Raw genomic sequence first — 56,224 nt, 5'->3', positions numbered from 1 at the left:
GCCGAATTTCAATCGTCGCGACGCTATGGGCGTCCTGGGGGCGGCCACGGCCGTTGGTCTGGCGGCACCGGCCTATGCCGCGGGCCGCAAGATTACCGTTGGCGCGCTGCGGTTTACCAGCCATTCAGGCAGCTTCATCGCCTATGAACGCAACTACTTTGCCGATGCGGGTCTGGATGTGGAGCTGAAGTTCTTTCAGGCGGCGCAACCAATGGCCGTCGCCATTGCGAGCGGAGATGTGGACTACGCGGTCACCGCGATTTCCGGTGGTCTTGTGTCCTTGGCTGACAAGGGTGCGATCAAGGTGATTGGCGGCGCGCTGTCGGAAGAGCCGGGGATCGACGGGCAGAAGATCCTGGCCAGCGATGCCGCCTTTCAGGCCGGGCTGACCTCTCCCGCGGCGCTGGACGGCAAGAGCTTTGGCATGTCTACGGCGGGCTCGTCCTTTCACTATATGGGCGCCAAAGTTGCGGCGGCGGAGGGCGTGTCCATGTCCTTCAAACCGCTGCAAAAGGTTGGTGCGATCATCGGCGCGCTGAAATCCGGGCAGATTGATGCCTGGTCCATCGTGCCGCATATTGCCAAGCCGCTCGCCGGGTCGGGCGCGGTCCACATCATCGGCAACATCGCGGATTACCTGCCGAATTATCAAGTTACCACCGTCTTCACCTCGGCCAGCAATGCAGCGGATGAGCGCGAGATGACACAGGACTATCTGGCCGCCTATTCCAAAGGCGTGGCAGAGTACAATGCCACCATGATTGCCAAAGAGAGCGGTCAGGACGGTATTGATGGCATGGTCGACCTGATCCACAAATACGTCTACACCGACCGCCCGCGGGAAAAGGCGGCACCGTCGATCATCAATGGCACCATGCGTCTGAACGAAGGGGCAGCGTTGAACGTGGCCTCCGTACGCGATCAGCTGGAATGGTTCCAGTCCGAAGGGCTGGTGGATGCAGATATCACTCTGGATACCCTGCTGGATACCTCCTTTGTCGAGACAGTAGGCAGCTAGGGCAGATGGAACTGCGCCTGCGCGGGGTTGGTCACAGCTATGGTGCCCGCGCAGTGCTGCGCGGCATTGATCTCGACATCCCGGCAGGTCAAATCGTTTGCATTGTGGGCCCGTCGGGCTGCGGCAAATCCACGTTGCTGAGGATGATGGGCGGGTTGGAAGAACCCGACGAGGGCGAGGTGTTGCAGGTGGGCGAGGCCCCGAAGCAGTGCCTCAACCCGCTGACGTACATCTTTCAGGACTTTGCCTTGCTGCCCTGGCGAACAGTTGCCGGGAACGTCTCTCTCGTGCTGGAAGACCATGGGATCAGCCGGGCAGATGCTCGCGAGAGAATCGAAAATGTGCTGGGGCGCACCCGCCTTACCGAGTTCGCGGGGGCATTGCCGCGGCAGCTTTCAGGTGGGATGAAACAGCGGGTGGCGATTGCGCGCGCGCTGGTCGTCAATCCAGCCGTGATGCTGATGGACGAGCCGCTCTCCGCGCTGGATAGCCAGACACGCGAATTGCTGATGGATGATCTGATCAGTCTGTGGATAAGGACCCCTTTTACAGCAGTTTATGTGACACACAATCTGGCCGAAGCCGTCAGATTGGGGCACCGGATCGTGGTGCTGTCGCGCCGCCCCGGTGAGGTTCGAGAGGTGGTCACGTTGGATAAACCGCTTGAGGCTCGCGCCTATGGCGACGCAGATCTGGAGGTACAGCAGAAACACCTCTGGGAATTGATGCGGGCGGAAGCAGCTGCTGCAGATGCGGAACTGATCGGTGGATAACCCGGTCAAAAAAGTCGTATTTAGGGGGGGAGGTTTTGCGCCGGTGACGCGCCGTTGGGTCGGATTCACAGTGTTTCTGGTCCTGTTGCTGGCTGTTGAATGGGGCACGCGCACCGGGGTGATCTCGCCGCTTACGCTACCCAAGCCAAGCGATGTTTTGCAAACATTTGCAGAGCTTTACAGCTCGGGGCTCTTGTTCCAGCACCTCTTGCCCTCTCTGTCCCGGCTGGCGGTCGGTGCCGCCCTGGGTGCGTCTTTGGGGATTGGTGTGGGTCTTTTGATGGGATTGTTCTCTTTCATCCGCGCCGGATTGGTGCCTTTGGTGGCTGCAATCTTCCCGATTCCCAAGATTGCCCTGCTGCCGCTCTTTGTGATCTGGTTCGGGATCGACGAAGGCAGTAAATATGCGTTGATCGCCTTTGGTACCTTCACCCCGACCGTCGTGGCCACATATGCGGCTGTGGATAACGTGGACCGGATGCTCATCCGTATGGGACAGAGTTTTGGGCTGAGTTGGCTCAGTATCGTGCGCAAGATTGTCCTCCCCGGTGCCATGCCAGGCATTCTTGCGGGGCTCCGGATTTCGCTGGCGATTGCGATCATCCTGCTGGTTGCGGCGGAGATGCTGGGCGCGGAATATGGGATCGGTGCCTATATTCTTGAGGCGGGGTCGCTCTATGATCTGGAACGGCTTTTTGCAGGCGTTGTGATCCTTTCGGTTTTGGGTGTTCTGGTCAGCGCCGTCATCGGCGCCATCGAAAAGCGCGTGTTAAATTGGCGCAGTTAGGGGGATGTCGTCGGTGCCGCCAAGGCGGTTTGACGAAACTGAGGCGGGTGAAAGCCACTTCCCCGCGACGTCGTTTCCATGCTCTTGCGCACAAGGCAACGTGAACACTCGCCTATGGCCTTGCGCGAGTATCCATGAGAGCAGTGGGAATCACGAACTATAGAACGGAGAAGTGCCCCATGCTGATGCCACGCCAGAAAACCCCCGACCTTGAGCTCCCCATTCTTGGTGGGGGCACATTCAACCTGTCAGAAGAGGCCTCTGAACGGGGCACGGTTGTCTGTTTTTACCGGGGGCTGCATTGCCCGCTCTGCGCGACCTATCTGAAAGAGCTGGAAAAACGAACGCCGGAATTTGCGGAACGTGGCGTGAAGACGATCGCGATCAGCAGCGATGGTGAAGAGCGCACACAGGCAATGGCGGAAAAGATCGAGGCGAAAGAGCTGCGGTTCGGCTATGATCTGTCACTGAGCAAGGCCAAGGAATGGGGGCTCTACATCTCTACTTCGCGCGGTAAAACGTCGATCGGGATCGAAGAGCCCGCGCTTTTTTCCGAGCCGGGGCTGTTCATGGTGACACCGCAGCAGACGCTTTACTACGGGTCGGTGCAGACGATGCCATTTGTGCGCCCGCATTTCTCGGAACTGGTGGGTGCGTTGGACTTTGCAATAAGCAATGACTATCCGGCGCGGGGCGAATACGCCGGCGCGGTCTGACAGATGACGGTTCTGATCGGGCGATTGGTCAGAACCGTACTTTTGGGGAAAGGCGCGGCTGGCGCCGCAAGACATATCCCGGGCAAATCCTGAGCGGATTGGCCCGGTGTTGGCACTTCGCGTCGCCTTTCATGCCTCACCAGAGAGCTCAGCCACCATCTGATCCCGCATGATGAACTTTTGCGGCTTGCCGGTGACCGTCATCGGCAGCTCGGATCTGACGCGGATATGCGTGGGTGTTTTGAAGTGGGCGATGTTTTCCTTGCAGAAGTCCCGTATCGTTTTCGGTGACGCCGTGGCACCTCCGTGCAGGACCACCCAGGCGCAGACGATTTCCCCCAAGGTGTCATCGGGGATGCCGAAAACCTGCGCTTGAGCGATATCCGGATGCGTGTAGAGGAATTCCTCTATTTCCCGTGGGTAGATGTTTTCGCCCCCGCGCAGGATCATGTCCTTGACGCGACCGGTGATGCTGCAATAGCCCTCCGCATCCAGAGTGGCGAGGTCTCCGGTATGCATCCAGCCCTCGGCATCGATGCTCTGAGAGGTTTTTTCATCCTCTCCCCAATAGCCTTTCATCACCGAATAGCCGCGGGTCAATAGCTCTCCCTGATGTCCGGTGGGCACTGTGTGGCCTTCTGCATCGACGAGGCGGACCTCGACATGCGGATGGATGCGGCCCACCGAGGAGACCCGCTTGTCCAGCGGATCGTCCACGTTGCTTTGGAAGGAAACAGGGGAGGTTTCGGTCATGCCATAGGCGATGGTCACGCCGGTCATATGCATCTGCGATTGTACCTGTTTCATAATTTCGCGCGGGCAGGGCGCGCCGGCCATGATGCCCGTCCGCAGGGTGCTGAGATCGTAGCGGTCGAAGTCGGGCAGGGCGAGTTCGTTCACAAACATCGTGGGCACGCCGAAGAGGGCCGTGCAGCCTTCCTCCGAGACGGCTTGCAGAGTTTCCCTCGCATCAAAGCCCTCGCCGGGGACCACGATGGTGGCGCCTTTGGTGACGCAGCCCAAGGTGCCCATCACCATGCCAAAGCAGTGATAAAACGGCACGGGGATGCAGAGCTTGTCGCGTTCCGTCAGCGCGAGGGTTTGCGTGACGAAATGCGCGTTGTTGACGATGTTATGATGCGTGAGGCTGGCGCCTTTTGGACTGCCGGTGGTGCCGGAGGTGAACTGAATGTTGATGACATCCTGCGGGTCGAGACGGGCACTTATGGCGTCGAGGTCGGCTGTGCTGGCATTGTCTGCTCTGCACAGCGCGTTAAAACTGTGCATCCCTTCCGGGATGTCCTGCCCCATCACGATGACATGGCGCAGATGCGGCAGCTTGGCGGCGCGCAGGAGACCCGTGGTCTGGCCCAGTTCAGGGGCAAGCTTTTGCAGCATGCCGGTGTAGTCCGAGGATTTGAAGGCGCGGGCCGTGATCAACGCCCGGCAGCCGACCTTGTTCAGGGCGAACTCGAGCTCCGACAGGCGGTAAGCAGGATTGATGCACACCAGCACGGCCCCGATGCGGGCGGTGGCGAATTGGGTGAGCAGCCATTCATAGCGGTTTGGCGACCAGATGCCGACGCGGTCGCCCTGGCTGATCCCCAGATCAAGCAGCCCGGCGGCACAACGGTCTACCTCTCGGTTGAGATCACTATAGCTCCATCGGATCTCCTGAGCGCGGAAGATGGCCGCGGGATGGTCCGGGAGCCGCGCGGTCGTTTGCGCCAGCATATCAGGCAAGGTCATGTTCAGAAGAGGCGCGGATGTGTCGCCGATCACATGGGACATCCCCTTGCGCGGTCGTCGATTGTGCCTGCTCATATCTGTGCCTCCCGACGCATCTCTAGGTGAATTTACGGAAGAGTTTGGTTTGGTCAAACATGTCTTCCAGCGTTTGCATCCGGTCCTTGGTATCGGCCCAGGACAGGTCCTGCACCGCCGCGATGACCGTCTCGACCAACAGCAATGTGGTGGCGGCGGAATCCCAGGCCGAGGGCACAACGATCCGGCTGGAGAAACAGATATCGGCGAGGCTGTGGATGGGGGACCGCCACTGATCGGTAAAGAGAATGATCCGCGCCCCCCGTGCCCGGGCAATTTCCGCCAGCTTGAGGGTATTGCTCTCGTACCGACGCACGTCGAAGATCGCGAAAGTGTCGCCCTCCTTCACGTCCAGCAGGTAATGCGGCCAGGCGTTGGAGGTGGACTGGATATGGATCACCTCCGGGCGGATCATCTGCATGTGCAGAAAGAGATATTCCGCCAGCGTGTGGGTGATCCGTCCGCCGACGATGTGCAGCCGCGAACTGGTGTCGGCCAGTTGTGCGCAGGCTGCATCGAAGTCATTGGTGTCGATCTGGGCCAGCGAATGGCGGATGTTCTGGGTTACCGCCTCGGTAAAACGGTTCAGCATGTGGCCTTCCGGCGCACCCTCGGCCCAGGTGTCATGTTTGGCGATGGGGCCGCTGACCTTCGCCTTCAATTCCTCGCGCAGATCGGCCTGAAACTCCGGATACCCTTTGAACCCCAGCTTCTGCACCATCCGCGCCACGGTCGGGGTCGAGACATCGGCATCCTTGGCCAGGGTCGCAATCGGGCCAAGCCCTGAGGCAGGGTAGTTTTCCAGGATCGCATGGGCCAGCTGTCGCTCGGCACGGGTCAGGGTTTCAAGCCGGGCCTGAATGCGGTCTGCGATGGTGAGATTGGCGTCATCCAAATCGGGTGCCTTCTTTTTGATGGATTTTTTTACAGATCATAGAGAACTGAAAGAATAGTTTCATTATTCTGTTGACAGAATCCCGATCCGGCAAGAAGTTTATGCGAAACGGGGGTCGAATGACGAAACCAGGCGCAGCGCAACAGGAGGATGTACCGGTGCATGTACTACATGCAGATGGTGCGTCCGGTACCGTATTGGTCTGCGAACACGCCAGCGCCTTCTTCCCGCCGGAACTGAACGCGCTGGGGCTGCCGCCTGACATGCAAAAGGGCCACGCAGCTTGGGATCCCGGCGCACTGGCGGTTGCGCGCAGGATGTCGGAACGCCTTGATGCGCCTCTTGTGGCAGGCGCAGTGTCGCGGCTGATCTATGATTGCAACCGTCCGCCTGAAGCCGCCTCCGCCATTCTGGACCAGAGCGAGGGCCGCGACATTCCGGGCAACATCGGGTTGAGCGGGGCGGACCGGGCGGACCGTGTTGTGCGTTATTATCTGCCGTTCGAGGCCGCGGTGCGCGACACCATGGATGCAGCGAACGCGCGGGTTCTGGTAACCGTACACAGTTTCACGCCGATTTTCATGAGGCAAACCCGCGACGTGGAAATCGGTATCCTGCATGACAGCGACACGCGGCTTGCGGACGCCATGCTCAGCACAGCGATCCGGCACACGGCGCTGCACGTCCAGCGGAATGCGCCCTATGGACCCGAGGACGGCGTAACGCATACGCTGAAACTGCACGGGCAGAGCCGCGGCATCCCCAATGTGATGCTTGAGATCCGGAATGATCTGATCGCCACCACGCAACAGCAGCAGGACGTGGCGGAAATGCTTGCCGGTTGGGTCGCCCAGGCGCTTGCGGCACTGGAGGCGGCAGCATGAGGCGCGTGGCCGCTTTCTATGTCCGCTGGGTGGATGCGGTGAACTACCGGATCGGGCGCATCATGATGTACGGTATCTTTGTCATGATGGCGATCCTGCTGTGGTCGTCGATCTCCAAGACCTTCTTTCTGCCGACCCTCTGGACGCTGGAAATGGCGCAATTTGCGATGGTGGCCTATTACATCACCGGTGGGCCTTACGCGATGCAGCTGGGCGCCAATGTGCGCATGGATCTCTTCTATCACAACTGGTCGGTGGCGAAGAAAGCGTGGTTCGACGCCTTCACCGTGCTGCTGCTGATCTTTTATCTGGGCATCCTGCTCTATGGCGCGCTGGGGTCGACCGCCTATTCGCTGGGGTATTGGGGGCAGGAGCCGCTGACCTACTTCGCCGGACTTCTGACCGGGTCGGAGGAGGTCGGACGGTTGGAGCGCTCCAGCACCGCGTGGCGACCCTATATCTGGCCGATCAAGGCGGTCATGATCGCGGGGTTCTTCCTGATGCTGCTGCAGGCGATCTCCGAGCTGATCAAGGATATTGCGACATTGCGCGAGGTTGATCTCGATGTCGTATGAGATGATCGCGATCCTGATGTTCGCCTCGATGATGCTGATGCTGATGACCGGTCAGCGGGTGTTCGGTGCCATCGGCGGCGTGGCGGCGATTGCAGCGGTGCTGCTCTGGACGCCGGGCGGGGTTAACATCCCGTTTTCCTCCGCCATGAAGCTGATGAAATGGTATCCGCTGCTGACGCTGCCGATGTTCATTTTCATGGGCTACGTGCTGTCGGAATCGAAGATCGCGGATGACCTCTACAAGATGTTTCATGTCTGGATGGGGCCGGTCTCGGGTGGGCTGGCCATTGGGACCATCGGGCTGATGGTGCTGGTCTCCGCCATGAACGGATTGAGTGTCGCGGGCATGGCCATCGGGGCGACCATCGCGCTGCCGGAACTGCTGCGGCGCGGTTATGACAAACGCATGGTGACAGGGGTCATTCAGGCGGGGTCGAGTTTGGGTATTTTGGTGCCGCCCTCGGTGGTGCTGGTACTCTACGCGATGATTGCCCGGCAGCCGGTGGGGCAATTGTGGCTGGCTGGTGTTGTGCCCGGGCTGATGATGGCGGCGGCGTTCATTCTCTATATCTACCTGCGCTGCAAGGCGAACCCTGCGCTGGGCCCCGTGTTGCCACCCGAAGAGCGGACGGTGCCGATGGCCGAGAAACTGCGGCTGCTGCGCGCTGGTCTGCTACCTATCGTGATCTTCATGGCGATGATGGTGCCGTTTGTGAACGGCTGGACCAGCCTCGTGGAAAGCTCAGCCATCGGCGCGCTGACCGCGTTCATGGCAGCCGTACTGAAAGGGCGGATGAACAAGGAGGTGTTCGAAACCTCCGTGCGCCAGACGCTGGCGATCTCCTGCATGTTCATGTGGATTATTCTCGCCGCCCTCGGGTTTGGTGCGGTTTTTGACGGTCTGGGTGCGGTCAAAGCCATCGATCAGTTGTTTACGGAACAGTTGGGCCTGAACCCCTGGATGATCCTGATCCTGATGCAGCTGTCATTTCTGCTGATGGGCACCTTCCTTGATGATACCGCGATGCTGGTGATTGTGGCGCCCCTCTACGTGCCACTTGTCGCTGCTCTGGGATTTGATCTGATCTGGTACGGCGTGCTCTACACGATCACCACACAGATCGCCTATATGACGCCGCCCTTTGGCTATAACCTCTTTTTGATGCGGGCGATGGCCCCGCCCGAGATCACGCTCAAGGACATCTACGGCTCGATCCTGCCCTTCGTGATCGTGATGATTGGATGCCTCGCGTTGATCATGACCTTCCCGCAGATCGCCCTGTGGCTGCCGGAGTATGTTTACGGAAAATAATCAAGACCCCGGCTGACCGGGGCATTCACCTCAACAAGGAGTAAGACCATGACAACAAGACGTAAGTTTCTGACCAGCGCCGCAGCCGGGGCCGCAGCAGCGCCGCTGGCCGCACCGGCACTGGCGCAATCGACAATCAAATGGCGGATGCAGACCTATGCAGGTCCGGCGTTGGCCGAGCATGTGATCAAACCAGCCATCGACAGCTTCAACAAGATCGCCGGTGACCGGATGCAGATCGAGCTTTTCTTTGCCGATCAACTGGTGCCCACGGGGGAGCTCTTCCGCGCGATGCAGAACGGCACCATCGACGCGGTGCAATCCGATGACGACTCCATGGCCTCACCCACCGAAGTCACCGTTTTTGGCGGCTATTTCCCCTTCGCCTCGCGCTATTCACTCGATGTGCCGGTGCTCTTCAACCAATACGGGCTGAACGAGATATGGGACGAGCAGTACTCCGCCGTCGGTGTAAAGCACATCTCGGCGGGTGCCTGGGACCCGTGCCACTTCGCCACCAAGGACCCGATCCGCAGCCTCGAAGACCTCAAGGGCAAACGGGTCTTCACCTTCCCCACCGCGGGCCGGTTCCTGACGCAATTCGGTGTGGTCCCGGTGACCCTGCCGTGGGAAGACATCGAAGTCGCCGTGCAAACCGGCGAGCTCGACGGCATCGCCTGGTCGGGTATCACCGAAGATTACACCGTGGGCTGGGCGGATGTGACCAACTACTTCCTGACCAACAACATCTCCGGCGCGTGGGCGGGCTCGTTCTTTGCCAATATGGAAAGCTACAATGCGCTGCCGCCGGATCTGCAGGAACTGCTCAAGGTCTGCATGGACCAGTCGCATTATTATCGCCAGTGGTGGTACTGGGGCGGCGAGGCCAACCTGCGGGTGAACGGCACCAAGATGGAGCTGACCTCGATCCCCGATGCGGAATGGCAGCAGGTTGAGGACGCGGCGCTCAAGTTCTGGGACGAGATCGCAGCCGAGAGCGAGATCAAGGCCAAGGTCGTGGACATCTTCAAGAAGTACAACGCCGATATGGTCAAGGCCGGACGGCCCTATCGCTATACTTAAACGAACCGGGGGCGGTGCAGTCCGCCCCCGACCTCTCTAAAAATGGAACATCCCATGGCTGGCACTCTGAGCTTTGAGCAGTTGAAATCACAGGTGGCGGAGGGCACGGTCGACACCGTTCTTGTTTGCTTCGTGGACATGCAGGGACGGCTGATGGGCAAGCGGTTCCACGCGGCGAACTTTATCGAGCATTCCCACGCTGAAACCCATTGCTGCAACTATCTGCTCGCCACCGATCTGGAGATGGCTACACCCGATGGCTACGCAAGTACCTCGTGGCAAGCGGGTTACGGCGACTATGTGATGCAACCTGATCTCAGCACGATCCGACCGGTGCCGTGGCTGGAGGGCACGGCCATGGTGCTTTGCGATATCCTCGATCATCACACCCATGCACCGGTGCCACATGACCCGCGCGCAATACTGAAACAGCAGGTCGCGCGCCTGGAAGAGATGGGCCTGACGGCCATGATGGCGACAGAATTGGAGTTCTTCCTTTTCGAGAAAAGCTATGACGAGATCCGCAAGTCCGGTTTCCGCGATCTGGCGCCGATCAGCGGTTATAACGAAGATTACCACATCCTGCAGACCACCAAGGAAGAAGGGATCATGCGGCCCCTGCGCAATCACCTCTACGCGGCGGGCATCCCGGTGGAAAACACCAAGGGCGAGGCGGAGACTGGGCAGGAGGAGTTGAACATCCGATACGCCGCAGCGCTGGATTGCGCCGATCACCACACGATTGCGAAACATGCCGTCAAGGAGATCGCATGGGCACGCGGCCATGCCGCCAGCTTCCTGCCGAAGTGGGCGGCGGATAAGGTCGGCAGTTCTTCTCACGTGCATCAGTCGCTATGGCAGGGCGACACCCCAGCGTTTTATGACACCAGCGGTGACCTTGGCATGTCTGAGCTGATGCAGCACTACATGGCCGGGCTCATTGCCTATGCGCCCGACTATACGTTCTTCCTCGCGCCTTACGTGAACAGCTACAAGCGGTTCGCCAAGGGCACCTTTGCGCCGACGAAAACCGTCTGGTCGGTTGACAATCGCACGGCGGGCTTCCGCCTTTGCGGCGATGGCACGAAAGGCGTGCGCGTGGAATGCCGCATCGGCGGGTCGGACCTGAACCCCTATCTGGCGCAGGCAGCCATGCTGGCCGCTGGCATCAAGGGGATCGAGGACAAGATGACGCTGGCCCCGCCGACCAAGGGTGACGTGTACGAAGACGCAAAAGCCGCCGATATCCCACAGACATTGCGCGCGGCGACAGAGACCCTGCGCGGCTCGGCGATGCTGCGCGCGGCCATGGGAAACGATGTAATCGACCACTACACCCGCTGCGCAGAGTGGGAGCAGGAAGAATTTGATCGCGCTGTGACCGATTGGGAAATCGCACGCGGCTTTGAAAGGGCCTGAGCCATGACCATCACCTGTATCTCCCCAATCGATGGATCGATCTACGCGACCCGGCCCGTGCTGAACGAATTTGAGGCTGCCGAAGCCGTGGCCAAAGGCAAGGCGGCGCAGGCGGATTGGGCGGCGCGACCCTTGCAGGACCGGATCGATCTCGTGCTGAGAGGCGTTGCCAATGTCGGCGCGATGAACGACGAGATCGTGCCGGAGCTCGCGTGGCAGATGGGACGCCCGGTGCGCTATGGTGGTGAGTTTGGCGGATTCGACGAGCGCAGCCAATACATGGCCGGGATTGCGCAGGAGGCGCTGGCGCCCATGGCGCTGGAGGAGAGCGATGCTTTTCTACGCATGATCAAGCGGGTGCCCCATGGCCTGGTTCTGGTCGTGGCACCCTGGAACTACCCTTACATGACCGCCATTAACACGGTGGCCCCGGCGCTGATCGCGGGCAATGCGGTGATGCTGAAACACGCCAGCCAGACGCCGCTGGTGGGGGAGCGCATGGCGCGTGCGTTCCATGCGGCGGGCGTTCCGGAAGACGTTTTCCAGAACGTATTTCTGGATCACCGGACCACGTCAGCGCTGATCGCGGATCGTGCCTTTGGGTTTGTAAACTTCACCGGCTCGGTTGGTGGCGGCAAGGCAATGGAGGCTTCGGCGTCGGGTACCTTTACGGGTCTTGGGCTGGAACTGGGCGGCAAGGATCCGGGCTACGTCATGGAGGACGCCGATGTCGACGCGGCGGCCGAGACGCTGATCGACGCGGCGATGTTCAACTCTGGCCAATGCTGCTGCGGGATCGAGCGGATTTATGTGGCTGAAGCGCTTTTCTCTCAGTTTGTGGATAAAGCCGTCTCAATTGTCGAAAACTACAAGCTCGGCAATCCGCTGGACCACGAGACAACGCTCGGACCCATGGCGCAGGTCCGCTTTGCCGATGAGGTGCGGGCGCAGACTGAGGAAGCGTTAGCAGCGGGGGCCAAGGCTCTGATCCGTAAGAGCCTTTTCCCGGAAGACGGTGGCGCCTATCTCATGCCGCAGATCCTGGTGGATGTGGATCATTCCATGCGCGTCATGCGCGATGAAAGCTTTGGTCCGGTTGTGGGTATCATGGCCGTCAAAGATGACGCTGAAGCGGTCCGGCTGATGAACGACAGCGCCTACGGGTTGACCGCGTCGCTGTGGACGCCCGATGTCGCGCGCGCCCAGGCCATTGGTGATGCGATCGAGACGGGCACCGTTTTCATGAACCGCGCCGATTACCTCGATCCGGGCTTGTGCTGGACCGGGTGCAAGGATACCGGACGGGGCGGTGGGCTGTCGGTCATTGGCTATCACAATCTGACACGCCCCAAATCATACCACCTCAAGAAGGCCTGATCCGATGACGTTGACTGCAAACTGGTCCTACCCCACCGCGATCCGTTTTGGTGCGGGACGCATTTCCGAGATTGCCGAGGCCTGTGTGGCAGCAGGGATCACCAAGCCGCTGCTTGTCACCGACAAGGGGTTGGCGGATTTGCCGATCACCCAGAACACGCTGGAACTGTTGACCACTGCGGGCCTAGGTCGCGCGATGTTCTCGGATGTGGATCCAAACCCGACCGAGAAGAACGCCGAAGAGGGCGTGCGCGTGTTCCGCGAGGGTGGGCATGACGGCGTTGTGGCTTTCGGTGGCGGCTCGGGGCTCGACCTCGGTAAGGTGATTGCCTTCATGGCCGGTCAGACCCGACCTTTATGGGATTTCGAGGACATTGGCGATTGGTGGACACGCGCCGATGCAGACGCGATTGCCCCCATCGTAGCGGTGCCGACCACGGCAGGAACGGGCTCGGAAGTGGGGCGTGCCAGCGTCATCACCAATTCAGAGACTCATGAGAAGAAAATCATCTTCCACCCGAAAATTCTGCCCTCAGTTGTGATCTGCGATCCTGAGCTGACGGTGGGCATGCCGCCCGCAATCACGGCGGGGACGGGCATGGACGCCTTTGCCCACTGTCTGGAGGCCTATTGCTCGCCTCACTATCACCCGATGAGTCAAGGCATGGCACTGGAGGGCATGCGGCTGGTTAAGGACAACCTGCTGATGGCCTATGAAGACGGCACGAACCTGACAGCGCGGGCGCATATGATGTCCGCCGCTGCCATGGGGGCGACGGCCTTCCAGAAGGGGCTCGGCGCGATCCACGCCCTGTCGCATCCGATTGGCGCTGTACATCATACCCACCACGGCACGACAAACGCGGTGGTCATGCAACAGGTGCTGATGTTCAACCGCCCGAAGGTGCGCAAGCATCTGGCACGGGCGGCCAACTACCTGAGCATTTCGGGGGGCTTTGACGGCTTCCATCGCTTTGTGGGTGAAATGAACGCAAAGTTGAATATTCCCAAGAACCTGACCGATCTTGGTGTAAAAGACCCGGATCTTGACGCGCTTGTGGCATCTGCGCTGCAGGACCCAAGTGTCGGCGGAAACCCGGTGAAGATGACGGTCAAGAACACCACTGAACTGCTGGAGGCGTGCTTCTGATCCTCAGCCGTACCAGATGGCGCGGCGGATCAGGTTCAGACCCATAAACACAAAAACGATCAGAAGGGCATTGCGAAAGGCGATGCCCGAGAGGCGTTTGCGAAAGACCTCTCCCATGCTGAACCCGATCAGTGTGGGGAGCAACATCGCCGCAGACACCCCGGCAAGCGGACCAGTCATGAAGCCCAGCTGGATATAGGCGAGGCAAAGCGGCAGGCTGCCCACGAAAATCAGAAACCCGGTGGCCCGCACGAATTCGTCTTTATCCACCTGCTTGGTTGCCAGATACATCGCAAGCGGTGCGCCCCAGCCAGCCGTCATGCCACCGACGACACCGGCCAGCAGCCCGAACCCGATCTGTGCCGTCCGGTCAAAGCGTGCGGGCAGGGGGGGCACCAACCCGCGCCAGGACACGGCAACGAAAAACAGGATGACGAACCCCAAAATGGCCAGCAGCGCCCGGTCGCCGGTTTCTTGCGTGGCAAAGGCCGTCGCGGTTACGCCCACCAGCAGCACGACGGCAAAGACCGCATAGCGGCGCATGGTGCGCGCCAGTTCCCCGGCGCGATAGACCTGCCAGGCGTTTGACCCGATCATCGGAAACAGGACAAGCGCAATGGCCGTGCGCGGGTCCAGCAGCAGCGTCATTAGGGCAATGGCTGCAGTAGGCATGCCGATCCCGGCCAACCCCTTGACGGCTCCGGCAAAAAGAAAGGCGGCGCTCGCCACAAAGAGGGTCGTGATGTAGTCCAAGGGGGCTGGTCCTGCTGTGGCATTAGGCGCCCGCACAGGTCACTTGAAACGTCACCGGGTGTCAATTGCGCCTTTGCCGCGTTGTCGCCCGCCCGTCGCTGTGACAGGCTGCCTGCGATATCCCATCGTCGTGAAGGAGCCGACCCATGTCCCCACTGAAGACCAGCTCTGCGCAAATGGTCGCAGACGCCCGTGCCCGCATTGAAGAGATCGAGACCAAGGATCTGATCGCAATGGTGGATGATCCGGATGTCGTTATCGTCGATATGCGCGACGTGCGCGAACGGCAGCGCAGCGGGTTCATCCCGGGCAGCTTTCATGCGCCGCGCGGCATGATCGAATTCTGGGTCGACCCGCAAAGCCCTTATTTCAAAGAGATATTCGGGCAGGATAAGAAATTTGTCTTTCACTGCGCGTCGGGTTGGCGGTCTGCGCTGACCACGGCGACGCTCCAGGATATGGGGTTCGAGGCGGCCCATTTAAAAGAAGGTTTTTCCACCTGGGCGGAGCAGGGCGGCCCGGTCGAGAAAGAGCCACCCAAAGACTGAACAGCCTGCCGACCTCTTTCAGGCACCGCGTACCGGCTGCGCGTTTCGTCGCACAGCCCCTGAATTTCAGGCTTCTGAAACTACCTATGTCGCATCAGAGGCAATTCTGACGTTAGAAAGAGGTCATTCCTGTGGACACGCTGCTTTTGTCCCGCATCCAGTTCGGGGCCAATATCTCGTTTCATATCCTTTTCCCGACGATCACCATCGCCTTGGGTTGGATGCTGCTGTTCTTCAAACTGCGCTTTAGCGTGACGGGAGAGCGGAAGTGGATGGACGCCTACATGTTCTGGGTGAAGATCTTTGCCCTGTCATTTGCGATGGGCGTCGTGTCCGGCATCACCATGTCCTTCCAGTTCGGCACCAATTGGCCCGGGTTCATGGAAACCGTGGGCAATGTCGCGGGGCCGCTGCTGGCCTATGAGGTGATCACGGCCTTTTTCCTAGAGGCTGTGTTTCTCGGCATCATGCTCTTTGGCGCCTCGCGGGTGAAGCCGTGGGTGCATACGCTGGCGACCTTCCTCGTGGCCTTTGGCACCACGATGTCAGCCTTCTGGATCATCGTGCTGAACTCCTGGATGCACACGCCGCAGGGGTATGAACTGCGCGATGGCGTGGTCTTTGCCACCGACTGGTGGGCCATCGTCTTCAACCCGTCGATGCCATACCGCTTGATCCATATGCTGCTCGCCTCCGGCCTCACCGTGGCCTTCCTGATTGCGGGTATCTCCGCGTTGAGGCTGCTCTGGGGCGACCGGGCCGAGAGCGTGAAGACGACCCTGCGCGTGGGCATCATCGCGGCGGCGGGTCTGATCCCGTTGCAAATTCTGGCGGGGGATTTCCACGGTCTCAATACTTTGGAGCATCAACCTGCAAAAGTGGCCGCGATGGAAGGCAACTGGGACACCGGACCGAACATCCCGCTGGTGCTTTTTGCCATTCCGGATGAAGAGGCGCGTGAGAACCGGTTTGAAATCGGCATCCCGAACGGCGCGTCCCTGATCCTGAAACACAAAGTGGATGGTGTGGTGCCGGGTCTCAACGATTTCGTCGCAGAGGATGGCACGCCATTGCACCCGCGTGTGACGCCGGTGTTCTTCAGCTTCCGCATCATGGTGGCCACCGGTATGGCGATGCTCGCGCTCTCCTGGGCGGGCCTCTACCTGCTGCGCCGCTACGGGGCGGGCGCGATGCCTGACGTGCCGCTTTATGCCTTCGCTGCCATGAGTTTCAGCGGCTGGATTGCCACTCTTGCGGGCTGGTACACCACTGAAATTGGCCGTCAGCCTTGGTTGGTGCAGGGTGTGCTCAGCACAAAGGACGCGGTCAGCGATGTGCCCTCCGGCATGGTGCTGAGCACGTTGATTGGCTACCTCGTGATCTACGCAGTTCTGATCGTGGCCTACATTGGTGTGATCACCTACCTGGCACGCAAGGCCTCGCGCGGCGAGCCCCTGTCGTCTCGCGTTTATCCACGCAGCGGCGAGGCTGAAGTTGCCGCCCTGCATGCGGGAGAATAGCGATGACTTACTTCGGAGACCCCGCCATCTGGCTGCCATGGACTTTCGCGGCGCTGATGGGCCTGTCCATCCTGATCTACGTGATCCTGGATGGGTTCGACCTTGGTGTTGGCCTGCTCATGCCGCTGGCGGAAGAGCGGGAGAAAGACCGCCTCGTCGCCTCCATCGGGCCCTTCTGGGATGCAAATGAGACATGGCTGGTACTGGCCATCGGTCTCTTGCTGGTGGCTTTCCCGCCCGCCCATGGGATCATCCTGACATCGCTCTACCTGCCTGTTTTCATAATGCTTGTCGGGCTGATCCTGCGCGGTGTGTCCTTTGAATTCCGCGCCAAGGCTCCCCTGTCGCAGAAAAAGCGCTGGAACGCGGCGTTCTTTATCGGGTCCCTGATGGCGTCGATGAGCCAGGGATTCATGCTGGGCATGTACGTCATGGGGCTGACCTGGACGCTGAGTCATGTTGCGTTTGCCCTGCTCACCGCGGTCTTTCTGACCGTCGGATACAGTTTTATCGGGGCTGCATGGCTGATCGCCAAGACGGAAGGCGCGTTGCAGACCCGTGCGGTTGGCTGGGCCAAGGGCGGTATCTGGGGCCTGATCCTTGGGATCGGTGCGATTTCCGTCGCCACCCCCTTTGTCAGCCCGCGCATCTTCGATAAGTGGTTCAGCCTGCCGGAATTCCTGTATCTCTCGCCGATGCCGATCCTCTCTGGAGCTCTGGTGCTCTACCTCTTCTGGCGCATCCACAAGCTGCCGCAGGTCGGGGACAAGACCGCCTGGAGCCCGTTTGCGGCGGCGATGGCGCTCTTTGCGCTGGCTTTTGCGGGGATGGCCTATTCGTTCTACCCGTATGTGGTGCCCGAACAGATCACGATCTACGACGCCGCCGCTGCGCCGGAAAGCCTGTTCATCATCCTGATCGGGACGCTTTTCGTGCTGCCAGCCATTCTGGGGTATACGGCGCTGTCCTACTATATCTTCCGCGGCAAGGCGACGGAGTTGCGGTACGATTAGACTGAGCGCGGCGTAGCGACTTGGACCGGTGCCACCTCTGATGTTCAGTGCCAAGAGATGCTTTGTCTTTTTCGCGCAGGGTCTTAGGATCGCGCGGCAACGACAGCGGATTGAACGGCATGCATACGGAAATATTTGGGCATCTCGACGGTCACGCAGTTGAGGCCGTTACCCTCTCCAATGGCGGTCTTCAGGCACGGCTGATCACCTTCGGCGCACGGCTCACGGAGCTGTGGGTGGCTGATCATAAGGGCGATCTGGCTGACGTCGTTCTGGGCTTCGACCATCTTGAAAACTATGTCGCGTCGGACGCATTCTTTGGGGCCACCTGCGGGCAATATGCCAACCGGATTGCAGGTGCCCGGTGCGAGATTGAAGGCCAAGACATTCAACTCGACGCGAATGAGGGCGCCAACCACCTGCACGGTGGTGTGGCAGGGTTTGATCGCAAGATCTGGCGGATCGCCGCGCTCGACGACACCAGCGTGACCTTTTCGGCCACCTCCGAAGAGGGCGAGATGGGCTTTCCGGGACGCTCCAACCTGACAAGTCGCTATCATCTGACCCCGGAGGGCGCGCTTGAGATCGAGATGACGGCGGATACCGACAGAACCACGCTGGTCAACATGGTGCATCACTCGTATTTCAACCTGTCCGGTCAGGGCACCGGGTCTGTGCTCGACCACAAATTGCAGATTGATGCCGGGTTCTACACGCCAGTGGACGATGCGCTGCTGGCCACGGGCGAAATTCTATCCGTTGCGGATACGCCGTTTGATTTTCGTGCCGGCAAGCGCATTGGACAGGATATCTCGGCGCTTTGTCCGTCGTCTGAAGGCGGCGGATATGACCACAACTGGTGTCTGGCGACGCCACGCGACCCGGTAGCGGCCAGCGCCACAGTGCACGACCCGGTGTCCGGGCGCAGCCTGCAGATCAGCACGACCGAGCCCGGACTGCAGGTCTACACCGGAGGATACCTGCATGAGCGGATGTCCGGCAAAAACGGAACGTCGCTGTGCAAATTCGCGGGCATCGCCATGGAGACGCAGAAGTTTCCCGGCTCTCCGACCTTTGCGCATTTTCCGGATTGCCTGTTGCGCCCGGGCGAGACCTATCGCCACAAGATGCGGTTCCAGTTCACAGCTGACGCGCCGTCGCGCTGAGCTGCAACGGACAGGCACGCACGCCGTCACAGCGGGAACAGGCTCAAATCCGACCAGTCATTAAATCGCAGCACCGGCCCGTCGGTCGGAATTTCCGCATTCAGATAGCCTTCGGTGAACAGACCGAAATCCACCCCCGCGGCCTGCGCCGTCGCGTAGTCAACGGCACTGTCGCCCACGTAAAGGGTTTGCGCCGGAGACTGACCCAGCGCATCCATGCATTTCCGTAGTGACGCGGGATCGGGCTTTTTGGGTTGGTCGGGCATCGCCCCAACGATTGAACTTAGGAAGGGCGACAGTCCCAGCACCTCGCAGATATGATGCGCGGGGGCGGTTGGCTTGTTGGTGCAGAGACCAAGCGTCACACCCGCCTCCGCAAGATGCTCGAGTTGCTGCAGCACGCCCGGATAGGGCCGCGTCAGGGCGACGCCATTCGCCTCATAGACAGTCAGGAACCGGGACAGCGTCGCCTTATGCATGTCATCGTCGGTGCCGCCAGTTGCCATGAGACTGCGATGGATCAGAACTTCGACCCCGTTGCCGACAAATGAGATGATGGTCGCCAGATCAAGCGGCCCCCGCCCCAGCGGCCCCAAGGCCGCGTTCACGGCCACCTGCATGTCGGGGGCGCTGTGCACCAGCGTGCCGTCTAGATCGAAGATGAGTGCGGTCTTTTGGGTCATACGTCCGCATATCCCGGAACCGCTCAGGATGCCAAGCGCGGAAGGGGGAGGGTGCGCAGGCGAAGTGTTCGCTGCGCACCCGGATCATCAGGTCAGCACGCGGCGCAGCTGTGGCAGTCTCGACAGGATGAACACATCCAGCGCCAGCACTGTCAGCAGGGCAATGCCTGCCATCGGGAAGGCCATCGACACGCCGAGACCCACAAGCACCGCGCCCTGCCAGAGCGGCAGTTCACGCGGAAAGGGCGGGGCGGCGAGACGGTTTGCGCCCGCCGGGCGGCGTTTCCACCACAGGACAACCGAGCTGATACATAGAAACAGGACGCTCAGGCAGACCACGGTGTTGGCGAGCACGCTCCAGAGGCCAAGGGTGCCCATGTGCAGCGCAATCCCCACCGCCATCGCTTTGCCCGCCAGCGAATAATCTTCATACCGCACGTCGGCGAGGATGTTGCCCGTGTACTGGTCGATATGTACCGTGCGGTCCGAAGTTGGATCGGTGCTGTCGGTGCTCATTGAATCGCGGCTGATCGTCCAGACGCCGGTTGCCGATTGCGGCAGGTTCAGCTGATAGCGTGCGTCAAATCCGATCTCGCGCGCCAACGAATCCACGGTGTCGAGCGTCACAAGAGGACCGGTGACACCAGCCACACCCGCCGCGCTGCCGGACACGGGCATTGGCGTCAGTTCCAGCGCCCAAGGCACTTCGCGGCGGGCATGGTTCATGCTGGCGTGGGTGTCATCGGACAGCGGTACGGCATCCCATTTCTCGGCTGGGAACTGGCTCCAGGCTTGAACCATCTTGCCACCCCAGATGCCCGCCCAGGACAGACCGGAGATCAGGAAAAACACCAGGATGAGTGAGATCCAGATGCCGACAACGCCATGCAGGGATTTCCACAAACCGCGCCCACGGGCCAGGGTAGGCAGCAAAGCTGTGCGCCATCCGGTGCCCCGGGGCCACCACATGTAAAGCCCGGTTGCGATCAGCACCATGGCAAGTGAGGCGGCGGTTTCCAGCATGCGGTCGCCGGTCACGCCCAGCATCAGGTTGCCGTGCAGGTTATCGGCAAAATCATACCAGCCACTGCGTCGCGGGAAGGTGTCGATCACGGTCGCGGTATAGGGATCAACGGCGACCATCGTGGCCGCATCGCCGTAATCAACGCGGAAGAGAGCGGCCACATCCGGTGTCCGGGGGGCAACATATTGGATCAGCGTGCCGCCGGGAACAGCCTGAATCGCCGCGTCGGCCTGTACCGAAATCGCGGAGACCGCGTCTTGTGGCACAACGCCCGTGCGTTCGCCGTCCCGCCCGTCAATCCAGGCAATCCACAGCATTGCCATGCCGGTCAGGGCGAGCATGGTCAGAAACGGGATAACGAACAGCCCGGCGTAGAAATGCCAGCGCCATGCGGCGAAGTAGAGTTTGTTTGCGCCGGTATCCAGTGGCGCATTGGTATCGAGTGTGGTCATGGGATGCTCCAAGCCTAATGGCCCGCGCGGGGCGGGGGTGTGATCTCAAGAAAGGGTGAAAGATCAGGCTTGGGGTGGCGCGCGCGTCAGCCGGGCAGGGTCGAGAGGTTTCGCGTGATGATACAGCTGCGCAATGACGCGCATGCGTTGGGTGATGACCGGGATTTCGCGTTGTGCTGTCGACGCATGGGGCGGGCAGGCGACGGTGTCCACCAGACGGCAGGCCTCGCAGTTCTGGCTTGGTCCCGGAGTGCCGCCCGTGAGACCGCAAAGCTCTTCAAGCGTGCCGCCTGCGTCGAGAAAGGCGAGCAGATCGGGATCCATCGGCGGCTGTGATGAACGATGCGCAAAGCCAACCGCTGTCATCGCCACGAGCAGAGTTGCCGTGAGACAAAGCTTGGCAAAGAGGCGGAACACGGCGGGCATGAATTCCCTCTATTGCAGAAGCGGGCATGGCGCCAGAAAAAGTTCAGGATCGCGAAAGGGGACCGCAGGCGCTTTGTTGATGATTGCAGAGGTCAGGCTGGCATCAAGTCGCAAATTGCCGCGCGGGTGATTGTATCGGCGAGGATTTAGTGTTCGCCATCCTCCATCGGCAGAGGGCTACAGGGGGGGTGTCGGTTCGAAGGGACAACACCTGGCGGCCTGAGATATCGTCGGGGCACCCGTATCCATTCAAGGGCAATGCTTGTCCAAGTGGCGTCAGAGGGCCGTGCGCAGCTGATGGCCCGGCGCGAAGATCAGCCTGACTTTGGTGACCGAGGCGGCGTGATCCCATGTGAGCCGGTCGATGACAAAAACCGCGGCTTGCAGCGGGCAGCCCAAAAGCCGGGCCTCCTCTTTTGTCGCGGCAGCAGCGGAAAAAGCGATCTCGCCGTGGGTATAGGGGGCATTTGCCAGCAACCATTCGTTGCCGCTGATCGTCTCGAAACCTTCGTTCACGGCTGTCGGCACTGTCGCGGTATTGATCCAGCGATCTTCGACCGCATAGGGCGCGTCATTGGCAAGGTGCAGGGCGCTGAGGTGCAACATGCGTGTCGTCATCGGGACCTGCAATGCGCCGCTGACCTGCGCGGGCGGCTCTTGCAGGCTGCGTGAGATCAACTGGTAGCCATATTTTTGCCCGCGCGCTTCGATCTCCTGCCGGATCAGGGAGATATCGATGGTCGCTTTGGCCACGGGCTGCAATGCAACGCGTGTGCCCGCCTTGCGACGTCGGTCCAGCAGTCCGCTTTCCGCCACGGTCCGAAGGGCACGGTTCACCGTCGCCCGCGCACAGCCGAACTCTTCGGCAAGGTCCGCTTCGTTGGGGATCAGATCACCGGGCTTCCATTCCCGCGCGTGAATGCGCCGCAGCACCTCTTCCTGTACGGTCTGCCAGTTCCGGAAGGCGGGTCTATTCACAATGCGTCTCTCAACTCAACCTGTGTGCGGCGATAGGCGCCCAGAATGCTCTGGCGGTGCACATGTCGCCCCTCTTTTACCATCTGTCGCCCGGCCGACCAGACATCTGTGACCAGACGGTCATCGCCCGCAAAAAACCATGTGTCCAGAATGGCGTCACCCGCGCGACCGTTCAGGTGAACCGAACGGGCATCGAGTGCCAGCATATCCGCCAGCGCGCCTTCTTCCAGTCGCCCGGTTTCACGCCCCGTTGCCCGAGCGCCCCCCTGCAAGATCTGATCAAAGATGTGCCGCCCGGTAGAACGGATCGGCGTGGCCAGCGCAGCGCGGCTGTGATCGCGCAGGCGCTGGGTGTACTCCAACATCCGGATCTCCTCACTCAAGGAAATTCGGATGTTGCTGTCGGAACCGATGGCCATTTTGCCCTGCGCCTGCAGCCAGCCCGCAGCGTCGAAAATACCATCCCCCAGATTGCTTTCGGTGATCGGGCAGAGGCCCGCCACCGCGCCTGTCCTTGCCAATGCGGCGGTTTCGTTAGGGTTCATCTGCGTGCAATGGATCAGGCACCAACGATCATCAATATCCATGTTTTGCAGCGCCCATTCGACCGGGCGCGCCCCCCAATGGGCTCGGACCTCTTCAACTTCGGCCAGTTGCTCGGCCAAGTGCATGTGAATTGGTCCCTGAGGGAAGAAGGATGCGTAGTTTTGCAGATCCCGCGCGCCGACCGCGCGCAAGGAATGCGGTGCCACGCCGATAGAAGCATCTGCCGGCAGGTGTTCCAGGGCGTCCTTTGCCCCGCCGCACAGCCGCTGGAACCGATCAAGATCGTTGCCGAAACGGATTTGTCCGCTGGTCAGCGCGCGCCCATCGCACCCGCCAAACTGATAGTGGACCGGCAAAAGGCACAATCCGATGCCGGACTGGGCGGCTGCGGCGATGATACGCTCGGACATTTCCGCCAGATTTGCATAGGGCGCGCCACCCGGTTGATGATGCAGATAGTGAAATTCGGCGCTTGTCGCGTAACCGGCCTCCAGCATCTCCATCTGCACGAAAGCGGTGATTGCTTCGACGTGCCACGGGGTCAGCCGATCCAGAAAGCGGAACATCAACTGGCGCCATGTCCAGAAACTGTCCCGGGCATCGGGCCCTTGTGTCTCGGTCAATCCCGCCATGGCACGCTGAAACGCATGGGAATGCACGTTGACCGGGGCTGGTAGCAAAATACCGACTTGCAGGCCTTGGGCGCGCGCATTTGGCACAATCTCTGAAAAGGTCCCCGCATCGGTGACTGAAACGAGGACATCCTGCGCCCAGCCGCTGGGAAGAAGCGCCTGTTGCGCCCAGATTTGCTGCATGTGTGTCTCGCTTGACAGGGTTATTATGTACATACATAAAATCATTAAACACATATCAATACAAGCGAGTCGCGCCTCATGCTCATTCGGAACGCCACGGTTGCCACGCTTGCGCGATCCGACAGTTTCGGTCTTATCGAAGAGGCTGTGGTTGCCCTGGACGGTGCGCAGATCGCTTGGGTGGGGCCGGAGGCTGAACTGCCGGACGCACTGCGAGATCTGGAGCCCTATGATGCTGGCGGGCGATTGGTCACCCCGGCGCTGATCGATTGTCATACGCATGTGGTCTTTGGCGGCAACCGCGCGTCGGAATTCGAGCTGAGATTGAATGGCGCAAGCTATGAAGAGATTGCGCAGGCCGGCGGCGGGATCGTCTCCACCGTCGCGGCGACGCGTGGCGCCAGCGACGCGCAGCTGCTGGCTGATGCCTTGACCCGGGTGGATGCGCTGATGGCTGAGGGCGTCACCCTGATCGAGGTGAAATCCGGCTACGGGCTGGATCTGGAGACAGAACTGAAAATGTTGCGTGTCGCCCGGGCGATTGCAGACAAACGCCCCATCGAGGTGCGCACCAGTTTTCTGGGTGCTCATGCTGTGCCAGCGGAGTACGCCGATGACCCGGACCGCTATCTGGAGGAGCAGAGCCTGCCAGCGCTCAAGGCGGCCCACGCAGAGGGGCTGGTCGATGCGGTGGACGGGTTTTGCGAGGGCATTGCCTTTAACACGGAGCAGATCGCGCAGGTTTTCGATTTGGCGCAAGACCTCGGTCTGCCGGTCAAACTGCATGCGGAACAGCTTTCCCGAAGCGGTGGCGCGCAACTGGCCGCTCGCGCTGGCGCACTCTCTGCCGACCATCTGGAGTATGCAACCGATGCGGATGCTCAGGTATTGGGGCAGGCGGGAACGGTCGCCGTATTGCTGCCGGGCGCATTTTACACGCTCCGCGAAACACAACAGCCGCCCGTGCAGGCGTTTCGGGATCACGGCGTGGCCATGGCGCTGGCCACGGATTGCAATCCGGGATCATCACCGATGACCTCGCTGCTGCTCGCGATGAACATGGGCTGTACGCTGTTTCGGATGACCCCTTTGGAAGCGCTGCTGGGCGTTACGGCCCATGCCGCCCGGGCCCTTGGGATGACGGATCGCGGGCGGGTCGTAGCGGGCATGCGTGCGGATTTGTGCATCTGGGACGTTCAGCACCCGGCGGAACTGGCCTACCGTATCGGTTTCAATCCGCTGCATGCGCGCTTTTTCAACGGTGCGCTATGACGGTGGTTTTGACGCCCGGCGCTGCAACCCTGGACGAGCTTCACCATATCTGGGCAAGCGGCGTTCCCGCTGTGCTCGACCCTTCCGCCCATCCGCAGATCGAGGCGGCGGCGGCACTTGTGGCCAAGGCCGCAGCGGATGATGTCGCGATCTACGGGGTGAACACCGGCTTTGGCAAACTGGCCAGCGTCAAGATCGCCGCAGAGGATACGGCCAAGCTGCAACGCAACCTTATCCTGTCCCATTGCTGCGGCGTTGGTGACCCGCTGGATCTGGCGACAACGCGGCTGATGATGGTGCTCAAGCTGCTGTCTCTGGGGCGCGGGGCGTCGGGTATCGCGCTTGAAACAGCGACCCTCATTGAACGGATGCTGAAGTGTGACGTCATCCCCGTGATCCCGTCGCAGGGCTCCGTTGGTGCGTCCGGGGATCTGGCGCCGCTGGCACATATGGCTGCCAGTATGATTGGAGAGGGGGAAGCGTATTTTGCCGGGGAGCGGATGTCTTCCCGGCAGGCTCTGGCCAAGGCAGGTCTGGCCCCGATCATCCTTGGCGCAAAGGAAGGTCTGGCGCTGATCAATGGCACGCAGTTTTCGACCGCCTGCGCACTGGTGGGCCTCTGGGGCGCGTGGCAGAATGCGGCCACCTGCGTGGTCACAGCGGCGCTCTCCACCGATGCCATCATGGGATCAACGGCGCCGCTACAGGACGCCATCCACACGTTGCGGGGGCATGCCGGTCAGATTGCTGTCGCGCGGGCTCAACGCGCGCTCATGACCGGATCGGAGATCCGTGAAAGCCATCGCGAAGGCGACACTCGGGTGCAGGACCCCTATTGCATCCGCTGTCAGCCGCAGGTCACCGGGGCGGCGATAGACCTTCTGCATACCGCCGGTCGCACGCTGGAGGTGGAGGCCAATGCTGTGACCGACAATCCGCTGGTGTTGGTGGAACAGGGGTTGATTGTCTCCGGTGGGAATTTTCACGCCGAACCGGTGGGTTTTGCCGCAGATCAGATCGCGGTGGCCATATCGGAGATCGGCGCGATTGCGCAGCGGCGCGTGGCCTTGATGGTCGACCCGACGCTCTCCTTTGATCTGCCGCCGTTTCTGACGCCTGATCCGGGGCTGAACTCCGGGTTGATGATCGCAGAGGTCACAACCGCCGCGCTGATGAGCGAGAACAAACATCTCGCCAACCCCTGCACCACCGACAGCACGCCCACCTCTGCCAATCAGGAAGACCACGTCAGCATGGCCGCGCATGCAGCGCGACGCTTGGTGCGGATGAATGCCAACCTGAATGTCATTATCGGGGTGGAGGCAATCTGTGCGGCACAGGGCATCGCCTTTCGTGCGCCGCTCCAGACCAGCGAACCCTTGCGGCGTGGGATCAATGTGCTGCGCCGGGAGGTTCCGGAGATCAGCGACGATTGTTACATGGCTCCCTTGATCGAGGCGGCGGCGGCGATGGTCGCAGGGGGGGCGCTCAGCGATGCGGTGGATTTGCCCAGTTTCGTGAAAGGGCACGCGGAATGACCCCTGTGACGGTCACCCGTGGCGATGCCCCGATCGTACTGGGTCTCCCGCACGCCGGTACTGAGGTGCCGCCGGAGATTGCGCAGGCCTTGAATGAAACCGGAAAGGCGCTGGCCGATACCGACTGGCATGTTGATGCGCTCTATAGCGGGCTGCTGCCGCAGGCGACCGTTGTGCGGGCGGAGTTTCACCGCTACGTAATCGATGCGAACCGCGACCCGGAAGGCCACAGCCTCTATCCCGGACAGAATACGACAACGCTGGTGCCGCTGACAGATTTTGACGGGCAGGGGATCTGGACGACGCTGCCAACGGACGCAGATGTGGCGGACCGGCGGGCCGCGTTTCACACCCCCTACCACGCGGCTCTGACCTCCGAGATTGCACGTCTGCGGCAGAAACACGGCGCGGTGATCCTGTTTGACTGCCATTCGATCCGCTCGCGCATTCCTTTTCTCTTTGACGGCATGCTGCCCGATTTCAACATCGGGACCGACAACGGCAAGACCTGTGCCCCGCAGATCGCCCAGACCGTGCAGGATATCTGCGCCGCGGCCCCTGGCTACAGCACCGTCGTTAATGGTCGGTTCAAGGGCGGCTGGACGACCCGCCACTATGGGCGCCCGGCGGAGGGCGTGCATGCGATCCAGATGGAACTGGCGCAGTCCACCTATCTGACCGACGAAGCCGCACCCTGGACGGTCGATCCTGCCAAGGCTGCCCGATTGCGGCATCACCTGACCCATATCCTGACCACGCTGGCAGCGCTTGTCCCAACCCTTGGAGGTTCCCGATGAATTCCTCGCGTCACAACATCCGCGACGTCTTTCCCCCCACCGGGCCGGAGATCACCGCCAAAAGCTGGCTCACCGAGGCGCCGATGCGGATGCTGATGAACAACCTGCATCCGGATGTGGCCGAGAACCCGCATGAACTGGTGGTTTATGGAGGTATCGGACGCGCCGCGCGCACCTGGGAGGATTTCGACAGCATTGTTTCCAGCCTTAAAGACCTCGACGAGGATCAGACGCTGCTGGTGCAATCGGGCAAGCCGGTGGGCGTTTTCCGCACCCATAAGGACGCGCCGCGGGTGTTGATCGCAAATTCCAACCTGGTGCCGAACTGGGCCACCTGGGACCATTTCAATGATCTCGATAAGCGCGGGCTGGCGATGTATGGGCAGATGACCGCAGGGTCGTGGATCTACATCGGGACGCAGGGCATTGTGCAGGGCACCTATGAGACCTTCATGGAGGCCGGTCGCCAACACTACGACGGGAACCTGACCGGGCGGTGGATTCTGACAGGAGGCCTCGGTGGCATGGGCGGGGCGCAGCCGCTGGCGGCGGTCATGGCGGGCGCTTGCTGTCTGGCCGTGGAATGTGACGAGACCCGCGCAGATTTCCGGCTGCGCACGCGGTACGTGGATGAAAAGACCCACTCGCTGGATGAGGCTCTTGCGATGATCGACCGCTGGACCAAGGCAGGCGTGGCGAAATCCGTGGCGCTGATCGGCAACGCGGCGGATGTCTTTCCGGAACTGGCAAAGCGCGGCGTACACCCCGATATCGTCACCGATCAGACCAGCGCCCATGATCCGGTCCATGGCTATCTGCCGCAGGGGTGGAGCGTGGCCGAATGGCGCGCCAAGCAGGAGAGCGATCCCAAAGCGGTCGAGAAAGCCGCCCGCGCTTCCATGAAAATACATGTGGCGGCCATGGTTGATTTTTGGAACGCGGGCGTGCCGACGCTGGATTACGGCAACAACATCCGGCAGGTGGCGCTGGAGGAGGGGTTGGAGAATGCCTTTGCCTTTCCCGGTTTCGTGCCCGCCTATATCCGTCCGCTCTTTTGCCGGGGCGTGGGGCCGTTTCGCTGGTGTGCGCTCTCGGGAGATCCGGAGGATATCTACAAGACCGACGCCAAGGTGAAGGAGCTGATCGACGATCCGCATCTGCACAACTGGCTCGACATGGCGCGGGATCGGATCGCGTTTCAGGGGCTGCCTGCGCGCATCTGCTGGGTGGGTCTGGGCCAGCGCCACAAGCTGGGGCTTGCGTTCAACGAGATGGTGCGCAGCGGCGAATTGTCGGCCCCGGTAGTGATCGGGCGCGACCATCTCGACAGCGGCTCCGTCGCCTCGCCCAACCGCGAAACCGAAGCGATGAAAGACGGCTCTGACGCGGTTTCGGACTGGCCGCTGCTCAATGCGATGCTGAACGTGGCAAGTGGCGCAACCTGGGTGTCGCTGCACCACGGCGGCGGGGTCGGCATGGGGTTTTCGCAGCATTCCGGCATGGTGATCTGTTGTGACGGCACCGAAGACGCCGACCGGCGGCTGGCCAGTGTCCTCTGGAACGATCCAGCCACCGGAGTGATGCGCCACGCGGATGCAGGATATGAAATTGCACTGGACTGCGCCCGCGAACAGGGGTTGAATTTGCCGGGGATATTCCGGGAGTAAGCAGATGTTTCTGAAGAATGCGTGGTATGTGGCCGCCTGGGATCACGAGGTAACGCGTGCCTTGCAGCAGATCACCGTTCTGGGGGAAAACATCTGCATCTTCCGGTCCGAACGCGGCGAATTGGTAGGCCTCGAAGACGCCTGCCCGCACCGCAAACTGCCGCTCTCCAAGGGACGGATCAAGGGCGACACCGTGGAATGCGGGTATCACGGGCTGACGTTCGATTGCGCGGGCCATTGCGTCTGGGCGCCGGGTACCGGGCGCATTCCGTCGGAGGCCCGGGTGCATGCCTATCCCCTGCAGGAGAAATACGGTCTGGTCTGGATCTGGATGGGCAACCCCGCTCTGGCCGATCCGTCCGAGATTTTCGAGATTGAGCACTATGATGATCCCGCGTGGGGTATCAACCGTGGCGACGCCATGGAGCTTGATTGCAACTATCTGCTGATGTGCGACAACCTGCTGGATCCGACGCATGTAGCCTGGGTACACGCCAGCAGCTTTGGCCAGAGTGCGACCCGGGATGCACCGCTGCGGGTCACCAAAACCGATGACGGCGTGATCGTGCACCGCTGGATGATGGATGTGGAGCCTGCGCCGTTTTACAAGAAAGTCATCGGCTTTGAGGGCAATTGCGACCGATTGCAGCACTATGAGGTCCGCTATCCGTCGCACGCGCTGATCAAGGCGATCTTTACCCCTGCGGGCACCGGCGGGCCGGAGGGCGCGCTGCATGACGATGTCTTCATCATGGACAGCTACAATTTCATGACACCGACGACACAAAGCACGACCCGCTACTACTGGTTCCAGTTGCGCAACATCCGGCCTGACGACGCGGCACTGTCCCAGATGATGAGCGAGGACGTTCAGCACGCCTTTGAAGAGGACCGCGCCATTCTGAACGCGGTGCAAAAGGGCATGGCAAACAAACGCACGCCGCATATCGATCTGCCCATAGATGGCGGGCAGCTGCGATTCCGGCGCCGGCTTCGGTCGATGATCAACGAGGAACGCGCGGTGGACGCCCAGATGGCGGAATGATCCGCCGGTCAGAACCCGACAGCGGCCCCGTCCTTGCGGGGGTCTGACCCTGCGACATAGCCGCGTCCGGGCAGCCGGTGGATCAGTTGCGCACCGCCGAAGCCAAACGCGTTGTCCGGTGCTTCGAGCGTGATCTGATGGCCCATCGCGCGCAACGCCTCCACGGTCGCCTCGGGCACAGTGGTCTCGCAGGCAACCCCGAGCCCGTCGGTGACCCGCCAGCGCGGGGCATCCACCGCCATCTGCGGGTCCTGTCCGAAAAGCTGGGTGCGCAGTACCATTTGCACATGCCCCTGCGCCTGCATCGGCCCACCCATGACGCCGAAACTCATCTTTGGACCCTCCGGACCCATCAGAAACCCCGGAATGATCGTGTGGAAAGGCCGTTTATTCGGGCCGACATGGTTCTGATGCGTAGGATCGAGGCTGAACCCCGCCCCGCGGTTTTGCAGCGCAATGCCGGTGCCGGGCACGACGACCCCTGATCCGAAGCCCGCGTAATTCGACTGGATGAAGGAAACCATCATGCCCGAGGCATCTGCAGCCGTCAGATAGACGGTGCCACCCTGCTTGGGCGCGCCCGCCCCGAAGTCGGTCGCGCGGGTCAGATCGATCTCGCGCGCGCGGGCGGCGAGATAGCCGTTATCCAGCAAATCATCGACGCTGATGGATTGCATGTGATCGAGGTCCGCGACGTAGCTTTCCGCATCGCGCAGGGAGAGCTTCATCGCTTCGATCTGCAGATGCAGGGCCCGCGGGTCATCGGCCTGCATCTCGCGGATGTCCGTGTTGCGCAGAATACCCAACCCCATCAGGGCGGCAATGCCCTGCCCGTTGGGTGGGATTTCATGCAAGGTATTGTCGTCGAATGACGTCGAAATCGTGCCGCACCAGTCCACCGTGTGATTGGCCATGTCCTCGCGGGTCAGAACAGCATCATGCTGGCGGGCGAAATCCGCGATTTCCGCGGCGATCTCGCCTTCGTAGAACGCTCTACCTTTGGTCTCTGCGATCAGCTTGAGGGTGCGCGCATGACCGGGGCTGGCGAAATACTCTCCGGCCCGTGGGGGCCGCCCGCCGGGCATGAAGGTCTCGGCAAAGCCGGGCTGATCCCTCAGTTCATCTGCTGCCCGTCGCCAGAGGGCAGCGATGACCGGGGAGACCGGAAATCCATCTTCAGCGTAGCGGACGGCAGGTTCAAAGAGCTTTTCAAAAGGCAGTTTGCCAAATCGTTCCGACAGCTCGACCCAGGCAGAGACGGCACCGGGCACGGTGACGCTCTCCCAGCCGCGAAATGGCATTTCCGGGCGCCCTGCGAAACGTTCCGCTGTCCAGCCTGCGGGTGAGCGACCCGACGCGTTCAGACCGTGCAACTGCGCCCCGTCCCAGAGAATTGCAAAGGCATCCGACCCGATCCCGTTTCCGGTGGGCTCCACGACGGTCAGCGCAATGGCCGCTGCCAGAGCCGCATCAACCGCATTGCCGCCCCGCGCCAGCATGCCAAGGCCTGCCTGAGCCGCCAGCGGGTGCGACGTGGCCACGATGTTATCCGCGGCGACGGCCGAACGGCGGGAAGGGTAGGGGTGCGTCGCGCGGAGTTTCATGGCAGACCTCTGAGGCAAAAGGGACGATGCCGCAGCCGTTTGGGAAAGACTGCGGCTTTGCCCTGATCTGGTCTGTTCCGCGCGGCAAGGTCAACCCGCGCCGCGTCGCGATTCATTGAAGAAAGCGCGGCGCTGACGCGGTGACCTGCGCGCCCGGACGGGTTCAGCCGACCTTGAAGCCCCAAAAGGCGGTTTCATCGGCTTTGAAATAGCCATCGAACCCGCGCAGTTGACCTTGCACCTCGACCGTGTCGCCTGCGGCGAGCAGCGCCATACTCTGCACCGTCAGGGTTGTCTGTTCCGACACATGCGGTCCTGTGACCTCGCCCAAAGACCCGGTGATGACATCTGTCCCATTCAACAGCAATCGCGCGCGCATCCGCGCCTGGGCCGACGCATTCTGCTTGAACGTCAGGGAAGCACCAAAGAAGTAGCTGCCTGCGACCGGGGCCACGAACTGATTGGTTCCGGCATTCAGCGCGGCCTGGTCGTTGAACTCCGCGTTGTTGATCGCAATCGTCGTCCAGACATCTGCAGCGGTATAATTGTCGAAATTTGTCGTTGCCTTGAAGCGGGGCAGATTGGGCTGTTCCACCACGCCGGTGCCGGCATCCACGATCAGACCATCGCGGAAATCGACCCCATTGGCGGAGGTGGCCAGGCGCAGATTGTCGCTGCCAAAGAGCCCGAAAAGACCACGCGTGCCGAAATCCTGCTGGAAGACGAAACCGGTGTCGCCGCCCGATGCCTCCTTGTTCAGCGTGGAGATCATGTTGCCGTCGCCACCGTCTGCCTGATAAAGCCCGGTCCACAGCGCCGCGTTCAGCTTGGCGGAAAAGGGTGCCGTGGGCAGAGCGGCCATGCCGAGGCCGAACGCCTCGATCTCTTGCAGTTCGTCGCTGTCCAGATCGATCCAATCCGTCCCGTCATAGACAACCATCGTCTCGCGACCGGTCACATAGGCACGCCAGCCGGCCTTGGGTTGGAAATACTGCCACAAACCGTTCTCGAACAAGGCAAGCTCACTGTCATGCCCTGACCATGCTGCCGTGGCTGCATCCCCCACGATATGCCGATCACCTTCGGTGGGCGTCGCGGGGGGCGCAGGCTGATCATCGCTCAGGACGCCGAGCTGCGTCAGCACGTCCAGAATGCGCAGGGCTTCATTGTGAGTGACATGCTTCTGAGCCTGACTGGGCTGGATGAAGGGCAAAGACAGGCAGCTGGAGGTATCGGCCATTGGAATTCCCATGAGAAGATTCTGATCGGGCCGAGGGTGTGTCAAATGTCTTGCGGCGGCCTTAAACCACCGTGCGCACGGGTAAGGTGTTTTGCCGCTCGGCGGAAATCCGGATGCCGTCTTTAGGCGGTCACGTTTTGCTGCTATACAGCGTAGTGATCACCGAACCGTGGTCCTTGCCTCTGTTATACTGGTCGAATCGATCAGGGCAGCTGCACAAGAATTACAATGGAAAAGCTTTAAAGATGAATATTTTACGTTCTCTCATGGCGCTTATCTTGCTGGCCGGTTTTACAGGGGCCGCCGGGGCGCAGACACAGGTTCCACAAAACTGCGACGTGACTACAGCGTCTGACCCCGACCGTCAGGTCCTGACATGTGCCCTCGGTATCGTTATCGAATTGGAAGCGGCGGCTCAGATGGGGTTTTCAGACCTGTCGTCAGGTAGCGCCCCTGGGGTTATCGATCTTGATGTCGGTGCGGCGTTGATTGAGGTCGAACCAGGCACCGCACGTCCGCAGATCCGGACACCGCATGCCATCGCGGCGGTTCGCGGCACGGTCTACATTGTGGATGTCACGCCGGGGAAAACATCCGTTTTTGTTGTGCATGGCGAGGTTTCGGTGACACAGCATGACACAAGTGATGACCCTGTGCTGCTGACAGCGGGCGATGGAGTGGATGTGGGCCCCGGTCTGCCGCTCGAGGTTCGGCGCTGGGGTGATGAGCGGGCAAAGGCACTGTTGGCTCGTTTCGCACGATGACCCCTTCGCGTCGGACGCCGGTCCTTTTCGGCGTTCTCATGATCATCGCAGCGCTTCTGTGGGCTGCGATGGTCTCGGCCCCTCACGTGTCGGCCCGTGCCAGTGGGCTGGACCGGCTGGAGGCCGCACTTCTGGACATTCGGTTTTCTCTCTTTGGTGCCGTGTCGCCGTCACCCGATGTGGTCATCGTGGCAATCGACGACGTAACGCTGGCTGAAACACAGGAAAAAACAGCGACCACCCGGCTACTGCTTGCCGACACGATTGACGCGATTGCTGCTGCGGAACCGAAAGTGATCGGCCTGGATGTGATTTTGGCGGATGCTGGCGCCGCGGACGTGGACGACCGGCTTGCTGCGGCTTTGAGCGCGGCCCCGATGGTCATTGCTGCAGGTGGCAGTTTTGTTGATGGCGCTGCGGCGACACTCGTAGCAAGTCCTGTCAATGTCCTGCGTCCGCAACCGGCTTTTGCAGATGTGGCGGACGTTGGCCTTGTTAACCTGTCAACAGATGCGACCGGCGTGCCGCGCTACGTCTCCGCGATTTTTACAACGGATGTTGGGGTGGAGCCGTCTTTCGCGCTCCGCATCGCGGCTCGGTTTACAGATACCGAACCTGCGATTTCGGCGGATCAAATGACCTTGGGTGACGTGGTTTTGCCGCTGGATGTGGGGTTCAACATGCCGCTGAGGCTGATCGGACCGCGGAGCAGCATCCCCACCTATTCGGCAATAGATGTCCTTTCTGGCGATCTGAAGGATGCGCTGGCGAACAAGGTTGTCATTCTGGGCTACACCGCGACCGCCTTCGGGGACCGCTTTCCCAGCCCCTTTGATGAGAGCGTGCCGGGTGTGGAGATCATGGCAACAGCAGTGTCCCAGATGCTGGGCGGCGAAACACTGCGCCGTGACGAGACAACGCGCCGGATGGACATGATTGCGAGTTTCGCACTGGCGGTGCTGGGGACCTTACTGGTGTTGACGTTGCCATTGTCCGCTGGCGTGCCCCTGGCCCTTGGAATATTGGCTCTGTGGGGGGGTGTGGTTCTCCTTGCCTTCTCCGCCGGGATTTGGCTGAGCGCTGCCGTACCTCTTGTCAGTGCCGCCGGACCGCTCACGGGCGCGGTTACCGCGCGCTATTATACTGAAAAACGCAGGGCCAATCACGGTGCAAAAGCTCTTGCCGCGCTGAAGCAATTCCAATCGCCCGCACTTGCAGAGATGATCGCGGACGATCCGTCGTTTCTCAAGGAACCGACGGCGAAATCACTTTCGATTTTCTTTATCGATCTCAGCAGCTTTACACATCTGTCGGAATGGTTGGGTCCCGCAAGGACACAGGACCTTTTGAAGCATTTTCACCAGATCACCGCACAAGCCGTCGAAACAGAAGGTGGCGTCGTTCTGAACTACATGGGCGATGGCGCCTTGGCGGTCTTCGGCATGACGGATGCGAACGGCAACAGTGCGGATCAGGCTCTGCGAACCTCCTTTGCGTTGATCGATGCGGTGCGCGCACTTGGTCAGGAAGACTACACCGTCGGGTGTCGCATCGGCCTGCACTATGGCGACGTCATTCTCTCGCGGTTGGGCGGGGACCGGCATCAGCAGGTGTCGGTCGCCGGGGACAGCGTGAACCTCGCGAGCCGTTTGCTGGAAATAGCAAAAACCGAAGGGGCCACCATTGCGGCGACGGATACGCTTCTGGATGTTTCCGCCTTGGGGCCGCCTCGACCGGCAGACAGCGTCAAACCGGTTCCTGTTCGCGGACGTGAAGGCTGGGCCACGGTCCATTTCTGGTCGGTCTGAGGCGCACTGCTCAGCTGCTGATGAGTGCCGTCAACTCGCGAGCCGCCCCTTTGAGGTCTTCGATGTGATGGCCGAGCGAGGCGATGTCGTGCCGTTGCAGTGGTGTGTGTACCGACAGGGTCGAAACAAGGCGCTTGCGGTCATCAAGGATCGGTACCGCAATCGCCACCATGTCTTCCATGAACTCCTGATTGTCGGTGGAGTATCCGCGTTTGCGGGTCATCTCGATTTCGGCTTTGAGTGCGTCCTTGTCCGTAATTGTGCCCGGCGCATGACTGTCGAGGATCGCCGCAGACAGGTACCGGTCGAAATAGGCGGGCCGCAGGGAGGAGAGGTACATCTTGCCGCTGGCCGTGCAATAAAACGGGACCTGCGTGCCTACGGGTAGCTGAATGCGCAGCGGCCAATGGGTTTCCACCCGGTCCAGATAGGTCATTCCGTCCCGGTCCGGCGTGGCGATATTGCAGGTCTCACCGATTTTTTCAGCGACGCTGCGCAGGATCGCCAGTCGCACAGTGCGAATCCGTTGTGATGAAACCGTGTAGACAGAGAGTTGTCTTAGTCGAGGGCCGGGCCCGTAGGACCGCCCGTCGATGTCTCGCTGCAGAAAGCCCGCCGCCTCGGCCGTGTTGAAAAGTCGATGCAGTGTGGGCTTTGGCAGATTGAGCGTGTCCTTGAGTGCCGTCGGGGTCACCGGGACACCGGCTTTTACGACTTCCTCAAGCAGGACCAGCAACCGCAAGTTGGTGGGTATCTGGCCCTGCTTGTCATTGAAGAGGTCGTCCGGCATTGGCATACCTTTTCTGATTACCTTCCAGGCACCAAGTACAGCGCCAAATCAGGGATCAATGCTACAAGAATCCACGTGACCATCAAGGCACCCAGATACATTGTAGAATACCTGAGCAACCGGAAGTAAGGCACACCTGTCACACCGGACGCGACGTAAAGGTTCAACCCGTAGGGCGGGGTGATGAAGCCGATCGACGCACCAACAAGGAAGATCACCGCAAAGTGGATCGGATCGACGCCCACGCTTGCCGCGATCGGTGCCAGGATCGGTGCCAGGATGATCGTCACCGGCAGGGATTCCAGGACCATGCCCGACACGAAGACGATGACCATTGCTGTTGCAAGAACCGCATAGTAGCCGCCCATGGAGGTCACGAAATCGCCAATCACCTGCTGGGCGCCCAGCAGCGAAAGGATTTGCTGCATGACAACCGAGACCGCGATCAGCGGTGCGAGAATGCCGGTGATCTGGGCAGACCGAACGACGATTCCGGGGATTTCGGGGATTGTGAAACCGTCCACCAGCAACATCTCGCCGTAGCTTTTCTCATCCCAGGTCTTGTCGTCCTTGATGCGGAACAGTCGGCTTAGCCCCCAGCTTACCAAACCGGCAATCACGCCAAAGCCCACGGTCACCCCGGCGGCCTCAGTTGGTGAAAATTTACCGGTGTAGATACCCCAGAGCACCAGGAAGATGGCAAAGAAGCCGAGCCAACCGCCAAGGGCCGTCTTGGAGATGCGCGCCGGGTTGATCGAGATCAGGTGACCCCAACCATTGCGGCTGCAGACGACCCAGCAGGTGGCCATCATGGCGATGACCATCAGGGCGCCCGGAACGATGCCTGCGATAAAGAGCTCGCCCACTTCAAGTTGAAGCAGGAACCCGTAAACGATGAAGATGATCGAGGGCGGGATAATGATCCCGACCGTACCACCTGCGGCAGCCGTCGCGGCCGAGAAGCGCTCGTCATAACCGCCTTTGACCATTTCCGGGTGGAGCATCGACCCGATGGTTGCCGTTGTCGCTGAGTTTGAGCCCGAAATCGCGGCGAAAAGGCCGCAAGCCCCGATGGAGGCCATGGCAAGTCCGCCCCGCAACCAGCCCAGACAGGCATAGGCAAAATCCGACAATCGCTTGGCGATCCCGGATTTGTTGATGAGGTCACCTGTCAGGATGAAGAGCGGCATCGCCAGAAGGGCGTAGCCTTTGTTGAAAACATTGAGCAGCTCTGCGCCCATGTTGTCGAGCGTGAGCCCGAGAACAAAAGAACATCCGACAACCCAGTAGGCGATAACCAGCAGGACTGGCACGCCGAGCATGAAGAGCATGGTAACGCCGAGCGAAATCAGCGTGATGATGGTTCCGTCGGCCATTATGTGTCTCCCCCGATCACAGCTTGCTCGATAAGCGGTTCACCCGCGCGGTATTTGCGCAAATCGTCCTGAAAGTTCTCCATCGCGCGTCCTGCGATCAGGACAGCGGCGACCGGAGCCGAGATCAGGAACCACCACTGCATGGTATTGTCCGTGCCGAGCACGATCTGAAAGTTGGCTGCGGAGTTCGCTACGACCTTGCAAGTCGTGACAAAGAGGATGAGCGCGAAGCCCAGCCACAAGACAAAGTCAATAAACAGACAGGCCAACTGTCCGCTCGGCCCCATCTTGGTGCGAAATTCGGAGAAGCTCAGGTGTGTGCGCAGTCGGATGTTATAGGCCGCCCCAAACCACGCCATGACCATGAAGAGAAACGGTGGAATTGTCGTCGACCAGGGCCACTGGCTGTTGAAGACAAACCGGTCGATCACCGCCCAGAAGATGATGAAGCCGATGGCCAGATAAGACGCAACCATGATGGTGCGTTCCAGATGTCGGTCAATCAGGGGCACCTTGTGATAGATCAGCGAAATCAGGTATCCGCCCGCCAGCATAATAATGATGCCGAGCAGCCACGTTGCGTCGGATCGAAGTGCGTTGCTAATTTCAAAGCTGTCTTGCGACGCCACAGCCGAAATAATCGCGCCCATTTCAGAAAGTGTCGACAAACCCTGTCCCTCCCAAAGGTTTGGTCCGCTGGTCGGTTGCACCGATCTCTCGCGTATTTTTGGTTTGGTCTCCTCCGACCCGAACACCAACGCTACGGACGAATGAGCCGGCCCCTGTCAGGGGCCGGCTTGTCGATATGAAAGCGCGTAGCTTAGGCTTTCCACCACCGGCGTGGCTCGACGTTTTCGGCGAGCGTATGCGGGTTGTTGCGGACGTCGTTGTAGATGTCCTGATAGGTGTCGATGCCACCGGACCAGCCATTGATCCGCTCGCGCCACTGCTCCCAGAGCTGCGGCTGGAATTCAGGCGAGCACATCTCTTCGGCTTTCCGGCGCTCTGCGTCCGACAGGGTCGCCATGCGCACGTTGTTCTCGGCAAAGATCGTGCCGGGAAGCTGCGGGTCGGTAGCACCAACGGTGTTGACCAGAGCCGCTTCGTTGGCTGCCTGCACGTGCACCTGTGTGAGGTAGGATGATTCCATGACCGCATCCTGCAGTTCGCCGCCCAGGCTGTCGAACACGGATGCGGACATTGCCGTGTGCTCGGTACCGCAGAAGAAGCGCAGATCAACGGATTGGCTGACCACGGGCGACATGTTGGCGTATGCCACAGCCGACGCCCATGTTTCGGCACCGTCGATGAGGCCAGTCTTCAGACCGTCAAGTGTTTCTTCCCACGCGATTGGCACAGGGTTCAGCCCCAGAGCGTTCATCGCGATACGTCCAAGCTGTGTGCCCGTGACGCGGTTCTTGGTGCCGTTGAGCTGTTCGATGCTGGTGACTGTTTCCGCGTCCGCCCATTTCAGACCAAGCTGGATGCCGCGCAGTTCGGCGTGGCTGAACAGGAACTTCAGGCCGTGACGTTTTTCGAACGGCTCACGCAGGATGCGCTGCGATTCCGGGCTGTACATAAAGTAGTACTGATCGGCACGCGTCCGGAACATGTAGGCGTAGTCCAGAACGTTCAGGTAAGGCGCGCCACCAGCGGAGTTCTGAGTCGACGCCGCATACATGTCGACGATGCCCTGTTGTGTCTTCTCAACGCAGCTGAGCTGGTTGCAGATCTGGTTGTTGCCGATGAATTCGACGCGAATCTCTCCGTCTGTGCGGCTTTCGATATCGCGAGCAAACTCCAGAACGCCGGCCCGCTCGATCAGCAGGTTTTGCGGGTTGAAGCCCGCGGCGCCCATTTTCAGCGTGAATTTCGGCTCTTTCGCAAAGCGCTTTTCGTACGAAGATTCAGCAGCTTGTGCGAGGTTCGACAGGCTCATCGCGCCGCCAAACGTCCCTGCAGCCAGCAGCGTCGAGCTGAGACCATAGCGCCCCGCGACGCGGAATAAATCCCGACGCGACAGGTGCTTGATATTGTTCTGAACTTTCATGACTTCCTCCCTGAATGTCATTTATTGAGACTAATAGTCCCAAAAAACACTAGTATGATTAATTCTTTTTGCATAGAGTTTTTTTCACAGTGGTTTGGGAGGTCGAAGTGGAAGCTGATTTTATCGTTGTCGGTGCAGGGTCTGCCGGGTGCGTCCTGGCCAATCGACTGAGCGCGGATCCGAGCAACAAGGTCATTCTGCTTGAAGCCGGTGGTCGGGATCTGAACCCGTGGATTCACATTCCCGTTGGTTACTTCAAGACAATCCACAACCCGGCTGTCGACTGGTGTTACAAAACCGAACCTGATCCGGGCCTCAATGGACGCTCCATTGAATGGCCCCGCGGCAAGGTTCTGGGTGGGTCTTCCTCCCTGAACGGCCTCCTCTACGTTCGCGGTCAACCACAAGACTACGACCGTTGGAGGCAAATGGGCAATAGCGGATGGGGGTGGGACGATGTATTGCCCCTTTTCAAACGCGCAGAGAACAATGAGCGGGGCGCGGATGAATACCATGGAGACGAAGGTCCGCTGTCGGTATCCAACATGCGCATCCAGCGCCCGATCACCGATGCCTGGGTCGCGGCGGCGCAGGCGGCAGGTTACAAATTCAACCCCGATTACAACGGCGCGGATCAGGAAGGCGTGGGCTTTTTTCAACTGACGGCCCGCAACGGGCGGCGCTGCAGTTCGGCCGTGGCCTATCTTAACCCGGTAAAAAAACGGCCCAACCTGCAGATCATCACCCATGCGCAGGTTGATAAGGTAGAGATATCGGAAGGCCGCGCCACTGGCGTCAGCTATACAGACCGCGGCGGCAAGGTGCAGACCGTCACCGCGCGGCGCGAAATCGTGCTTTGTGGCGGGGCGATCAACTCTCCGCAACTGCTGATGCTGTCGGGCATCGGTGAAGCAGAGCAGCTGTCCGAACACGGCATTGAGATCAAGAAGGACCTCAAAGGGGTCGGTAAGAACATGCAGGACCACCTGCAGGCGCGCCTGGTCTACAAGTGCAATGAACCGACGCTGAATGACGAGGTCTCCAGCCTCTTTGGTCAGGCAAAGATCGGGTTGAAATATCTGATGTTCCGGGCGGGGCCGATGACGATGGCGGCCAGCCTCGCCACCGGTTTCCTGAAAACCCGCGAAGATATGGAAACGCCGGACATTCAATTCCACGTGCAACCCTTGTCCGCGGAGAACCCGGGCAAGGGGGCGGATAAGTTCTCTGCCTTTACCATGTCGGTCTGCCAGCTGCGGCCTGAAAGCAAGGGTGAAATCAGGCTCACATCGGCCAAGCCGCGTGAGTATCCCAAGATCATCCCGAACTACCTGTCCACGGAAACGGATTGTCGGACGGTGGTGGCAGGGGTTAACATCGCCCGCGGCATCGCACGCCATGCGCCGCTGACCTCCAAGATTTCCGAAGAGTTCCGTCCGCATGCCAGCCTCGACATGGACGACTATGATGCGACGCTGGACTGGGCGCGCAGCAACACCGCATCGATCTACCACCCGACGGGTACCTGCAAGATGGGGTCGGGCGAGGATGCCGTGGTCGACGCCGAGTTGCGGGTGCACGGGATCAAGGGCCTGCGGGTCGCCGATTGTTCCATCATGCCGGAAATTGTCTCCGGCAACACCAATGCCCCCGCCATCATGATCGGAGAGAAGGCCTCGGACCTGATGCTTGCCGCGTCGTGAGAGTTCATAAAACTGATACATGATTGTCATCTCCCTGTGTCTTGAGCCTGCGCCCTTGCGCGCATCTCAAGACCAAGGAGTTTCCAATGACCAGACATCTGCTGCTGACCAGCACGCTTCTCGCGACTGCTGCGATCGCACCCGCCCATGCGGATATGAATTTCAACCGTGTCGCATCCTTCCCGGTGACCGCCAATTTCGACGGCGCTGTGCCAGATGAAACCTCGGCAGAGATCATCGACGCCACAGCAGATGGCATGACCCTTGTCTACACCGACAGCCCGGCGGGGGTCATTGGCGTGATTGACATCACCGACCCGACAGCACCTGCGCCCAAAGGCACGTTGGCGGTGGATGGCGAGCCCACTGCGGTTTCGGTGATCGGCAACACCGCCTTTGTCGGCGTCAATACATCCGAAAGCTACACCGCACCTTCCGGTTTCGTGAAAGCCGTGAACCTGGCGGATATGAGCATCACGGCGAGCTGTGATCTCGGCGGGCAGCCCGACAGCACGGCGCGGGCCAAGGACGGCTCCTTCATCGCGATTGCGATTGAGAATGAACGCGACGAGGATCTGGGTGACGGTCGGGTGCCGCAGATGCCCGCTGGTGATCTGGTGATGATCGACGTGGTGGAGGGCACGCTTGAGTGCGCCACCATGCGCCGTGCCAGCCTGACCGGTCTGGCCGATGTCGCGGGTGAGGATCCGGAGCCGGAGTTCGTTGACATCAACGATCTGGGCGAGGTCGTCGTCACGCTTCAGGAGAACAACCACATCGCGGTGGTCGCACGGGATGGAAGTCTGGTTTCACATTTCTCCGCCGGCGCAGTCGATCTGCAGGGGATCGACACCAAGGACGAACGCGCGGCGCTCACGTTCGATCAAAGTCAACCGGGGCGTCTGCGGGAACCTGACGGGGTGCAGTGGATCGACAACGATCACTTTGCCATCGCCAATGAGGGCGACATGGACGGCGGTGCACGCGGCATGACCATCTTTCGCAAGGACGGTACGCTGGTTTGGGAAAGCGGCGCGTCGCTCGAACATGCCATTGTCCAGATCGGGCACTATCCTGACAAGCGTTCCGACAGCAAAGGGGCTGAGCCTGAGGGTATGGAGTTCGGCACCTTCGATGGCACACCTTACGTCTTTGTCATGGCCGAGCGCGCATCGGTCGTGGCGGTTTATGACGTGACCGACCGGACCGCACCGGTGCTCAAACAGCTGTTGCCGTCGGGTATCTCTCCCGAAGGGGCCGTGGCCATCCCGGCGCGGCGTCTCTTGGCGACAGCGAACGAGTTTGACGGGTTGGAAGACGGTGCTGCCCGCGCCCATGTGATGGTTTATCAGTACGCCGAAGGTCCCGCGTCCTATCCACATCTCACCTCCGAAGGCATGGATGAACTGACCGGCTGGGGCGCGATTTCCGGCATGGTCGCCGATGGTGCGGGGATGATTTACGCAGTCTCGGACAGCTTTTACGGCTACCAGCCCCGCATCTTCAAAATCGATCCTGCCTCCACCCCGGCGCGGATTGTTGAAGCCATCGACGTAACCCGCAATGGCATGCCCGCGCAAAAACTCGACATGGAGGGCATTGTTCTGGATGGTGACTGTAACTTCTGGGTCGCCTCCGAAGGACGGACCGGGCGCGTCATTCCGCATGCGCTCTATAAGGTGAACGCCAAAGGCGAGATCAAGGAAGAGATCGGCCTGCCGCCGGAGTTGATGGCAGTGGAGAAACGGTTTGGTTTCGAAGGCATCACGCTGGTCGGTGATACGCTGTGGATGCCAGTACAGCGGGAGTGGGAAGACGACCCCAAGGACCACGTCAAGCTGGTCTCCTACAATCTGGAAACCGAAGACTGGGGGGCCGTGCTCTATCCAAAGGCGGCACCTGAAAAGGGCTGGGTCGGTCTGAGTGATATGAGCGTGCATGGCGATCACGTCTATATTGTCGAGCGCGACAATCAGCACGCCGGCGATGCCGTCACCAAGAAAGTCTATTCTGTGCCTCTGTCGGAGATGGTCCCTGCGACACTCGGCTCAGACTTGCCGGTGGTGTCCAAGACATTGGTGCGTGATCTGATTCCTGATCTGACATCTACCGGTGGATACGTGCTCGACAAGGTCGAGGGCCTGGCGATTATGTCCGATGGAACAGCCTGGATTTCCACCGACAATGACGGCGTTGACGACCATTCCGGAGAAACGATGTTCTTCAGCATCGGTGCGGTTGCAAAGTAAAATCGCTCAAAGACAAAGCATTCAACGGTGTTCTGTGCGACATGCGTGGGACGCCGTTAAACTTTGCGTGACAGGCGTATCCCGGGGCCGTTAATCTTTTGTCAGAGAATCGCGGAGGCGGGGGACGCTATGACGCACGAGACGATTTCCGAAAGCAAAGTTTCGCGTAATGTGATGGGTCTCGACGATGCCGAAATCGCACCGTTTGTGCGTAAATGTGTGAAAGAGCGCTCGCTGAGCCGGGTGGTTACGAGCCTCAACAACGATCTCCTTTTTGGCACGCAGACCGAGCGTGATGACGCAAGAATCGCCCTTCAACGTATTGGCTTTTCTGATATCTGAGCAGGACGCTCGGCGCCGCGTGAGTGCGACAAGAATACTCCGGCAGGATCGGTAAGTGACATGGCTCGTGAGAGCTCCAAAAGCGCTAAAGACCCCTTGTTTTATTGATCCACAGGCTGTCATAAAACCTTGTGATTTCTGTCATGCATGGTTCATGGCCAATCCGTAAGCACCCCTCAACGTCGGGGGATACGATGCTTAAGATTGATAATCTGACCAAGACATTCGGGCAGAACACGGCCGTGGACGCCGCCAGTATCGAAGTCACAAAACCATCCATGATCGGTATCATCGGGCGGTCCGGCGCGGGCAAGTCGACCCTGTTGCGGACGGTCAACCGGTTGACCGATGCCAGCCACGGCAAAATCCTTTTCGACGGGCGTGATGTGACCTCTCTGCGCGGATCTGCAAAGCGCGCGTGGCAGTCCGAATGCGCCATGATTTTTCAGCAGTTCAATCTGGTGCTGCGGATGGATGTGGTCTCGAATGTGCTGCACGGCACGCTGAACAGACGTTCCACTCTGGCGACGATGTTCAACCTCTTTCCAGACGCGGATATCACCCAGGCGATTGCCATCCTGGACCGTCTGGGCATTGCCGAGCATGCGGCCAAGCGGGCCGAGGACCTGTCCGGTGGACAGCAGCAGCGTGTCGCCATTGCGCGGGCGCTGATGCAGGACCCCAAGATCATCCTTGCAGATGAGCCCATTGCCTCGCTTGACCCGATGAACGCGCAGGTCGTCATGCGGGCCCTGCGCCGCATCCACGAGGAAGATGGGCGCACCGTCATCGCCAACCTGCACACACTGGACACCGCGCGGCGCTACTGTGACCGGGTCATCGGGATGCGCGATGGCCGGATCGTCTTTGACGGCACTCCGGGCCAGCTGAGCACCGCCGCGGCGCGCGATATCTATGGCGCCGATGCAGATTTTTCAGAAAGCGCCACCTCGACCGAGATCGAGCAGCTTGATCGCTCCGACGCGTTCGAAGTCGCGCGGCTGCGCGCACTCGCCGACGTCTGACCCCTTCCACTTCAACCGCCCAGCCCGTCCGGGCGGGCGACAACCAAGAGAGACCAGCATGATGAAACAAGTGATCTGCGCCCTGGTGGCGACAACAGCTCTGACATCCGGCGCATTTGCACAGGAGATCAGCGAATTCCGGATCGGTATCCTAGGGGGCGAAAACGCCCAGGATCGTCTGAATTCCAATGAATGCCTGCGCGCCTATACCGAAGAAGCGCTGGGCGTGCCGACAAAGCTCTTTGCACCTGCCGATTATAACGGCGTCATTCAGGGCCTGCTCGGCGGCACGCTGGATATGGCGTGGCTCGGTGCGTCATCCTACGCTGCCGTCCATATTCAGGACCCGCAAGCGGTGGAGCCTGTGCTGGTGAAAATCAATCTGGACGGCTCTTATGGGTATCATTCGATCGGGTTCGCGCGCAAAGACAGTGGCATTGCCTCGCTGGATGACATGCAGGGCAAGGTCTTTGGTTTCGGCGATCCGAACTCCACCTCGGGCTACTTGATCCCGTCCATTGAAATTCCGCAGGAAACCGGCAAGACCATGAACTCCGGCGACTATTTCGGGGAAGTGAAATTTACAGGGGGTCATGAACAGACCATCGTCGCCGTCAACAACGGGGACGTGAACGCCGGTGTGACCTGGGCTGACGGTCAGGGTAATTGGGAAGACGGCTATAACTCTGGCGCCCTGCGCAAGGCTGTGGATGCCGGTCTGGTGGATATGAACGATCTGGTCGAAATCTGGCGCTCGAACCCCATCCCGGAAGGCCCGATTGTGCTCCGCAGCAGCATGCCGGTAGAGGTCAAAGCCACGATGACCGCGTTGGTCGACGGTTTGTATGAGGCGGATGCGGATTGCGCCTATGGTGTTGCTGCAGGCGAGAGCCTTGGCTTCGACCCCATCACACATGACGCCTACGTTTCCATCGTGGAAGCCCGCAAGGCAAAGGCAAACTAGTTCGAAGTTTTTCATGACGACAAAGCGGGCCCTTTTTCCCGAGGGCCCGCTTTACTTCATGCGGGGGCAAGGATGGCGGATACAACCTTTCAGGCAGACAGCCTGTCCGAGATGCAGACAGGCTATGCGCGCCTGATCCGCACGCGGCGGATGTGGAATGGCGCAATGCTGGCCTTGTTTGTCGCCTTGCTGGTCGCAGGGTTCATGACCGCGGATGCGCGCAATGCGGGCGGGTTCTGGAACGGCATCGACAATGTCTTTGACTTTCCGGTGGATGTGATCGACGAGGCTTGGGAAAAATCCCATCTGCTGCCCGGCCATTTCGCCAAGTATTTTCCGTCACTGGTGGAAACGATCAACATCGCCGCTGCTGCCACGCTGGTGGGGGTAATGGTAGGTGCGATTTTGTCGCTGTTGTCCACACGCGGGCTGGCGCGCTGGCCTTCGCTGGTCGGGCTCTTTCGCCGGGTCAGCGATATTCTCCGCGCCATCCCCGAGATCGTGATCGCGCTGGTTCTGATCTTCGTGCTGGGGGCGGGACCCGTGCCTGCGATGATCGCCATTGCGCTGCACACTGCCGGGGCGATTGGCAAGCTCTACTCCGAAGTCAACGAAAATGCGTCCCTGAAACCGGTCGAAGGGCTGGCCTCCGTCGGGGCCAACTGGTCGCAGCGGATGATGCTGGGCATCGTCCCGCAAGTGGCCCCCAACTACCTCAGCTATGCTTTGCTGCGCTTCGAGATCAACATCCGTGCTTCCGCCATCCTCGGCTTCGTGGGGGCGGGCGGCATTGGCTATGACCTCAAGAACGCGATGAGCTGGGGGCAGGGCAAGTTCGACGAAGCGGCGGCAATCTTCATTCTGCTCTTTGCCGCTATCGTTCTCTTTGACCAGCTGTCGTCTTATGCGCGCCACCGGCTGACCACGGGAGCCCGGACATGAGCAACGCTGCAATCCTGACCGAAACGCGGGGCCTCTTCCGGCGCAAACGCCTTGTGGCGGCAGCGATCCCGGCGATGATCTGGACCTATCTGGTCTATATCTTCTTCGCCTTCGGTGTGCCCGAGATGATCCGCACGGCGGATACGAAAAACGCCGGCATTCTTGTGTCTGACAGCTACAGCTACAAAACCCATGTGACGCGCGATAACCGCAGTGGCGACATTCAGATCGCCATCGAAGGCGAACGCAAGGGGCGCTATGACGCTGGCATCAGCCCCTCCTGGGTGACCCTTGCCGAGACAACCGAGATCCTGTTGGACAAGGGCCACATAGTCCTCTTTGGACCAGAAGAGATCCGCTATGACATTCCGGGTTACGGTCTGGTCACGGCAAACCCCGGGCGCGGCGGCGTAAACGCGCAGCTGCCGGGCGGGGACGTGCCGGACTGGATCAACGCTTCCAAGAACCGGTTGACCATCACGACCACGGCCGGGCGCCTGACAATCACCCGCAACCGGTCCGAAGTCTTTCGCTATTTCACCGGGTGGGAGCTTTTCTTCTTCACCCTCGACAGCCCCTACCACGGGATGGGTCTGAGCGAGGTGCTGGGCAAATCGGTGTCCGGCGAGGCCGGCGCGATCTGGCACGATTTCTGGACCAACAAGATGTGGCGCCATTCCGATGTCGCCTGGGCGATCTTCGAGACCATCCTGATGGCCTTTCTCGGCACGGTCGGTGCAGCCCTGATTGCTCTGCCACTCGCCTTTCTGGCCGCGCGCAATTTCACCCCGCTGGGAGCGGCGCGTTTTGCCGCGCGCAGGCTCTTTGACTTTCTACGCGGTGTGGATGGGTTGATCTGGACGGTGGTGCTAAGCCGTGCCTTTGGGCCCGGACCTTTGACCGGCGCGCTGGCCATTCTCATCACTGACTCTGGCACCTTCGGCAAGATTTTCTCGGAGGCGTTGGAAAACGTGGACGACAAGCAGATCGAAGGCATTCGGTCCACCGGGGCAAAACCGATGCAACGCTACCGGTTTGGTGTGATCCCGCAGGTCACGCCGATCCTGCTCAGCCAGATCCTTTACTATCTGGAGTCCAACGTGCGGTCGGCCACGATCATCGGGGCCATCACCGGCGGCGGCATCGGCTTGCTGCTAACGCAGGCGATCATCACGCAGAAGGATTGGGAAGAAGTGACCTATTACATCGTTCTGATCGTGCTGATGGTCATGGTGATGGACACGCTCTCCGGCTGGCTGCGCCGCCGCCTGATCCACGGGAAACCCGCGTGACTTCTGTCGTGCTTCGGGCAGGTGGTCGTTGAAGACGGCATAGTCCATGCCATGCGCGACGATCACATCCTTCAGCGTATCGAGCGTGTCGATGGTGTGGGTCTCGATGCGCAACTGCACACGCAGATCAATCAGCGCGGTCTGCCGGTAGATTTCCAGTGCGTCGAGCAGCCGCGCGGTTGCGTCCGGCCCGCGCAACCCACCTTCCCATGACCAGGATTGGGCCATCCACGCCGTGGTAACGCCATGGACCGCCGCCTCGCAATCCGTCGCGCGCAGCGCCTGATCCAGCGGAAAGACGGCGGAGGGGCGCGGTGCTACCTGGCGCTCGAAGGCATCGCCATGCAGGTCGATAATCCCGGGCAGGACATATGTACCGCTGAGATCGATTGCACTGCCGCCCGCCTCCGAAATTCTCCCGTCCCGGATCGAAACCGGGCGCTCGGACAATCCATCCGGTCAGAGAACGGTCGCGCCCGTCAGGGTGAGAGGGGGAAGTGCCATCAGATTATCGCTGCTCAGTAGTCGTTTTTCCAATGCATGGCAGAAAAGGGCGGCAGCTTTGTGACAGCCTAGTCCGGCGTGTCGAGCGTGAGCGTCACCCGGTCGCCGACAAACCAGGTCCGCCCATATTCCACCGGTGTGCCGTCCATATCCGCATTCATGCCGACAGATCTCAGGATCGGTGCACCCTCTTCGATGCGCAGAAGTCCGGCTTGCGTTGCGGTCGCGCGTTTGGCAGTCAGGCGGGTCCACTCCCGCGTGTAGTCAGTGACCCCATGGGCCTGCAGCGCGGCTGTGACGGAGGATTTGTCAGCGAGAATTGTGGGTAGGTTTGCGAACCGGTCCGCTGGAAAGACGCTCTGAAACAGCGCCAAAGGCATGCTGTCTGCCAGCGACAGACCCTCGTAGCAATGCACCAATGCATCCGCCGGAAGCGACAGAGCCTCGACCTCCCTGGCGGTCGCGCGCCGCGTGATCACGTCGAGCACTTTCTTTGCCGGTGTGCGACCGGCGGCGGTGATGTTCTGGTGAAAGCGCACCCGCTTGCCGATGGGATAATCTGTCGGGGTGCCGGTCACAAAAACACCGGCCCCGCGCCGGGGTACCACCAGTCCTTCGGTCGCCATGCGAGAGAGCGCATGACGTACCGTGTGACGGTTGACCCCGAACCGGCGGGACAGGGCCGCCTCTGTCGGGAGCTTGTCACCCGTCGCGTAAATACCCTCGGCGATTTCATTGGTAAGCGTTGAACAGATCGCGCGCCAGATGGGCGTCTTGCTGGAAGGGGTATCGGTGGTCATGTCACGAAACATTCACAGGGTTCGGGATTGTGTTTAGCGGCGTAGCGCGGTATATTTGTCTAGTTGTATAGTAAAGGCGAAGAGTTGTCTAGCATGAACGACACGGCCCGTGAAAACGACCGCAAGACCTGGATGAGCCTTCTTGCCAAGGCCCCGTCAGGCCGTCTTGCAGCACTTTGGTCCGAAGCCGGATACGCGCCCGAGCATAGTTTTCTGCGCACACCCGAACAGGGGGCGGTCATGGTGCAGGGGCGTACGGGCGCAACCGGTGCCCCCTTCAATCTGGGTGAGATGACCGTGACCCGGTGTGCTGCAAAGCTGGCGGATGGCACCGTCGGGCATGGCTATGTGCAGGGGCGCGATAAGGCCAAGGCGGTCACGGCGGCCTTGATTGACGCGCTGATGCAGACCGATCAGGCGCCAGAGGTGCGGGCCGCCATTCTGACCCCGCTGGCACACGAGGCACAGCGCGCTGCGGAGGTGAAGGCGGCCAAGGCTGCCGCGACAAAGGTGGAATTTTTCACACTGGTGCGAGGAGAGGATTGATGCAGGCACAGATGCTTGAGGGCGGATTTGCCGAAGCGCCGCGGGACGCGGCCATCGCGTTTCGCGCCGCGATGCGCGCCATGGCGATGCCCGGCGCGATCGAGACGCTGACCGGTGCGGCGGGGCCTGCACCGCTATCTCCTGCCGCGTCCGTGTTGTTGCTGACCCTCTGCGATCCAGACACGCCGATCCACTTGGCGTGGGCGCATGACACACAAGACGTGCAGGAGTGGATCACCTTCCATACCGGTGCACCCTTTGTCGCCGCTGATCAGGCGATGTTTGCGCTGGGGTCCTGGGAGGCGTTGGCGCCGCATCAAGACTACGCCATCGGCACGGCGGAATACCCGGACCGGGCCGCCACGCTGATCGTGGAAATGCCCGCGCTGGCAGCGCAGGGCGCCTGTCTTTCCGGGCCCGGTATCGAGACCGAGGCACAGCTCACCGTGCCCGATATCGCGTTTTCGCAGGTCAATGCGCGGCTCTACCCGCTTGGCGTGGACATGTTTCTCACCCATGGCAACCGCGTTGCAGCGCTGCCCAGATCGACACAGGTGCGCTGATGTATGTTGCGGTGAAAGGCGGCGAGCGGGCGATTGACAACGCGCATGCGCTGCTGGCGGAAAAACGGCGCGGTGATACGTCGGTTGTCGAGCTGAGCGTGGCGCAGATCCGCGAGCAGCTGAGCCTCGCGGTTAATCGCGTGATGGCGGAAGGTTCGCTTTTTGATCCCGATCTTGCGGCGCTTGCGATCAAACAGGCGCAAGGGGACCTGATCGAGGCCATTTTCCTCATCCGGGCTTACCGGACGACCTTGCCCCGCTTTGGATCGTCCCGACCCATCGAGACAGGTCAGATGGCCTGTACGCGCCGCGTGTCGGCCACATTCAAGGACGCGCCGGGCGGGCAGGTGCTGGGGCCAACGTTTGATTACACACACCGTCTGCTCGATTTTAAACTGATGGCAGATGGCGAAGTGCCGGAGGCCGAAACAGCACCTCCGCGCACTGAACCCACGCCCCACATCATGGATTTTCTCAACACCGAAGGGCTGATCGAAGAGGAAGAGGCGCATGACGACACCCCGCCGGATCTGACCCGTGTGCCACTGGAATTGCCTGCCGAGCGGCCTCTGCGGTTGCAGTCGCTGACGCGAGGAGACGAGGGGTTCATCCTTGGTATGGCCTATTCGACCCAGCGGGGATATGCGCGCAACCACGCCTTTGTCGGGGAATTGCGCACTGGCACCGTGCCGGTAGAGATGGAGATCCCCGAACTCGGGTTTGCCATCGAGATCGGAGAGATCGAGGTCAGCGAGTGCGAGACCGTAAACCAGTTCAAAGGCTCAAAGACAGAACCTCCGCAGTTCACACGTGGCTATGGCCTGATCTTTGGGCAGTCGGAACGCAAAGCCATTTCCATGGCGCTGGTGGACCGGGCGTTGCGGTGGAAGGAGTTGGGCGAGGATGACGTCGGTGCGCCCGCGCAGAACGAGGAATTCGTCCTCTATCATGCGGATAACATCCAGGCGACAGGCTTTCTGGAGCACATCAAGCTGCCCCATTACGTTGATTTCCAGGCGGAACTGGAGCTGGTGCGCAAGATGCGCGCAGAAGCTCAGACCGGTTTGCAGGAGGCCGCGGAATGACGTCAGTCGCCACCATCTCCGCCATCGCCTGCGTCGGAACCGTCGGACATTGTGGGGCCGTCGTCGACGAAATCGAATGTGTTTTCGCACCAGGCGGCAAACTCGCTGCCGGGCCAGAAAATAATCACCGCAGAGCGCAGCATCAACAGTGCGAGAATGCCGCCGATCACGATGATGCCGATCATGTCGCCGTCCATATGGTCTCCTCCAATTGGCATCGGCGCGCATTTTCGCGCCCAAAAGAGGCAGCACTATGACCGACTACAATTTTGCCTATCTGGACGAGCAGACCAAGCGGATGATCCGGCGCGCGATCCTCAAGGGGCTGGCCGTGCCTGGATATCAGGTTCCCTTTGCCAGTCGCGAGATGCCGATGCCCTACGGCTGGGGCACAGGCGGCGTTCAGCTCTCGGCTGCGGTGATGACCCCGGATGATACGTTCAAGGTCATAGATCAGGGATCGGATGACACCACCAACGCGGTCTCGATCCGGCGGTTTTTTGAACGCACCGCCGGTGTGGCGGTCACCGAGGAGACGCAGGAGGCAACCGTAATCCAGACGCGGCACCGCATTCCGGAGACGCCGCTGGAGGCGGGGCAGATCCTTGTCTATCAGGTGCCGATCCCGGAACCGCTGCGATTTCTGGAACCGTCCGAGGTGGAGACCCGCAAGATGCACAGCCTGGAGGAATACGGGCTGATGCACGTCAAGCTCTATGAAGACATCAGCCAGCATGGCGCGATTGCCACGGCCTATGCCTACCCGGTGATGGTGCGGGACCGCTATGTCATGGACCCGTCCCCCATTCCCAAGTTTGACAACCCGAAACTGCACAGCCCGGCGATCCAGCTGTTCGGCGCAGGTCGGGAACAGCGCATCTACGCGGTGCCGCCCTTTACGAAGGTGGTGAGCCTTGATTTCGAAGATTATCCCTTTGAGGCCAGCAAGGCGGAGGGGGCTTGCGCGCTTTGCGGGGCGGATAACAGTTATCTAGACGAGGTCATCATGGATGATGCGGGCCACCGGATGTTCGTCTGTTCGGACAGCGATTTTTGTACCACCCGTCGCGCGCGGGGGCATGTGGGGACGGAAGGAGTACCGTCATGAAGGACATGACGCAGGATACCGACGTGCTGCTGTCGGTCCGGGGGCTGTCCAAGTTCTATGGTGCTCGAATTGGTTGCACGGAGGTCAGTTTTGATCTCTTCCCCGGTGAGGTGATGGGGATTGTCGGGGAAAGCGGGTCGGGCAAATCGACCTTGCTGAACTGCATGGCCGGGCATCTGGCGCCCGACTGTGGCGAAGTGCTCTTTGCGGGCCGCGATGGTGATTTGCAGGATACGCTAAAGATGTCGGAGCCGGAACGCCGCATGCTGGGCCGAACCGATTGGGCCTTTGTGCATCAGCATGCGCGCGACGGGCTGCGGATGAATGTCTCCGCGGGCGGCAACGTAGGTGAACGGCTGATGGCCGTGGGCGCGCGGCACTATGGGGCGATCCGCGAGGGGGCTGTTGACTGGCTGGGCCGGGTCGAGATTGCCGAGGACCGTATAGATGATCGCCCCACGGCCTTTTCCGGCGGCATGCAGCAGCGGCTGCAGATCGCGCGCAACCTGATCACTGGACCGCGGCTGGTCTTCATGGATGAACCGACAGGAGGGCTCGATGTCTCCGTGCAGGCGCGGCTGCTTGACCTGTTGCGCGGGCTGGTGCGCGAGATGGGGCTGTCGGCGGTGATCGTAACCCATGATCTGGCCGTCGTACGGTTGCTGGCCGACCGGCTCATGGTGATGAAGGACGGGCTTGTGGTGGAAAGCGGTCTGACCGATCAGGTTCTGGATGATCCGCAACATGGCTACACCCAGCTGCTGGTCAGCTCGGTTTTGCAGGTATGAGGGCAAGATGATCGAACTCAGAGACGTCTCAAAGCAATTCGTTCTGCACAATCAGGGCAGTGCCGTCATTCCCGTTCTTCAAGGGGCCGCGTTGCAGGTGTCGCACGGTGAATGTGTGGCGCTGACGGGCAATTCGGGGGCGGGCAAATCCACCCTGATGCGCATGGTCTACGGGAACTATCTGGCGGATGCTGGCGCGATTGTGGTGGATGGGGTTGATCTGGTCACCGCCGCCCCGCGCGACATCCTCGCACTGCGCCGTCAGTCGCTGGGATATGTCAGTCAGTTTCTGCGCGTGGTGCCCAGGGTGCCAACGCTGGAGGTGGTTGCCGAGCCGTTGTTGATGCTGCGGGTGGAACGGGCGGCGGCAATGGCACGGGCGGAACAGCTGCTCGGGTTGCTCAATATCCCCGAAAGGCTCTGGTCGCTCAGCCCCACCACGTTTTCGGGGGGCGAGCAGCAGCGGGTCAATATCGCCCGTGGATTTGCCTATAGTTACCCGGCGCTTTTGTTAGATGAACCCACAGCCAGCCTTGATCCGGTCAACCGCGCGGTTGTCCTGTCGCTGATCGAAGAGGCCAAGGCGCGCGGGGCCGCGATCCTGGGGATTTTTCATGACGCCGAGGCGCGTGCGCGCGTCTGCGATCGCAGTATCGATGTCTCCGATTTCACGCCAAAGGCCGCCTGAGGTGGCGGGGCGTCTCGTCGCCGTTGTCGGCCCGTCGGGTGTGGGCAAGGATTCCGTGATGGATGGGCTCTGCGCGGCGCACCTCGATCTGCGCCGCGTCAAACGCACCATTACCCGACCGGCTGAGGCCGGGGGTGAAGATTTTCACGCGGTTTCATCGGAGCAGTTTGACCAGATGCGGAATGCGGGCGCGTTCATCCTGTCGTGGGGGGCGCATGGCTTGCACTACGGCATTCCGGCAACGGTGCGCGATGTACTCGCTTCCGGGCGGGATGCGATTGTGAACCTGTCGCGTGGCGTTCTGGTCGAGGCAGATGAGAGGTTTGACCACCTGCATGTGATCTCTCTGGTCGCCGATCCCAGAGTCCTCGCGGATCGTCTGGCCAGCAGAGGCCGCGAGACTGCGGCGGATATCGAAAAGCGGCTCTCCCGCGAAGGGGCTACGCTGCCGGAAGGCGTGAACATCACTCAGGTCCGCAATGACCGCCCTCTGGATGATACATTGGCGGAGATCGAAGCGCTCTATTTCCCGGTCAGCGTGTAGCGATGAATCTCATGGAACATCTCTCCGTCACCTTCCCCGACCAAGGTCAGGCTGTCGATGACAAAGGGGCGCGGCGGCAGGTCGCCGAAATGGGCGTTCGCATCCGCCATGACCTTTCCCACGAGGTCCTGCGGCAGCGGGCCGGAGAGTGTCATGTGAAACTTGAAAGCCCCCATCACGTAGGGATAGCCCCAAGTGCGCAGGTTCTCGTCTTGCAGCGGCGTAAGGTTGGATTGCCTGCGCCGCGCCAGTTCGCCTTCGGTCGGTGGCGCCCGAAAGACGTCGAGGTCGCGTACGGCATGTCCCGCAAGCTCCGCAAGATCACGCACGTCTCCGACGGGCGTAAGCGCGACAAAGGACCCGATCCGCGAGAGCGTGAGCCCTTCCAAAGCCACCGGCGCAAGACGCTGCGACAGTTCTTCCAATGCCGCCTTCAAGTCCTTGACGGTTGTGTTATCGGCCAGCCGGAACGGCGGCTTGATGGTGCCGTGAAACCCGTATTTACGCGGGCGCGCCGTAACCGTGTCATCCGGCATGCCAACCGACCGTCCCGCAGCCAGATCCCACCCCAGCCAAGATGCCCCGGCATCGGAAAACGCGCCGGGGCGTGGTGTGAAATAGACGCCGTATCGGGTAAAGCGCATCTGTCTATATCCTTCAATCGTCCCGCAGTTTTTCAGGTAAGGTTAACACGCTCATGACATCCCAAACCATCTTCGCCAATGCCAAAGTCGTGCTGCCCAAAGAAGTTGTGGTGGGATCGGTCTGTATCACCGATGGCCAGATCACCAGCATCGACAGCGGAGCGGCCGTGCCCGCTGGCACCATCGATTGCGAAGGTGACTACCTCTGCCCCGGACTGATCGAATTGCACACCGACAACCTCGAACGCCACATGATGCCGCGCCCCAAGGTTGACTGGCCACATGACGCCGCCATCGTTGCCCACGACGCGGAACTGGCAGGCGTCGGGATCACCACGGTTTTCGATGCCATAAGGGTGGGCTCGATTGTCGACGACACACCCAGCCGCTTCCCCCGCTACGCGCGCAATCTGGCAAGCGAGATCGAGAACATGCGCCGTCAGGGGGCGTTGCGGATCAGCCACCACCTGCATCTGCGGGCCGAGGTTTGCTCTGAAACCCTGCCGGAGGAGTTGGAGGAGTTCGGGCCCGACGACCGCGTGGGTATCGTGTCTCTGATGGATCACACGCCCGGCCAGAGGCAGTTTCGCAATATGGCGCAATTCGAGGCCTACGTACGCGGCAAACGCGGGTTGAGCGCCGAGGAATTCGAGGCGCATGTGATCCGGTTGACGGAGCTTCGGGCGCGGCTTGGCGATGCGCATGAAACAGCCACGGTCGCCGCGACAAAAAGGCTGGGCGCCACCCTG

The 56,224-nt window shown here is 60.7% G+C and carries 54 protein-coding genes (2 of these 54 cut by a window edge); 37 read left to right on the top strand and 17 right to left on the bottom strand.

The features are described 5' to 3' along the window. The 4 genes from Q1A07_RS05760 to Q1A07_RS05745 all read left to right on the top strand — a co-directional run. On the top strand, positions 1 to 1,018 hold the 3' portion of the coding sequence (locus Q1A07_RS05760; protein ID WP_299778603.1) for an ABC transporter substrate-binding protein. 2 nt of this gene lie to the left of the window's left edge; the window shows 1,018 of its 1,020 coding nt (coding positions 3–1,020); the start codon is cut by the window's left edge — 1 of its three bases falls inside, at position 1; it ends in the stop codon at positions 1,016 to 1,018. Between the two features lie 5 nt (positions 1,019 to 1,023). Next, entirely contained in the window at positions 1,024 to 1,791 is a 768-nt protein-coding gene (locus Q1A07_RS05755; protein ID WP_299778601.1) for an ABC transporter ATP-binding protein, read from the top strand. 43 nt (positions 1,792 to 1,834) lie between these two features. After that, on the top strand, positions 1,835 to 2,578 hold the full coding sequence (locus Q1A07_RS05750; RefSeq protein ID WP_299778599.1) for an ABC transporter permease: 744 nt from the start codon (positions 1,835 to 1,837) through the stop codon (positions 2,576 to 2,578). A gap of 179 nt (positions 2,579 to 2,757) precedes the next feature. Further along, positions 2,758 to 3,294 (top strand): peroxiredoxin-like family protein, encoded by a 537-nt coding sequence (locus Q1A07_RS05745; RefSeq protein ID WP_299778597.1) that lies wholly within the window; start codon positions 2,758 to 2,760, stop codon positions 3,292 to 3,294. 129 nt (positions 3,295 to 3,423) lie between these two features. Here Q1A07_RS05745 and Q1A07_RS05740 read toward each other — a convergent pair whose 3' ends face one another. Both Q1A07_RS05740 and Q1A07_RS05735 read right to left on the bottom strand, forming a co-directional pair. Beyond that, positions 3,424 to 5,118, bottom strand: a complete 1,695-nt coding sequence (locus Q1A07_RS05740) for an AMP-binding protein (RefSeq protein ID WP_299778595.1) — start codon at positions 5,116 to 5,118, stop codon at positions 3,424 to 3,426. 22 nt (positions 5,119 to 5,140) lie between these two features. Further along, positions 5,141 to 6,013, bottom strand: coding sequence for a MurR/RpiR family transcriptional regulator (locus tag Q1A07_RS05735; protein ID WP_299778593.1), 873 nt, complete (start codon positions 6,011 to 6,013; stop codon positions 5,141 to 5,143). Between the two features lie 119 nt (positions 6,014 to 6,132). Here Q1A07_RS05735 and Q1A07_RS05730 point away from each other — a divergent pair, with 119 nt between their 5' ends. The 7 genes from Q1A07_RS05730 to Q1A07_RS05700 are packed head-to-tail and all read left to right on the top strand — an operon-like array spanning position 6,133 to position 13,813. Next, the gene (locus tag Q1A07_RS05730; protein WP_299778591.1) at positions 6,133 to 6,897 is read left to right on the top strand and encodes an N-formylglutamate amidohydrolase; all 765 of its coding nucleotides are present in this window, start codon (positions 6,133 to 6,135) and stop codon (positions 6,895 to 6,897) included. Then, positions 6,894 to 7,472, top strand: a complete 579-nt coding sequence (locus tag Q1A07_RS05725) for a TRAP transporter small permease subunit (protein ID WP_299778589.1) — start codon at positions 6,894 to 6,896, stop codon at positions 7,470 to 7,472. The genes Q1A07_RS05730 and Q1A07_RS05725 overlap by 4 nt, the downstream gene beginning before the upstream one ends. Then, positions 7,462 to 8,784 (top strand): TRAP transporter large permease subunit, encoded by a 1,323-nt coding sequence (locus Q1A07_RS05720; protein ID WP_299778587.1) that lies wholly within the window; start codon positions 7,462 to 7,464, stop codon positions 8,782 to 8,784. Before Q1A07_RS05725 ends, Q1A07_RS05720 begins: the two co-directional genes overlap by 11 nt. A 48-nt stretch (positions 8,785 to 8,832) precedes the next feature. Further along, the gene (locus Q1A07_RS05715) at positions 8,833 to 9,867 is read left to right on the top strand and encodes a TRAP transporter substrate-binding protein (RefSeq protein WP_299778585.1); all 1,035 of its coding nucleotides are present in this window, start codon (positions 8,833 to 8,835) and stop codon (positions 9,865 to 9,867) included. A 54-nt stretch (positions 9,868 to 9,921) separates the two neighbouring features. Further along, positions 9,922 to 11,286, top strand: a complete 1,365-nt coding sequence (locus Q1A07_RS05710) for a glutamine synthetase family protein (protein WP_299778583.1) — start codon at positions 9,922 to 9,924, stop codon at positions 11,284 to 11,286. 3 nt (positions 11,287 to 11,289) lie between these two features. Further along, positions 11,290 to 12,663: an aldehyde dehydrogenase family protein gene (locus Q1A07_RS05705; protein WP_299778581.1), complete on the top strand. Its 1,374-nt coding sequence runs from the start codon at positions 11,290 to 11,292 to the stop codon at positions 12,661 to 12,663. Between the two features lie 4 nt (positions 12,664 to 12,667). Next, entirely contained in the window at positions 12,668 to 13,813 is a 1,146-nt protein-coding gene (locus Q1A07_RS05700) for an iron-containing alcohol dehydrogenase (protein WP_299778579.1), read from the top strand. A gap of 3 nt (positions 13,814 to 13,816) precedes the next feature. Here Q1A07_RS05700 and Q1A07_RS05695 read toward each other — a convergent pair whose 3' ends face one another. Further along, complete coding sequence (locus Q1A07_RS05695) at positions 13,817 to 14,566, bottom strand: sulfite exporter TauE/SafE family protein (protein WP_299778577.1); 750 nt, start codon at positions 14,564 to 14,566, stop codon at positions 13,817 to 13,819. A 146-nt stretch (positions 14,567 to 14,712) separates the two neighbouring features. Between Q1A07_RS05695 and Q1A07_RS05690 the strand changes: the two genes are divergently transcribed. From Q1A07_RS05690 to Q1A07_RS05675, 4 genes are all read left to right on the top strand, one after another. Continuing rightward, a complete protein-coding gene (locus Q1A07_RS05690) occupies positions 14,713 to 15,114 on the top strand; it encodes a rhodanese-like domain-containing protein (RefSeq protein ID WP_299778575.1) in 402 nt (133 codons plus the stop codon). 131 nt (positions 15,115 to 15,245) lie between these two features. Beyond that, positions 15,246 to 16,634: a cytochrome ubiquinol oxidase subunit I gene (locus Q1A07_RS05685; RefSeq protein WP_299778573.1), complete on the top strand. Its 1,389-nt coding sequence runs from the start codon at positions 15,246 to 15,248 to the stop codon at positions 16,632 to 16,634. A gap of 2 nt (positions 16,635 to 16,636) precedes the next feature. After that, a complete protein-coding gene (locus Q1A07_RS05680; RefSeq protein WP_299778571.1) occupies positions 16,637 to 17,647 on the top strand; it encodes a cytochrome d ubiquinol oxidase subunit II in 1,011 nt (336 codons plus the stop codon). Between the two features lie 119 nt (positions 17,648 to 17,766). Further along, a complete protein-coding gene (locus tag Q1A07_RS05675) occupies positions 17,767 to 18,813 on the top strand; it encodes an aldose epimerase family protein (protein WP_299778569.1) in 1,047 nt (348 codons plus the stop codon). 26 nt (positions 18,814 to 18,839) lie between these two features. On the opposite strand, the gene gph is transcribed toward Q1A07_RS05675, so the two are convergent. The 5 genes from gph to Q1A07_RS05650 all read right to left on the bottom strand — a co-directional run bounded on the left by gph (position 18,840) and on the right by Q1A07_RS05650 (position 23,737). After that, entirely contained in the window at positions 18,840 to 19,496 is a 657-nt protein-coding gene (gene gph, locus Q1A07_RS05670; protein ID WP_299778567.1) for a phosphoglycolate phosphatase, read from the bottom strand. Positions 19,497 to 19,583: 87 nt separating this feature from the next. Then, complete coding sequence (locus Q1A07_RS05665; protein WP_299778565.1) at positions 19,584 to 20,972, bottom strand: PepSY domain-containing protein; 1,389 nt, start codon at positions 20,970 to 20,972, stop codon at positions 19,584 to 19,586. 63 nt (positions 20,973 to 21,035) lie between these two features. Then, complete coding sequence (locus Q1A07_RS05660) at positions 21,036 to 21,398, bottom strand: hypothetical protein (RefSeq protein ID WP_299778563.1); 363 nt, start codon at positions 21,396 to 21,398, stop codon at positions 21,036 to 21,038. A gap of 276 nt (positions 21,399 to 21,674) precedes the next feature. Continuing rightward, entirely contained in the window at positions 21,675 to 22,376 is a 702-nt protein-coding gene (locus tag Q1A07_RS05655) for a GntR family transcriptional regulator (protein ID WP_299778561.1), read from the bottom strand. Further along, positions 22,373 to 23,737, bottom strand: coding sequence for a formimidoylglutamate deiminase (locus tag Q1A07_RS05650; protein ID WP_299778559.1), 1,365 nt, complete (start codon positions 23,735 to 23,737; stop codon positions 22,373 to 22,375). The genes Q1A07_RS05655 and Q1A07_RS05650 overlap by 4 nt, the downstream gene beginning before the upstream one ends. A gap of 78 nt (positions 23,738 to 23,815) precedes the next feature. Between Q1A07_RS05650 and hutI the strand changes: the two genes are divergently transcribed. Genes hutI through Q1A07_RS05625 form a run of 5 tightly spaced genes read left to right on the top strand, consistent with a single transcriptional unit; the run spans position 23,816 to position 30,056 of the window. After that, on the top strand, positions 23,816 to 25,009 hold the full coding sequence (gene hutI / locus Q1A07_RS05645) for an imidazolonepropionase (protein ID WP_299778557.1): 1,194 nt from the start codon (positions 23,816 to 23,818) through the stop codon (positions 25,007 to 25,009). After that, the gene (gene hutH, locus Q1A07_RS05640) at positions 25,006 to 26,547 is read left to right on the top strand and encodes a histidine ammonia-lyase (RefSeq protein ID WP_299778555.1); all 1,542 of its coding nucleotides are present in this window, start codon (positions 25,006 to 25,008) and stop codon (positions 26,545 to 26,547) included. Before hutI ends, hutH begins: the two co-directional genes overlap by 4 nt. After that, positions 26,544 to 27,344 (top strand): N-formylglutamate deformylase, encoded by an 801-nt coding sequence (gene hutG / locus Q1A07_RS05635; protein ID WP_299778553.1) that lies wholly within the window; start codon positions 26,544 to 26,546, stop codon positions 27,342 to 27,344. Before hutH ends, hutG begins: the two co-directional genes overlap by 4 nt. Beyond that, positions 27,341 to 29,011: a urocanate hydratase gene (hutU, locus tag Q1A07_RS05630; protein ID WP_299778551.1), complete on the top strand. Its 1,671-nt coding sequence runs from the start codon at positions 27,341 to 27,343 to the stop codon at positions 29,009 to 29,011. Before hutG ends, hutU begins: the two co-directional genes overlap by 4 nt. Before the next feature lie 4 nt (positions 29,012 to 29,015). Continuing rightward, positions 29,016 to 30,056 carry an aromatic ring-hydroxylating dioxygenase subunit alpha gene (locus Q1A07_RS05625; protein ID WP_299778549.1) on the top strand — a complete coding sequence of 347 codons (1,041 nt, stop codon included), beginning with the start codon at positions 29,016 to 29,018 and terminating at the stop codon, positions 30,054 to 30,056. A gap of 8 nt (positions 30,057 to 30,064) precedes the next feature. Here Q1A07_RS05625 and Q1A07_RS05620 read toward each other — a convergent pair whose 3' ends face one another. Next, positions 30,065 to 31,660, bottom strand: coding sequence for a gamma-glutamyltransferase family protein (locus Q1A07_RS05620; protein ID WP_299778547.1), 1,596 nt, complete (start codon positions 31,658 to 31,660; stop codon positions 30,065 to 30,067). A 163-nt stretch (positions 31,661 to 31,823) separates the two neighbouring features. After that, positions 31,824 to 32,912, bottom strand: coding sequence for a DUF2793 domain-containing protein (locus Q1A07_RS05615; protein WP_366944024.1), 1,089 nt, complete (start codon positions 32,910 to 32,912; stop codon positions 31,824 to 31,826). A 233-nt stretch (positions 32,913 to 33,145) separates the two neighbouring features. On the opposite strand from Q1A07_RS05615, the gene Q1A07_RS05610 reads away from it, so the two are divergent. Further along, a complete protein-coding gene (locus tag Q1A07_RS05610) occupies positions 33,146 to 33,664 on the top strand; it encodes a FecR domain-containing protein (protein ID WP_299778545.1) in 519 nt (172 codons plus the stop codon). 38 nt (positions 33,665 to 33,702) lie between these two features. Beyond that, positions 33,703 to 35,472: a CHASE2 domain-containing protein gene (locus tag Q1A07_RS05605; RefSeq protein WP_299778543.1), complete on the top strand. Its 1,770-nt coding sequence runs from the start codon at positions 33,703 to 33,705 to the stop codon at positions 35,470 to 35,472. 10 nt (positions 35,473 to 35,482) lie between these two features. On the opposite strand, the gene Q1A07_RS05600 is transcribed toward Q1A07_RS05605, so the two are convergent. From Q1A07_RS05600 to Q1A07_RS05585, 4 genes are all read right to left on the bottom strand, one after another. Beyond that, positions 35,483 to 36,262 (bottom strand): IclR family transcriptional regulator, encoded by a 780-nt coding sequence (locus Q1A07_RS05600; RefSeq protein ID WP_299778541.1) that lies wholly within the window; start codon positions 36,260 to 36,262, stop codon positions 35,483 to 35,485. 17 nt (positions 36,263 to 36,279) lie between these two features. Beyond that, positions 36,280 to 37,638, bottom strand: coding sequence for a TRAP transporter large permease (locus Q1A07_RS05595; protein ID WP_299778539.1), 1,359 nt, complete (start codon positions 37,636 to 37,638; stop codon positions 36,280 to 36,282). Continuing rightward, positions 37,638 to 38,288 carry a TRAP transporter small permease subunit gene (locus Q1A07_RS05590; protein ID WP_299779194.1) on the bottom strand — a complete coding sequence of 217 codons (651 nt, stop codon included), beginning with the start codon at positions 38,286 to 38,288 and terminating at the stop codon, positions 37,638 to 37,640. Before Q1A07_RS05590 ends, Q1A07_RS05595 begins: the two co-directional genes overlap by 1 nt. 170 nt (positions 38,289 to 38,458) lie before the next feature. Further along, on the bottom strand, positions 38,459 to 39,688 hold the full coding sequence (locus Q1A07_RS05585) for a TRAP transporter substrate-binding protein (protein ID WP_299778537.1): 1,230 nt from the start codon (positions 39,686 to 39,688) through the stop codon (positions 38,459 to 38,461). A 107-nt stretch (positions 39,689 to 39,795) separates the two neighbouring features. On the opposite strand from Q1A07_RS05585, the gene Q1A07_RS05580 reads away from it, so the two are divergent. The 7 genes from Q1A07_RS05580 (at position 39,796) to phnE (Q1A07_RS05550) (ending at position 48,205) form a co-directional block, all read left to right on the top strand. After that, positions 39,796 to 41,391, top strand: a complete 1,596-nt coding sequence (locus tag Q1A07_RS05580) for a choline dehydrogenase (RefSeq protein ID WP_299778535.1) — start codon at positions 39,796 to 39,798, stop codon at positions 41,389 to 41,391. A gap of 86 nt (positions 41,392 to 41,477) precedes the next feature. Next, positions 41,478 to 43,640 (top strand): esterase-like activity of phytase family protein, encoded by a 2,163-nt coding sequence (locus tag Q1A07_RS05575; protein ID WP_299778533.1) that lies wholly within the window; start codon positions 41,478 to 41,480, stop codon positions 43,638 to 43,640. Positions 43,641 to 43,769: 129 nt separating this feature from the next. Next, positions 43,770 to 43,982, top strand: a complete 213-nt coding sequence (locus tag Q1A07_RS05570; protein ID WP_299778532.1) for a hypothetical protein — start codon at positions 43,770 to 43,772, stop codon at positions 43,980 to 43,982. Between the two features lie 194 nt (positions 43,983 to 44,176). Further along, positions 44,177 to 45,007, top strand: a complete 831-nt coding sequence (gene phnC / locus Q1A07_RS05565) for a phosphonate ABC transporter ATP-binding protein (protein ID WP_299778530.1) — start codon at positions 44,177 to 44,179, stop codon at positions 45,005 to 45,007. 61 nt (positions 45,008 to 45,068) lie between these two features. Then, positions 45,069 to 45,971 carry a phosphonate ABC transporter substrate-binding protein gene (gene phnD, locus Q1A07_RS05560; RefSeq protein ID WP_299779192.1) on the top strand — a complete coding sequence of 301 codons (903 nt, stop codon included), beginning with the start codon at positions 45,069 to 45,071 and terminating at the stop codon, positions 45,969 to 45,971. Positions 45,972 to 46,043: 72 nt separating this feature from the next. Then, positions 46,044 to 46,913, top strand: a complete 870-nt coding sequence (gene phnE, locus Q1A07_RS05555) for a phosphonate ABC transporter, permease protein PhnE (RefSeq protein ID WP_299778528.1) — start codon at positions 46,044 to 46,046, stop codon at positions 46,911 to 46,913. Then, on the top strand, positions 46,910 to 48,205 hold the full coding sequence (gene phnE / locus Q1A07_RS05550; RefSeq protein ID WP_299778526.1) for a phosphonate ABC transporter, permease protein PhnE: 1,296 nt from the start codon (positions 46,910 to 46,912) through the stop codon (positions 48,203 to 48,205). The genes phnE (Q1A07_RS05555) and phnE (Q1A07_RS05550) overlap by 4 nt, the downstream gene beginning before the upstream one ends. 572 nt (positions 48,206 to 48,777) lie before the next feature. Here phnE (Q1A07_RS05550) and phnF read toward each other — a convergent pair. Then, the gene (gene phnF / locus Q1A07_RS05545) at positions 48,778 to 49,509 is read right to left on the bottom strand and encodes a phosphonate metabolism transcriptional regulator PhnF (RefSeq protein WP_299778524.1); all 732 of its coding nucleotides are present in this window, start codon (positions 49,507 to 49,509) and stop codon (positions 48,778 to 48,780) included. Positions 49,510 to 49,602: 93 nt separating this feature from the next. Between phnF and phnG the strand changes: the two genes are divergently transcribed. The 3 genes from phnG to Q1A07_RS05530 are packed head-to-tail and all read left to right on the top strand — an operon-like array spanning position 49,603 to position 51,703. Beyond that, positions 49,603 to 50,055, top strand: coding sequence for a phosphonate C-P lyase system protein PhnG (gene phnG, locus Q1A07_RS05540; RefSeq protein WP_299778522.1), 453 nt, complete (start codon positions 49,603 to 49,605; stop codon positions 50,053 to 50,055). After that, positions 50,055 to 50,618 carry a phosphonate C-P lyase system protein PhnH gene (gene phnH, locus Q1A07_RS05535; protein WP_299778520.1) on the top strand — a complete coding sequence of 188 codons (564 nt, stop codon included), beginning with the start codon at positions 50,055 to 50,057 and terminating at the stop codon, positions 50,616 to 50,618. Before phnG ends, phnH begins: the two co-directional genes overlap by 1 nt. Then, positions 50,618 to 51,703, top strand: coding sequence for a carbon-phosphorus lyase complex subunit PhnI (locus Q1A07_RS05530; protein WP_299778518.1), 1,086 nt, complete (start codon positions 50,618 to 50,620; stop codon positions 51,701 to 51,703). Before phnH ends, Q1A07_RS05530 begins: the two co-directional genes overlap by 1 nt. 2 nt (positions 51,704 to 51,705) lie before the next feature. Here the strand turns inward: Q1A07_RS05530 and Q1A07_RS05525 are convergent, their stop codons facing one another. Continuing rightward, positions 51,706 to 51,900 (bottom strand): hypothetical protein, encoded by a 195-nt coding sequence (locus tag Q1A07_RS05525; RefSeq protein ID WP_299778516.1) that lies wholly within the window; start codon positions 51,898 to 51,900, stop codon positions 51,706 to 51,708. A 56-nt stretch (positions 51,901 to 51,956) separates the two neighbouring features. On the opposite strand from Q1A07_RS05525, the gene Q1A07_RS05520 reads away from it, so the two are divergent. From Q1A07_RS05520 to phnN, 4 genes are read left to right on the top strand one after another with little or no spacing between them, the layout of a single operon-like run. Further along, complete coding sequence (locus tag Q1A07_RS05520; RefSeq protein ID WP_299778514.1) at positions 51,957 to 52,811, top strand: alpha-D-ribose 1-methylphosphonate 5-phosphate C-P-lyase PhnJ; 855 nt, start codon at positions 51,957 to 51,959, stop codon at positions 52,809 to 52,811. A gap of 5 nt (positions 52,812 to 52,816) precedes the next feature. Next, the gene (phnK, locus tag Q1A07_RS05515) at positions 52,817 to 53,599 is read left to right on the top strand and encodes a phosphonate C-P lyase system protein PhnK (RefSeq protein WP_299779190.1); all 783 of its coding nucleotides are present in this window, start codon (positions 52,817 to 52,819) and stop codon (positions 53,597 to 53,599) included. Between the two features lie 7 nt (positions 53,600 to 53,606). Further along, positions 53,607 to 54,287: a phosphonate C-P lyase system protein PhnL gene (gene phnL, locus Q1A07_RS05510; protein ID WP_299778512.1), complete on the top strand. Its 681-nt coding sequence runs from the start codon at positions 53,607 to 53,609 to the stop codon at positions 54,285 to 54,287. Continuing rightward, positions 54,256 to 54,831: a phosphonate metabolism protein/1,5-bisphosphokinase (PRPP-forming) PhnN gene (gene phnN, locus Q1A07_RS05505; RefSeq protein WP_299778510.1), complete on the top strand. Its 576-nt coding sequence runs from the start codon at positions 54,256 to 54,258 to the stop codon at positions 54,829 to 54,831. Before phnL ends, phnN begins: the two co-directional genes overlap by 32 nt. Here phnN and Q1A07_RS05500 read toward each other — a convergent pair. Beyond that, positions 54,810 to 55,475 (bottom strand): DUF1045 domain-containing protein, encoded by a 666-nt coding sequence (locus Q1A07_RS05500; RefSeq protein ID WP_299778508.1) that lies wholly within the window; start codon positions 55,473 to 55,475, stop codon positions 54,810 to 54,812. The two genes, phnN and Q1A07_RS05500, sit on opposite strands and share 22 nt — an antisense overlap. A 53-nt stretch (positions 55,476 to 55,528) precedes the next feature. Between Q1A07_RS05500 and Q1A07_RS05495 the strand changes: the two genes are divergently transcribed. Further along, on the top strand, positions 55,529 to 56,224 hold the 5' portion of the coding sequence (locus Q1A07_RS05495) for an alpha-D-ribose 1-methylphosphonate 5-triphosphate diphosphatase (RefSeq protein ID WP_299778506.1). 450 nt of this gene lie beyond the right edge of the window; only the first 696 of its 1,146 coding nucleotides appear in the window; the start codon lies at positions 55,529 to 55,531; the stop codon falls past the right edge of the window.

This window comes from uncultured Roseobacter sp., assembly GCF_947492555.1.
In the GTDB taxonomy this organism is placed as follows: domain Bacteria; phylum Pseudomonadota; class Alphaproteobacteria; order Rhodobacterales; family Rhodobacteraceae; genus Roseobacter.
The sequence above is the reverse complement of the archived record's forward strand: the minus strand, read 5'-3'. Positions and strand labels throughout refer to the sequence as shown.

Excerpts from the sequence above, each read along its gene's own strand:
- Q1A07_RS05745 (WP_299778597.1), top strand. The coding sequence starts at position 2,758 with ATGCTGATGCCACGCCAGAAAACCCCCGACCTTGAGCTCCCCATTCTT.
- Q1A07_RS05650 (WP_299778559.1), bottom strand. The coding sequence starts at position 23,737 with ATGCAGCAAATCTGGGCGCAACAGGCGCTTCTTCCCAGCGGCTGGGCG.
- Q1A07_RS05595 (WP_299778539.1), bottom strand. The coding sequence starts at position 37,638 with ATGGCCGACGGAACCATCATCACGCTGATTTCGCTCGGCGTTACCATG.
- hutG (WP_299778553.1), top strand. The coding sequence starts at position 26,544 with ATGACCCCTGTGACGGTCACCCGTGGCGATGCCCCGATCGTACTGGGT.
- Q1A07_RS05725 (WP_299778589.1), top strand. The coding sequence starts at position 6,894 with ATGAGGCGCGTGGCCGCTTTCTATGTCCGCTGGGTGGATGCGGTGAAC.
- Q1A07_RS05700 (WP_299778579.1), top strand. The coding sequence starts at position 12,668 with ATGACGTTGACTGCAAACTGGTCCTACCCCACCGCGATCCGTTTTGGT.
- Q1A07_RS05605 (WP_299778543.1), top strand. The coding sequence starts at position 33,703 with ATGATCATCGCAGCGCTTCTGTGGGCTGCGATGGTCTCGGCCCCTCAC.
- phnH (WP_299778520.1), top strand. The coding sequence starts at position 50,055 with ATGCAGGCACAGATGCTTGAGGGCGGATTTGCCGAAGCGCCGCGGGAC.
- Q1A07_RS05660 (WP_299778563.1), bottom strand. The coding sequence starts at position 21,398 with ATGCCCGCCGTGTTCCGCCTCTTTGCCAAGCTTTGTCTCACGGCAACT.
- Q1A07_RS05570 (WP_299778532.1), top strand. The coding sequence starts at position 43,770 with ATGACGCACGAGACGATTTCCGAAAGCAAAGTTTCGCGTAATGTGATG.
- hutH (WP_299778555.1), top strand. The coding sequence starts at position 25,006 with ATGACGGTGGTTTTGACGCCCGGCGCTGCAACCCTGGACGAGCTTCAC.
- phnF (WP_299778524.1), bottom strand. The coding sequence starts at position 49,509 with ATGACCACCGATACCCCTTCCAGCAAGACGCCCATCTGGCGCGCGATC.
- phnL (WP_299778512.1), top strand. The coding sequence starts at position 53,607 with ATGATCGAACTCAGAGACGTCTCAAAGCAATTCGTTCTGCACAATCAG.
- Q1A07_RS05715 (WP_299778585.1), top strand. The coding sequence starts at position 8,833 with ATGACAACAAGACGTAAGTTTCTGACCAGCGCCGCAGCCGGGGCCGCA.
- Q1A07_RS05590 (WP_299779194.1), bottom strand. The coding sequence starts at position 38,288 with ATGGGCGCGATTATTTCGGCTGTGGCGTCGCAAGACAGCTTTGAAATT.
- Q1A07_RS05625 (WP_299778549.1), top strand. The coding sequence starts at position 29,016 with ATGTTTCTGAAGAATGCGTGGTATGTGGCCGCCTGGGATCACGAGGTA.
- phnN (WP_299778510.1), top strand. The coding sequence starts at position 54,256 with ATGTCTCCGATTTCACGCCAAAGGCCGCCTGAGGTGGCGGGGCGTCTC.
- Q1A07_RS05680 (WP_299778571.1), top strand. The coding sequence starts at position 16,637 with ATGACTTACTTCGGAGACCCCGCCATCTGGCTGCCATGGACTTTCGCG.
- Q1A07_RS05665 (WP_299778565.1), bottom strand. The coding sequence starts at position 20,972 with ATGACCACACTCGATACCAATGCGCCACTGGATACCGGCGCAAACAAA.
- phnD (WP_299779192.1), top strand. The coding sequence starts at position 45,069 with ATGAAACAAGTGATCTGCGCCCTGGTGGCGACAACAGCTCTGACATCC.
- phnE (WP_299778526.1), top strand. The coding sequence starts at position 46,910 with ATGAGCAACGCTGCAATCCTGACCGAAACGCGGGGCCTCTTCCGGCGC.
- Q1A07_RS05690 (WP_299778575.1), top strand. The coding sequence starts at position 14,713 with ATGTCCCCACTGAAGACCAGCTCTGCGCAAATGGTCGCAGACGCCCGT.
- phnK (WP_299779190.1), top strand. The coding sequence starts at position 52,817 with ATGACGCAGGATACCGACGTGCTGCTGTCGGTCCGGGGGCTGTCCAAG.
- Q1A07_RS05600 (WP_299778541.1), bottom strand. The coding sequence starts at position 36,262 with ATGCCGGACGACCTCTTCAATGACAAGCAGGGCCAGATACCCACCAAC.
- phnE (WP_299778528.1), top strand. The coding sequence starts at position 46,044 with ATGGCGGATACAACCTTTCAGGCAGACAGCCTGTCCGAGATGCAGACA.
- Q1A07_RS05575 (WP_299778533.1), top strand. The coding sequence starts at position 41,478 with ATGACCAGACATCTGCTGCTGACCAGCACGCTTCTCGCGACTGCTGCG.
- Q1A07_RS05740 (WP_299778595.1), bottom strand. The coding sequence starts at position 5,118 with ATGAGCAGGCACAATCGACGACCGCGCAAGGGGATGTCCCATGTGATC.
- Q1A07_RS05585 (WP_299778537.1), bottom strand. The coding sequence starts at position 39,688 with ATGAAAGTTCAGAACAATATCAAGCACCTGTCGCGTCGGGATTTATTC.
- Q1A07_RS05520 (WP_299778514.1), top strand. The coding sequence starts at position 51,957 with ATGACCGACTACAATTTTGCCTATCTGGACGAGCAGACCAAGCGGATG.
- Q1A07_RS05720 (WP_299778587.1), top strand. The coding sequence starts at position 7,462 with ATGTCGTATGAGATGATCGCGATCCTGATGTTCGCCTCGATGATGCTG.
- Q1A07_RS05710 (WP_299778583.1), top strand. The coding sequence starts at position 9,922 with ATGGCTGGCACTCTGAGCTTTGAGCAGTTGAAATCACAGGTGGCGGAG.
- Q1A07_RS05610 (WP_299778545.1), top strand. The coding sequence starts at position 33,146 with ATGAATATTTTACGTTCTCTCATGGCGCTTATCTTGCTGGCCGGTTTT.
- Q1A07_RS05730 (WP_299778591.1), top strand. The coding sequence starts at position 6,133 with ATGACGAAACCAGGCGCAGCGCAACAGGAGGATGTACCGGTGCATGTA.
- Q1A07_RS05675 (WP_299778569.1), top strand. The coding sequence starts at position 17,767 with ATGCATACGGAAATATTTGGGCATCTCGACGGTCACGCAGTTGAGGCC.
- Q1A07_RS05620 (WP_299778547.1), bottom strand. The coding sequence starts at position 31,660 with ATGAAACTCCGCGCGACGCACCCCTACCCTTCCCGCCGTTCGGCCGTC.
- phnG (WP_299778522.1), top strand. The coding sequence starts at position 49,603 with ATGAACGACACGGCCCGTGAAAACGACCGCAAGACCTGGATGAGCCTT.
- Q1A07_RS05500 (WP_299778508.1), bottom strand. The coding sequence starts at position 55,475 with ATGCGCTTTACCCGATACGGCGTCTATTTCACACCACGCCCCGGCGCG.
- hutU (WP_299778551.1), top strand. The coding sequence starts at position 27,341 with ATGAATTCCTCGCGTCACAACATCCGCGACGTCTTTCCCCCCACCGGG.
- Q1A07_RS05525 (WP_299778516.1), bottom strand. The coding sequence starts at position 51,900 with ATGGACGGCGACATGATCGGCATCATCGTGATCGGCGGCATTCTCGCA.
- Q1A07_RS05615 (WP_366944024.1), bottom strand. The coding sequence starts at position 32,912 with ATGGGAATTCCAATGGCCGATACCTCCAGCTGCCTGTCTTTGCCCTTC.
- Q1A07_RS05530 (WP_299778518.1), top strand. The coding sequence starts at position 50,618 with ATGTATGTTGCGGTGAAAGGCGGCGAGCGGGCGATTGACAACGCGCAT.
- hutI (WP_299778557.1), top strand. The coding sequence starts at position 23,816 with ATGCTCATTCGGAACGCCACGGTTGCCACGCTTGCGCGATCCGACAGT.
- Q1A07_RS05705 (WP_299778581.1), top strand. The coding sequence starts at position 11,290 with ATGACCATCACCTGTATCTCCCCAATCGATGGATCGATCTACGCGACC.
- Q1A07_RS05755 (WP_299778601.1), top strand. The coding sequence starts at position 1,024 with ATGGAACTGCGCCTGCGCGGGGTTGGTCACAGCTATGGTGCCCGCGCA.
- phnC (WP_299778530.1), top strand. The coding sequence starts at position 44,177 with ATGCTTAAGATTGATAATCTGACCAAGACATTCGGGCAGAACACGGCC.
- gph (WP_299778567.1), bottom strand. The coding sequence starts at position 19,496 with ATGACCCAAAAGACCGCACTCATCTTCGATCTAGACGGCACGCTGGTG.